The sequence below is a fragment of the Amycolatopsis acididurans genome (genome assembly GCF_012328925.1).
GTDB classification, from domain to species: domain Bacteria; phylum Actinomycetota; class Actinomycetes; order Mycobacteriales; family Pseudonocardiaceae; genus Amycolatopsis_E; species Amycolatopsis_E acididurans.
The window spans coordinates 1-51,343 of sequence record NZ_JAAXLS010000048.1 but is presented as its reverse complement, the minus strand read 5'-3'; the positions used below and the strand labels follow the sequence as shown (position 1 = coordinate 51,343).

36 protein-coding genes and 1 pseudogene are annotated in these 51,343 nt (G+C 69.6%); 20 read left to right on the top strand and 17 right to left on the bottom strand.

Annotation, left to right across the window (positions count from 1 at the left end; genetic code table 11):
* Positions 1 to 7 precede the first annotated feature (7 nt).
* Positions 8 to 4,264 (bottom strand): cation-translocating P-type ATPase, encoded by a 4,257-nt coding sequence (locus HFP15_RS35135; RefSeq protein ID WP_312871903.1) that lies wholly within the window; start codon positions 4,262 to 4,264, stop codon positions 8 to 10.
* Between the two features lie 89 nt (positions 4,265 to 4,353).
* Entirely contained in the window at positions 4,354 to 5,808 is a 1,455-nt protein-coding gene (locus tag HFP15_RS35130; RefSeq protein ID WP_168521618.1) for an NAD-dependent succinate-semialdehyde dehydrogenase, read from the bottom strand.
* A gap of 134 nt (positions 5,809 to 5,942) precedes the next feature.
* On the opposite strand from HFP15_RS35130, the gene HFP15_RS35125 reads away from it, so the two are divergent.
* The 4 genes from HFP15_RS35125 to HFP15_RS35110 all read left to right on the top strand — a co-directional run bounded on the left by HFP15_RS35125 (position 5,943) and on the right by HFP15_RS35110 (position 11,287).
* Entirely contained in the window at positions 5,943 to 7,199 is a 1,257-nt protein-coding gene (locus tag HFP15_RS35125; RefSeq protein WP_168521616.1) for an aspartate aminotransferase family protein, read from the top strand.
* Positions 7,200 to 7,210: 11 nt separating this feature from the next.
* Positions 7,211 to 7,711, top strand: a complete 501-nt coding sequence (locus HFP15_RS35120; protein ID WP_168521614.1) for a DUF3830 family protein — start codon at positions 7,211 to 7,213, stop codon at positions 7,709 to 7,711.
* 641 nt (positions 7,712 to 8,352) lie between these two features.
* Positions 8,353 to 9,726 (top strand): FAD-binding oxidoreductase, encoded by a 1,374-nt coding sequence (locus HFP15_RS35115; protein ID WP_168521612.1) that lies wholly within the window; start codon positions 8,353 to 8,355, stop codon positions 9,724 to 9,726.
* A 7-nt stretch (positions 9,727 to 9,733) separates the two neighbouring features.
* A complete protein-coding gene (locus HFP15_RS35110; protein WP_168521610.1) occupies positions 9,734 to 11,287 on the top strand; it encodes an acetolactate synthase large subunit in 1,554 nt (517 codons plus the stop codon).
* 632 nt (positions 11,288 to 11,919) lie between these two features.
* On the opposite strand, the gene HFP15_RS35105 is transcribed toward HFP15_RS35110, so the two are convergent.
* Both HFP15_RS35105 and HFP15_RS35100 read right to left on the bottom strand, forming a co-directional pair.
* A complete protein-coding gene (locus tag HFP15_RS35105; protein WP_168521608.1) occupies positions 11,920 to 14,079 on the bottom strand; it encodes a 3-hydroxyacyl-CoA dehydrogenase NAD-binding domain-containing protein in 2,160 nt (719 codons plus the stop codon).
* A gap of 4 nt (positions 14,080 to 14,083) precedes the next feature.
* Positions 14,084 to 15,295 (bottom strand): acetyl-CoA C-acetyltransferase, encoded by a 1,212-nt coding sequence (locus HFP15_RS35100; RefSeq protein WP_168521606.1) that lies wholly within the window; start codon positions 15,293 to 15,295, stop codon positions 14,084 to 14,086.
* A 114-nt stretch (positions 15,296 to 15,409) separates the two neighbouring features.
* On the opposite strand from HFP15_RS35100, the gene HFP15_RS35095 reads away from it, so the two are divergent.
* The 3 genes from HFP15_RS35095 (at position 15,410) to HFP15_RS35085 (ending at position 19,262) form a co-directional block, all read left to right on the top strand.
* On the top strand, positions 15,410 to 16,591 hold the full coding sequence (locus HFP15_RS35095; RefSeq protein WP_168521604.1) for a TetR/AcrR family transcriptional regulator: 1,182 nt from the start codon (positions 15,410 to 15,412) through the stop codon (positions 16,589 to 16,591).
* Between the two features lie 152 nt (positions 16,592 to 16,743).
* Positions 16,744 to 18,039 (top strand): acyl-CoA dehydrogenase family protein, encoded by a 1,296-nt coding sequence (locus HFP15_RS35090; RefSeq protein WP_168521602.1) that lies wholly within the window; start codon positions 16,744 to 16,746, stop codon positions 18,037 to 18,039.
* Between the two features lie 14 nt (positions 18,040 to 18,053).
* Entirely contained in the window at positions 18,054 to 19,262 is a 1,209-nt protein-coding gene (locus HFP15_RS35085) for an acyl-CoA dehydrogenase family protein (RefSeq protein ID WP_168521600.1), read from the top strand.
* A gap of 57 nt (positions 19,263 to 19,319) precedes the next feature.
* On the opposite strand, the gene HFP15_RS35080 is transcribed toward HFP15_RS35085, so the two are convergent.
* On the bottom strand, positions 19,320 to 19,988 hold the full coding sequence (locus tag HFP15_RS35080) for a helix-hairpin-helix domain-containing protein (protein ID WP_168521598.1): 669 nt from the start codon (positions 19,986 to 19,988) through the stop codon (positions 19,320 to 19,322).
* Between the two features lie 183 nt (positions 19,989 to 20,171).
* Here HFP15_RS35080 and HFP15_RS35075 point away from each other — a divergent pair, with 183 nt between their 5' ends.
* Positions 20,172 to 21,152: an MASE1 domain-containing protein gene (locus HFP15_RS35075; RefSeq protein ID WP_210718273.1), complete on the top strand. Its 981-nt coding sequence runs from the start codon at positions 20,172 to 20,174 to the stop codon at positions 21,150 to 21,152.
* Here HFP15_RS35075 and HFP15_RS35070 read toward each other — a convergent pair.
* Positions 21,147 to 22,166 (bottom strand): alpha/beta fold hydrolase, encoded by a 1,020-nt coding sequence (locus HFP15_RS35070; RefSeq protein WP_168521622.1) that lies wholly within the window; start codon positions 22,164 to 22,166, stop codon positions 21,147 to 21,149. The two genes, HFP15_RS35075 and HFP15_RS35070, sit on opposite strands and share 6 nt — an antisense overlap.
* 23 nt (positions 22,167 to 22,189) lie before the next feature.
* Positions 22,190 to 23,017 carry an SDR family oxidoreductase gene (locus HFP15_RS35065; protein ID WP_168521594.1) on the bottom strand — a complete coding sequence of 276 codons (828 nt, stop codon included), beginning with the start codon at positions 23,015 to 23,017 and terminating at the stop codon, positions 22,190 to 22,192.
* Between the two features lie 115 nt (positions 23,018 to 23,132).
* Here HFP15_RS35065 and HFP15_RS35060 point away from each other — a divergent pair, with 115 nt between their 5' ends.
* On the top strand, positions 23,133 to 25,994 hold the full coding sequence (locus HFP15_RS35060; RefSeq protein ID WP_168521592.1) for an AfsR/SARP family transcriptional regulator: 2,862 nt from the start codon (positions 23,133 to 23,135) through the stop codon (positions 25,992 to 25,994).
* Positions 25,995 to 26,114: 120 nt separating this feature from the next.
* Here HFP15_RS35060 and HFP15_RS35055 read toward each other — a convergent pair whose 3' ends face one another.
* The 4 genes from HFP15_RS35055 to HFP15_RS35040 form a co-directional block, all read right to left on the bottom strand.
* The gene (locus HFP15_RS35055) at positions 26,115 to 27,269 is read right to left on the bottom strand and encodes an acyl-CoA dehydrogenase family protein (protein ID WP_168521590.1); all 1,155 of its coding nucleotides are present in this window, start codon (positions 27,267 to 27,269) and stop codon (positions 26,115 to 26,117) included.
* Positions 27,266 to 29,206, bottom strand: coding sequence for an ATP-binding protein (locus HFP15_RS35050; protein WP_168521588.1), 1,941 nt, complete (start codon positions 29,204 to 29,206; stop codon positions 27,266 to 27,268). The genes HFP15_RS35055 and HFP15_RS35050 overlap by 4 nt, the downstream gene beginning before the upstream one ends.
* 2 nt (positions 29,207 to 29,208) lie before the next feature.
* On the bottom strand, positions 29,209 to 30,822 hold the full coding sequence (locus HFP15_RS35045; RefSeq protein WP_168521586.1) for a carboxyl transferase domain-containing protein: 1,614 nt from the start codon (positions 30,820 to 30,822) through the stop codon (positions 29,209 to 29,211).
* A gap of 218 nt (positions 30,823 to 31,040) precedes the next feature.
* On the bottom strand, positions 31,041 to 31,814 hold the full coding sequence (locus tag HFP15_RS35040; RefSeq protein ID WP_168521584.1) for an SGNH/GDSL hydrolase family protein: 774 nt from the start codon (positions 31,812 to 31,814) through the stop codon (positions 31,041 to 31,043).
* 209 nt (positions 31,815 to 32,023) lie between these two features.
* On the opposite strand from HFP15_RS35040, the gene HFP15_RS35035 reads away from it, so the two are divergent.
* Entirely contained in the window at positions 32,024 to 32,590 is a 567-nt protein-coding gene (locus tag HFP15_RS35035; protein WP_446680262.1) for an SACE_7040 family transcriptional regulator, read from the top strand.
* A 27-nt stretch (positions 32,591 to 32,617) separates the two neighbouring features.
* A complete protein-coding gene (locus tag HFP15_RS35030) occupies positions 32,618 to 33,112 on the top strand; it encodes a hypothetical protein (RefSeq protein ID WP_168521580.1) in 495 nt (164 codons plus the stop codon).
* A 28-nt stretch (positions 33,113 to 33,140) separates the two neighbouring features.
* Here the strand turns inward: HFP15_RS35030 and metX are convergent, their stop codons facing one another.
* A complete protein-coding gene (gene metX, locus HFP15_RS35025) occupies positions 33,141 to 34,277 on the bottom strand; it encodes a homoserine O-acetyltransferase MetX (RefSeq protein ID WP_168521578.1) in 1,137 nt (378 codons plus the stop codon).
* Positions 34,278 to 34,425: 148 nt separating this feature from the next.
* Between metX and HFP15_RS43155 the strand changes: the two are divergent.
* The 4 genes and pseudogenes from HFP15_RS43155 to HFP15_RS35010 all read left to right on the top strand — a co-directional run.
* Positions 34,426 to 35,432, top strand: a pseudogene (locus tag HFP15_RS43155) (FAD-dependent monooxygenase); the annotation flags it as partial.
* A 261-nt stretch (positions 35,433 to 35,693) separates the two neighbouring features.
* Positions 35,694 to 35,972: an aromatic-ring hydroxylase C-terminal domain-containing protein gene (locus tag HFP15_RS44040; protein WP_312871904.1), complete on the top strand. Its 279-nt coding sequence runs from the start codon at positions 35,694 to 35,696 to the stop codon at positions 35,970 to 35,972.
* An 18-nt stretch (positions 35,973 to 35,990) separates the two neighbouring features.
* The gene (locus tag HFP15_RS35015) at positions 35,991 to 37,538 is read left to right on the top strand and encodes a PucR family transcriptional regulator (protein WP_168521576.1); all 1,548 of its coding nucleotides are present in this window, start codon (positions 35,991 to 35,993) and stop codon (positions 37,536 to 37,538) included.
* A gap of 19 nt (positions 37,539 to 37,557) precedes the next feature.
* Positions 37,558 to 38,286, top strand: coding sequence for an MOSC domain-containing protein (locus HFP15_RS35010; protein WP_168521574.1), 729 nt, complete (start codon positions 37,558 to 37,560; stop codon positions 38,284 to 38,286).
* Here HFP15_RS35010 and HFP15_RS35005 read toward each other — a convergent pair.
* A complete protein-coding gene (locus tag HFP15_RS35005; RefSeq protein WP_168521572.1) occupies positions 38,271 to 38,447 on the bottom strand; it encodes a hypothetical protein in 177 nt (58 codons plus the stop codon). The genes HFP15_RS35010 and HFP15_RS35005 overlap by 16 nt on opposite strands.
* A complete protein-coding gene (locus tag HFP15_RS35000; RefSeq protein ID WP_168521570.1) occupies positions 38,447 to 39,403 on the bottom strand; it encodes a zinc-binding dehydrogenase in 957 nt (318 codons plus the stop codon). The genes HFP15_RS35005 and HFP15_RS35000 overlap by 1 nt, the downstream gene beginning before the upstream one ends.
* Positions 39,404 to 39,559: 156 nt before the next feature.
* Between HFP15_RS35000 and ald the strand changes: the two genes are divergently transcribed.
* From ald to HFP15_RS34980, 4 genes are all read left to right on the top strand, one after another.
* Positions 39,560 to 40,675 (top strand): alanine dehydrogenase, encoded by a 1,116-nt coding sequence (gene ald / locus HFP15_RS34995; protein ID WP_168521568.1) that lies wholly within the window; start codon positions 39,560 to 39,562, stop codon positions 40,673 to 40,675.
* A 364-nt stretch (positions 40,676 to 41,039) separates the two neighbouring features.
* Positions 41,040 to 42,113 (top strand): ABC transporter ATP-binding protein, encoded by a 1,074-nt coding sequence (locus tag HFP15_RS34990; RefSeq protein WP_168521566.1) that lies wholly within the window; start codon positions 41,040 to 41,042, stop codon positions 42,111 to 42,113.
* Positions 42,113 to 42,997, top strand: coding sequence for an ABC-2 transporter permease (locus tag HFP15_RS34985; RefSeq protein WP_168521564.1), 885 nt, complete (start codon positions 42,113 to 42,115; stop codon positions 42,995 to 42,997). The genes HFP15_RS34990 and HFP15_RS34985 overlap by 1 nt, the downstream gene beginning before the upstream one ends.
* A gap of 34 nt (positions 42,998 to 43,031) precedes the next feature.
* Positions 43,032 to 46,745 (top strand): ABC transporter ATP-binding protein, encoded by a 3,714-nt coding sequence (locus tag HFP15_RS34980; protein WP_168521561.1) that lies wholly within the window; start codon positions 43,032 to 43,034, stop codon positions 46,743 to 46,745.
* A gap of 17 nt (positions 46,746 to 46,762) precedes the next feature.
* On the opposite strand, the gene HFP15_RS34975 is transcribed toward HFP15_RS34980, so the two are convergent.
* The 3 genes from HFP15_RS34975 to HFP15_RS34965 form a co-directional block, all read right to left on the bottom strand.
* Positions 46,763 to 48,376: a sugar ABC transporter substrate-binding protein gene (locus HFP15_RS34975; protein ID WP_168521559.1), complete on the bottom strand. Its 1,614-nt coding sequence runs from the start codon at positions 48,374 to 48,376 to the stop codon at positions 46,763 to 46,765.
* Positions 48,377 to 48,462: 86 nt separating this feature from the next.
* Positions 48,463 to 49,353 (bottom strand): oxidoreductase, encoded by an 891-nt coding sequence (locus HFP15_RS34970; RefSeq protein ID WP_168521557.1) that lies wholly within the window; start codon positions 49,351 to 49,353, stop codon positions 48,463 to 48,465.
* A gap of 87 nt (positions 49,354 to 49,440) precedes the next feature.
* Complete coding sequence (locus tag HFP15_RS34965) at positions 49,441 to 50,811, bottom strand: FAD-binding oxidoreductase (protein ID WP_168521555.1); 1,371 nt, start codon at positions 50,809 to 50,811, stop codon at positions 49,441 to 49,443.
* Between the two features lie 300 nt (positions 50,812 to 51,111).
* On the opposite strand from HFP15_RS34965, the gene HFP15_RS42335 reads away from it, so the two are divergent.
* On the top strand, positions 51,112 to 51,343 hold a 232-nt coding region (locus HFP15_RS42335), incomplete at its 3' end, for a 2-oxoglutarate dehydrogenase E1 subunit family protein (RefSeq protein ID WP_246272329.1).

Below are 51,343 nucleotides of genomic sequence, written 5' to 3'. Positions count from 1 at the left end.
GTGGGGGCTAGGGGTGGGGGTCGAAGAAGGTGCCGGCGATGGTGGCTGAGGTTGCGCTGCCCAGAGCGATCGTCCAGCCTATCGGGCCGAGCGGGGTGCAGCCGAAGAACCGGCTGACCCCGGGCGTCTGGATCAGCAGTCCCAGCAACGCGATCGAGCCGAGCGAAGTGGCCAAAGTGGACCGGTCGACGCCGCCACTGACGAGCGTCTGACCGAGCTGCGTGCCGACCAGCCCGGCCAGCGCCACGGTGCTCGCGCGGCGCCGGCGGCCGGTGAAGCGCGCGAGCGTCCACGCCGTCGTCGCGCCGAGCGTGGTGACGCCCGCACGCACACCGATCTGCCGCTGCAACGCCTTGCCGAGCGAGCTTTCCGGCCCCTCGCCCAGGATGTCCGCGTCGGTGTCCGGACGACGCAACGCGATCGCCAGCGCGGGCGCCAGATCGGTGAGCAGGTTGACCAGCAGCAACTGCCGCGCGGTCAGCGGGGACCGCCCGGTCAGCAGCGAGCCCAGCACGCTGAAAGCGATTTCTCCGAGGTTCCCGCCGAGCAGGATGGCCAGCGCCTCCCGCACCGAGGCCCACATCGCGCGGCCCTCGATGAGCGCGGCGACGATCGTTTCCAGCCGGTCGTCGGTCACCACGAGATCGGCGGCGGCCTTGGCGGCGGGCGTGCCGTGTTCGCCGAGTGCGATGCCGACGTCGGCGAGCCGGATCGCGGGGGCGTCGTTCGCGCCGTCCCCGGTCATCGCCACGGTGCGCCCGATTCGTTGGTACGCCTTGATGATCCGCACCTTCTGCACCGGACTGCACCGCGCGATCACGTCGACCTCGCGCAGCGTCTCCGCCAGCCGCACGTCGTCCAGCTCGTCGAGCTGCGCGCCGGTCACGACCCGCAGTTCGGCGCCGTCCTCGGCGACCTCGCTCGCGATGGCCTCACCGGTGTCGGGGTGGTCACCGGTGATCATCACGATCTGCACGCCCGCCGCCCGCAGCTCCGCCGCGGCGGGAGCCGCGCTTCCCCGTACGGGATCGGCGATCCCGACGAAACCCTTGAACTCCAGCGACTGGACATCCACAGTGGACTCGTCCGGATGTCCTTCGGCGACGGCGAGCACCCGTTGCCCGGACCGCGCCAGCTTCTTCATCCGCCCGGTCAGCTTCTTGTGCGCCGAGGTGCTCAGCTCGCAGCGCGGCAGCACCTCTTCGGGCGCCCCCTTCACACTCAGCGAAAGCTCGCCGCCCTCGCGCCCGAGCACCGCGTGGTAGCCGCGCGAGGGTTCGAACGGCACCTCCTCGACCGGGCGCCAGCCGTTCTCCAGCCGCAGCCCGACCGTCCGGGCGCCGGAGAGCACGGCGCGATCCGTCGCGTGCGGCAGGTCGTCGGGATCCTCGGCCTGCGGCGTGGCCCGCAGCGCGACGGTGAGGACTTCGCGCAGCGGATCGGTCAACTGGTCGACGCGCCGCCGGTCGTGGCCGTTGTCCACATCGCTCACCGTGAGCTTGCCCTCGGTCAGGGTGCCGGTCTTGTCGAAGCACAGCACGTCGACGCGGCCGAGCGCCTCGATCGCACGCGGGTTGCGCACCAGCGCGTTGTGCTCGGCCAGGCGCCGTGCGGCGGCCAGTTGCGCCGCGTTGACCAGGAACGGCAGCCCCTCAGGCACCGACGCTACCGCGAGGTTCACGGCCGCGGACATGCTTTCCCGCAACGGAACCCCGCGAACCAGCCCGGCCCCCGCGACGGCCACGGCGGACCCGAGCGCGAGCGGCATGCTCTTGCGCGTCAGCTCGGTCAGCCTGCTCTCCACACCGGTCTTCGGCGCGTTTTCCCGCGCCATCGCCATGCTCCGGCCCGCTTCGGTGTCGTCACCGGTCGCGACGACCACCGCCGTCGCGCGCCCGGCCGCGATCGTGGTGCCCTCGAACAACATCGAGGCCCGGTCGGCGACGTCCGCCGCGATCACCGGAGCGGAATCCTTCGCCACCGGCAGGGATTCGCCCGTCAACGACGACTCGTCGGTCTCGACGCCTTCCGCCGTGAGCAGGCGGCAGTCGGCGGGCACGACATCGCCGGAGTCGAGCAGCACGACGTCGCCGAGGACGAGTTCGTCCGCGTTGATCGTCTGTTCTTTTGCGTCCCGCAAGACGGTCGCGTTGAGCGCGGACCGGCTCAGCAGCTCGGCCAGCTCCCGTTCGGTGCGGACCTGCTGCACGCTGCCGATCGCCCCGGAAAGTGCTGTCACGCCCGCCACGAGCGCCGCGTCCGCCGGAGAGCCGACCGCGGCGGACAGCGCCGCGCCGCCGAGCAGCACGGGAGTCAGCGGGTTGGCCAGCTCGGCGAGGAAAGCGCTGACGAACGTCGTCCGCGCGGCCTCCTTTCGTTTGCTGGCACGACGTTTCACCTCGTCGGCGCGCAGGCCGCCCGCGTCGCTGCCGAGCCGGTCGAGTACGACCTCCGCCGGCATCAGATGCCACGGCGCCGCACGGGAGGTCAGCTCGGGCGGGGTCAGGTTGCGCGCGCGGCGGTGGGCGTTGGCCAGTGCCAGCCCGGCGCCGGCGTTGACGGTGCGCAGGCTACGGCTCGTCGGGCTCTGCCGTCCCGGCTGGAACGCGCTCAGCGCCGCGACGGCCGTCGTGCCCTGCGCGAGCAGGATGCTGTCGCGGTTGACGCATCGCGCGGCGTCGACGGCCTCGACGACGAGCGCGGCGGCGGCCATGTCCTCCCGCACCAGCAGATGCGCACCCCACGGCGCCGGCGTCCCGTCGCGGTGGGTGCCGACGCCGCAGTCCGCGGCGCCCAGCGCCTTGCGGTCCCCCGAAACCAGCACCACGACATGGCCTTCGGCCTGCAGATTCCGCACGGACGCGACGAGCCGCTTCCCGCCCGGCACGGTCTGGTCCGCCTCGAACGACGGGGAGTCGCCGTTGGCGCTGACCACGGTGAGCCCGGCCCGGCGTGCCGCCGCGACCAAGGTCGTTATCCCGGGCGGAGTTTCCCGCCGCAGGCCGAGCACCGCTTCGAGCCGGTCGCCGTGTGCGAGGCCGAGCACGGCGACCGCGTCGGCGAGCTTCTCCCGCTCCCCCGTGCCGCCCTCGACGTTGAGCTCATCGAGCGGACCGAGCCGCCAGCCGTCGCCGTCTCGCACGGTCAGCGGGTCCTTGGCGTCGAAGAGGCGCCACACGCGGTCGACCACGGACTCGTTGTCGTGCAGGGGAATCAGCTCGGTCGGCACCATCCGGCCGGTGTCGAACGAGGCCTCGTCGAGCACGAGCACGTCCATCGCGTCGAGACGCCGCAGCACCGAGCGGTCCATCACGATCGTGCCTTGCGCGGCCAGTACACGGCCGAGATGCGCGCCGAACGCCGCGCGCCCGGCCTCGGCGGCCTTCGGCAGCGCCGCGTACCCGAGCCCCGCCGCGCGCCGTGGGCCGAACGGCAGCGCACCCGCCGCCGCGACGCCGCCCAGCGCCATCACCCTGCGCTCGTACCGTTCGACCGGTCCTTCCGGAAACGGCACCGGCCGCTCGACCACCACCGGATCGGCGCCGGCGTGCTCCGGTCCGCTGATCAGCTCCGGTTCGGCCTCGTTCCACGCCCGCGCGTGCGCACTGGCCTCGCGCCACTGCTCGATGCGCTGCGCGGTGTCGAGCAGCGTGCCTTCGCCACCGGCCGCGAGCCCGTGGCCCAGCGCGCCGAGAATGGAGGTCAGCGAGTCGGCGCGCTCCCCGCTCCCGGCCCGTTTCGCGGCCAGCTCACGCAGCTTCGGATGCAGGTCGACCACGCCGGGCAGCGCCGCGATCTCGGTCGGCAGCAAACCCCACGGGGCGATCTTCGAGATCGCCGAAAGGCCGAGGCCCAGCACGTTCGCGCCCAGGGTCGGCAGCAGCCGGGTACCCGCGGTGCCGTCGGCCGGATGATGCAGTTCGTCCTCGATCGCCGGGTCGTCCGGTTCGGACTCGGCGCGCTCGATGATGTCGATCAGCTCGTCCGGATCGGCGGCGGGATCGGCAAGGCCGATGACCGCGCGCGAAGCGGGCGCGTTGACCCGCGCCCACTCCACCACGTCATGCTTTTCCAGCGCCCGCGCGACCCGGTCGCCGACCTGCTTGCCGTCGGCGCCGCAGACCCCGTGCACGGCGACGTGCAACCGCCCAGGGCTGGTCCAGATCTCGCGGCGTGGGCGCTTCTTCGACGGCGGCCACACCAGCTCCGTCAGCCCGCGCACCGCCGAAACCGGCCCTGGAACACGTACGCCTAGCAAGTCCACCGGCAGCTCCGATCGCATCGAGTTCTGTGCGATCAGTAGAGATGCCCATTTTCGGCCGGGCTATGCCTGGAGCGCTCCAGAACCCGACGTCAGAGGGCCACCGCCACGTACTTGATCTCGAGGAACTCGTCGATGCCGACGGCTCCGCCCTCGCGGCCGAGTCCGGACTGCTTCACGCCACCGAAGGGCGCGGCCGGGTTGGACACGATGCCCTGGTTGAGCCCGATCATCCCGGCCTCCAGGTTCTCCGACACGCGCAGCGCCCGCTTGAGATCGTTGGTGTAGACGTAGCTGACCAGGCCGTACTCGGTGTCGTTGGCCGCCGCGATCGCCTCGTCCTCGGTGTCGAAGACGGAGATCGGCGCGACCGGGCCGAAGATCTCCTCGGTCGCCATCTTCGCGTCGCGCGGCACGTCGGTGAGCACGGTGGCCTGGTAGAAGTGCCCCGGGCCGTCGACGGTGCCGCCGCCGGTGAGCACCTTCGCGCCCCCGTCTGCCGCGTCCTGCACCAGCGACGTCACCTTCGCGACCGCGTCCGCGTCGATGAGCGGGCCGACGACGACACCCGGCTCGGTGCCCCGGCCGAGTGGCAGCGACGACATCCGCTCGGTCAGCCGCCGCGCGAACTCGTCGGCGACGCCACGCTGCACGTAGAACCGGTTCGCCGCGGTGCACGCCTCGCCGATGTTGCGCATCTTGGCCTGCATCGCGCCCTCGATCGCCGCGTCGAGGTCGGCGTCGTCGAAGACCACGAACGGCGCGTTCCCGCCGAGTTCCATCGACGTGCGCAGCACCTTGTCCGCGCACTGCTCCAGCAGTGTGCGGCCGACCGCGGTGGAACCGGTGAACGACAGCTTGCGCGCGCGCCCGTCACGGATCATCGGCTCCATCACACCCCCAGGGTCGGTGGTGGTGACGACGTTGAGGACCCCGGCGGGAAGGCCGGCCTCGGTGAGGATCGCGGCCAGCGCGAGCATCGACAGCGGGGTCTGCTCCGCCGGCTTGATCACCATCGTGCAGCCCGCGGCGATCGCGGGGCCGATCTTGCGGCCGCCCATCGCCATCGGGAAGTTCCACGGCGTGATCAGCAACGTCGGGCCGACCGGCTGCTTGGTGACCAGGAACCGGCCGCTGCCGTTCGGCGCGACCTGGTAGCCGCCGTCGATGCGCACCGCCTCCTCGGAGAACCAGCGGAAGAACTCGCCGGCGTAGGCGATCTCGCCGCGCGCCTCGGCCAGCGGCTTACCCATCTCCAGTGTCATCAGCAGCGCGAGGTCCTCGTTGCGCTCGTTGAGAAGTTCGTACGCGCGCCGCAGGATCTCGCTGCGTTCGCGCGGCGCGGTGCGCGCCCATTCGGCCTGCGCCGCGACGGCGGCGTCGAGCGCGGCGATGCCGTCCAGCGGGGCGGCGTCGGCGACTTCGCACAGCACCCTGCCGGTGGCCGGGTCCTCGACGGCGAACGTGCGCCCCCCGGATGCGGGCACCCACTTGCCACCGATGAACAGTTCCTTGTCGACGGCCTCGACCACGCTGGTCTCGCTCACGCCTGCACCTCATCCCTCGTCGTGTCGGCCGTGAGGGCCCCCTCACGACATCGAGCCGGATCCCCACTTGCATGCCTCTGGCGGCCATGCTAGACAGATTGTCAACAATCTACAACCCGCAAGGAGCCGAACGGATGGCCCAGCTCTCGCCCCTACTCAAGCAAGCCACCCCGGTCGTCGTCGACCACGGCGAAGGCGCCTATCTGTACGACGTCGACGGCCGTCGCCACCTCGACTTCACCGCGGGGATCGGCGTGACCAGCACCGGTCACTGCCACCCGAAGGTGGTACGCGCCGCTCAGGACCAAATCGGCAAGCTGATCCACGGCCAGTACACGACCGTGATGCACCAGCCGCTGCTCAAGCTCACCGAGCGGCTCGGCGAAGTACTGCCCGCCGGGCTCGACTCGCTCTTCTTCTCCAATTCCGGCAGCGAGGCCGTCGAAGCCGCGCTGCGGCTGTCGCGCCAGGCCACCGGCCGCCCGAACGTGATCGTCTTCCAGGGCGGCTTCCACGGGCGCACCGTCGCCGCCGCGACGATGACCACGTCGGGCACCAGGTTCAGCGCCGGCATCTCGCCGCTGATGGGCGGCGTGCACATGGCGCCGTTCCCGTACCCCTACCACTATGGCTGGGACGAGCAGACCGCCACCGAGTTCTGCCTGCGGGAACTGGACTACCTGTTCGCCACGGCCACCGCGCCCGGCGAGACGGCCGCGTTCTTCATCGAGCCGGTCCTCGGCGAGGGCGGTTACGTGCCTGCCAACACCGCGTTCCTGCGCGGCCTGCGCGAGCGCGCCGACGAGCACGGCATTCTGCTGGTCATGGACGAGATCCAGACCGGGTTCGGCCGCACCGGCAAGTTCTGGGGCCACGACCACTTCGGCGTGCGGCCCGACGTGATGACCATCGCGAAAGGGCTGGCGAGCGGCTTCCCGCTGTCCGGCATCGCGGCGTCGAAGGAGCTGATGGCCAAGGCGTTCCCCGGTTCGCAGGGCGGCACCTACGGCGGCAACGCGGTCTCGTGCGCCGCGGCCCTGGCCACCCTCGACGTGATCGAGGAGGAGGGTCTGGTCGCGAACGCGGCCGCCCGCGGCAAGCAGCTGCTCGAGGGCGCGCGGCTCATCGGCGACAAGACGCCGGAGATCGGCGAGGTGCGCGGGCTCGGCCTGCTGGTCGGCTCTGAGTTCACCACGCCCGAGGGTAAGCCGGACACCGCGACCGCGCAGGCGGCGCAGCAGGAAGCCGCGCGGCGCGGGCTACTGATGCTCACCTGCGGCGCGTACATGAACGTCGTCCGGATGATCCCGCCGCTCGTCGTTTCCTCCGAGCAGGTCGACGAGGCACTGGGCATCTGGGGCGAGACCATCGCCGCCGTCACCAAGCACTGAAAGGGAAATCCTTGGCCCGCTACATCACGATCAGCCTGGACAAGCGCGGCGTCTCCTGCCGGGCAGTGCTGCTGGACCAGGAGGCGCCACGCACGTGCAGGGCCGTCTGGGACGCGCTGCCGCAGAGCGGCTCGGCCTACCACGCCAAGTACGCGCGCAACGAGGTCTACACGCTGGTGCCGCCGTTCGCCGACCCGAAGCCGGGCCGGGAGAATCCGACGATCACGCCCATCCCCGGCGATGTCGTGTACTTCGGGTTCGAGGCCTGGGAAATCGGAAACCCGGCGTACGGTTATGAGGAATCGAGTGAGGCGCACGGCGAACAGGGCGCCACCGATCTCGCCATTTTCTACGGGCGGAACAATCTGCTCATCAATGGCGACGCGGGCTGGGTTCCCGGAAACGTTTTCGCCACGATCGTCGAAGGATTGCCGGAAATGGCGGCCGCGGCACAGGATCTGTGGCTGCGCGGCGTGGAGGGCGAGACCCTCTCGTTCGCCCGCGCCGAGTGACAGCGAACACACAGGGTGAAGGGAGTCGGTACCGGCTCCCTTCACCCTTTCGCGTGATCTAACGTGAATCACCTTTCGTGCCAATCGCTTCACCCTTTCGAGGCCCCATGAGGCCCGGATGTCGCATCAAGATCAGCATCACCCCACGTCACCGTAAAGGCTTGAACTACGTTCAGTAGATCCTCGAACTCGTGACACCCCCCGGCGCAAACACGAAGGTGTTACATGTTTAGCCTGGGGGCATTTTCCTGCCTCGGAGAGCATGCGGCGGGACACCGGAGAAGCTCTTTGACACCGCGTCTTGCGGGGTGCAAATCTCGTGTCGCTTTCGAAAGCAGGCGCTGTAAATCGAAAACAAACAAGGAGCCTCTCACAATGCACGCTTTCATCGCGCACGTTCCGCACGGCCACGACATCCTGACCGGTGTACTGGCCGGATTGGCCCACGTGCTCGGCTGGCTCGTCTGATCAAGGCGAACCTGAAGTCGTAGAGAATTCCCGCGGGGCCGGGACGTTGGCGCGGACCGGCCCCGCAACCGCGACACGCGGTATGTGAAATATCTTCATAACCCGCCGGGTACTGTCCGTACTACGCTGCCGTCAACGGGCAGTACGGCACGTGAGAGAGGCGGGTGGACGTCATGGCGGACGTCGCGGCGCGGTTCGCCGAGGTGGTCGGGGAACACAACCTGCTCAGCGGCGCACAGGTCGGCGAGGACTATGCCAGTGACGAGTCCCTGACCTGTGAACCGAGAAAACCGGCGTATGTGGCCAAACCCGCCACAGCCGACGAAGTCGCCGCGTTGCTGACCGCGGCCGCCGAGCACGGCGTGCCGGTCACCGCGCGCGGCTCGGGCACCGGCCTTTCCGGCGCGGCCCGGCCTCGCGAGGACGGGCTCCTGATCTCCTTCGAGCGGATGAACGCGGTGCTGGAGGTCGACGTCGACAACCAGGTGGCGGTCGTGCAGCCGGGTGTCACCCTCGCCGAACTGGACGAGAAGACCGCCGCCGCGGGCTTGGCCTACACGGTGTATCCGGGCGAGCTGAGTGCCAGCGTCGGCGGCAACGTCAGTACCAACGCGGGCGGTATGCGCGCGGTCAAGTACGGCGTCACTCGCCACAATGTGCTTGGTCTGCAAGCGGTTCTGCCGACCGGCGAGATCCTGCGCACCGGCGGGAAGACGTCGAAGATCTCCACCGGCTACGACCTCACGCAGCTGATCATCGGCTCCGAGGGCACGCTCGCGCTCGTCACCGAGGTGATCGTCAAGCTGTATCCCCGGCTCGCCCACGGCGCGACGCTACTGGCCCCGTTCGGCGATCTCGACCAGGTGATGGGCGCGGTACCGAAGATCATCGCCAGCGGTCTCACCCCGAACATCCTCGAGTACATCGACAACCTGACGATGGCCGCGATCTCCTACAACGAGAAGCTCGAACTCGGTGTACCGGAGGAGATCAAGAACGCCACGCAGGCATATCTGGTGGTGGGACTGGAAAACCGCGACGGCGACCGGCTCGACGGGGACGTCGAGCGCGCCGGTGAACTGCTCGGCGAACTGGGCGCGACGGACGTGTACGTCCTCGACGGCGGTTCGGCACGCAAGCTGATCGAGGCGCGGGAAAAGGCGTTCTGGTCGGCCAAGGCCGCGGGCGCCGACGACGTGATCGACGTCGTCGTACCGCGTTCGGAGATGCCCGCTTTCCTTGCGCGCGTGCGGGAACTGGCCACGGCCGCCGAGGGCGGCGCGCTCGGTTGCGGACACGCCGGTGACGGAAACGTCCACATGGGAATCTTCTGCAAGGATCCGGAGCGGCGGCGCAAGCTCCTGCATGACATCTTCGCCGCGGGAATGGCCGTCGGTGGCGCGATTTCCGGTGAACACGGGATCGGGCAGTCGCGTAAGGAGCATTACGCCGAGCTGGAGGACCCGGCGAAACTGGCGTTGCTGCGACGCATCAAGCAGGCTTTCGATCCGCAGGGCATCCTCAACCCCGGCACCCTCTTCGATTAGGAGACTCATGAACGGCGCGCAGTCCTTGATCCGCACGCTCGTCGACTCTGGCGTCGACGTGTGCTTCTCCAACCCCGGCACGTCGGAGATGCACTTCGTCGCCGCACTCGATTCGGTGCCCGAGATGCGGGGCGTGCTCGGCTTGTTCGAAGGCGTGGTGACCGGCGCGGCCGACGGGTACGCGCGGATCGCAGGCAAGCCGGCGGCGACGCTGCTGCACCTGGGTCCCGGCCTCGGCAACGGCATGGCGAACCTGCACAACGCGCGGCGCGCGCACACCCCGATCGTGAACGTGATCGGCGATCACGCGACCTACCACAAGAAGTACGACGCGCCGTTGGAGTCGGACATCGAGGCCGTCGCCGGTTCCCTGCGGGGCTGGGTGCGGCGCTCGGACAGCACCGCCGACGTGGGTGCCGACGCCGCGGCCGCCGTCGCCGCCGCGCAGGACCCACCCGGCCGCGTGGCGACGCTGATCCTGCCCGCGGACATCTCGTGGGGCGACGGTGGTGTCGCGGTCGCGCCGATCCCGCCGCGGGTCGCGCATTCGGTCGCGGAGACCACGGTGAAGGCGGCGGCCGAGGTGCTGCGCACGGGTGAACCGGTCGCGCTGCTGTTCGGCGGTCCGGCTTGCCGGGAAGCGGGTTTGCGGGCCGTCAGCCGCATCGCCACCGCGACCGGCGCGAAGCCGCTCGTCGAAACCTTCCCGGCCCGGCTGGAGCGGGGCGCGGAGCTGCCCGACTTCGAGCGCCTCGGGTACCTGGCCGAGCAGGCGGCGTACCAGTTGCAGGGGATCAAGCACGTCATCGTCGCCGGGACGAAGGCTCCGGTTTCGTTCTTCGCGTATCCCGGCAAGCCGAGCGAACTGGTCCCGGAGGGCGCGCAGGTGCACACGCTCGCCGAACTCGGGCAGGACGTCGTCGGTGCGCTGGAGGCACTGGCGGACGCGGTCGCCCCGGAGACGGAACCCGTTGTGCGGCAAGCGCAACGGCCGGAACTGCCGAGTGGTCCGCTCACCGCGCAGAACTGGGTCGAGGTGATTGGCGCGCTGCTGCCGGAGGGCGCGATCATCTCGGACGAGGCGAACACCTCGGGTGTCCTGCTCCCGGCGGCTACCGCGGGTGCGCCGAGGCACGACGTGCTCACGTTGACCGGCGGTGCGATCGGTCAGGGCCTGCCCGTCGCGACGGGTGCCGCGGTCGCCACGCCGGACCGCCCGGTGATCGCCCTGCAGGCGGACGGCAGCGCGCTGTACACGATTTCCGCGCTGTGGACGCAAGCGCGGGAGAATTTGAACGTGACCACGGTGCTGCTGAACAACCGCGCGTACGCGATCCTGCGGATGGAGCTGCAGCGAGTCGGCGCCGAAGCAGGCGGCCCCAAGGCGAACGACCTGCTGGACCTGGCGCGGCCGGACATGGATTTCGTGAAGATCGCCGAAGGAATGGGCGTCCCCGCGACGAGAGCCACCACGGCGGAGGAACTGGCTACCCAATTCCAGCGCGCGGTGGCCGAACCGGGCCCCCACCTGATCGACGCACACATCCCACCCCTGATGTAAACCACCCGTTACAGCCCCTCCCCGCGAGTTGAGGCTTCCGGTGGCGCGAGTCGAGGTTTCCTGGCGCGCGAGTCGAGGTTTCCTGGCGCGCGAGTCGAGGTTTCCCAGGGCCCGAGTTGAGGTTTGCGGACGCCCGAGTTGAGGTTTCCGGTACCGCGAGTCGAGGTTTCCTGGTGCGCGAGTTGAGGCGTGCGGTACCGCGAGTTGGGCTTTGCGGACGCCTGAGTTGAGGCTTCGGGTTCTCTGGTCGCCGCGCGCAACGCCGAACTCGGCCACCTCGAAACCTCAACTCGCGCCCGGAGAAACCCCGACCCGGCCGCGCACAAAGCTCAACTCAGCCACCCCCGAACGCCGAACTCGCGCCACCGCACGCCTCAACTCGGCCACCTGGAAAGCCCGACTCGCGTCACCGGGAAATCCCGACTCGGGCGCACACAAGCCTCAACTCGCGCCCTGGGAAACCTCGACTCGGGCGCGTGCAAACCTCAACTCGCGCCACCGGGAAAGCCCAACTCGCGCCCCCGGAAACCTCGACTCGGGAGCGCGGAAGGCTCGACTCGGGATGGGAATAGGACAGTGCCCTCCGCCGGGGGCCGGGGAGGGCACTGTCGTGTTGGAGATCCGGGTTTAGATCACTCGTAGATCTCGCCCTTTTCGGCCTTTTCGACCAGGGACTGCGGCGGCTGGAAGTGGTCGCCGTAGCGCTCGGCGAGTTCCCGTGCGCGGGCGACGAAGCCCTTCAGGCCACCCTCGTACTGGTTGATGTACTGGATCACACCACCGGTCCACGCCGGGAAACCGATACCGAAGATCGACCCGATGTTGGCGTCCTGCACCGAAGTCAGCACACCCTCGTCGAAGCACTTCACGGTCTCCAGCGCCTCGGCGAAGAGCATGCGCTCCTGCAGGTCGATCAGCGGGACCGGCTTGCTGCCGCTGTTGAACGCCTCGCGCAGGCCCGGCCAGATCCGGGTGCGCTTGCCGTCGACGTACTCGTAGAAACCGGCACCCGTGGAACGGCCCTTGCGGTCGAACTCGTCGATCATCCGGTCGATCACGGCCTCGGAGGCGTGCTCGTTCCACACTTCGCCCGCGGCCTCGACCGCGGCCCGCGTCTCCTGCCGGATCTTGCGCGGCAGGGTCAGCGTCAGCTCGTCCATCAGCTGCAGCGGCGGCGCCGGGTACCCGGCCTGCGAACCGGCCTGCTCGATCGACGCGGGCTCGACACCCTCGCCGACCGCGGCGATGGCCTCGTTGATGAACGTGCCGATGACGCGCGAGGTGAAGAAGCCGCGGCTGTCGTGCACGACGATCGGCGTCTTCTTGATCTGCAGGGTGTAGTCGAACACCTTCGCAAGCGTGGCGTCCGACGTCTTCTCCCCGCGGATGATCTCCACGAGCGGCATCTTGTCCACCGGCGAGAAGAAGTGGATGCCGATGAAGTCCTCCTGCCGCTGCACGCCCTGCGCGAGGCCGGTGATGGGCAGCGTGGAGGTGTTCGAGCCGAGCACGGCGTCCGGGTTGACGACGTTCTCGATCTCGCCGAACACCTTGTGCTTGAGGTCCTGGCTCTCGAACACGGCCTCGATCACGAAGTCGACGCCGGCGAAGTCAGCCGGGTCGCCCGTCGGCTTGATACGCGCCAGCAGCGCGTCCGACTTCTCCTTCGTGGTCTTGCCCCGGGAAAGCGCTTTCTCCTCGAGCTTGACCGCGTAGCCCTTGCCCTTCTCGGCCGCCTCCTGCGAGACGTCCTTGAGCACGACGTCGATACCGGCCTTCGCCGACACATACGCGATCGCCGCGCCCATCATGCCAGCGCCGAGCACGCCGACCTTCTTGGCGGTGTACTTCTCGTACCCGTCCGGCCGCGACCCACCCGAGTTGATGTGCTGCAGGTCGAAGAAGAACGCCTTGGTCATGTTCTTCGCGACCTGGCCGGTGGCGAGACTGACGAAGTACCGCGTCTCGATCTTGGCGGCGGTGTCGACGTCGACCTGCGCGCCCTCGACCGCGGCGGCGAGGATCGCCCGCGGGGCCGGCATCGGCGCACCCTTGATCTGCTTGCGCAGGTTGGCCGGGAACGCGGGCAGGTTCGCCGCGAACGCCGGGTTCGTCGGCGAGCCACCGGGCATCTTGTAGCCCTTGACGTCCCACGGCTGCTTGGCCTCGGGGTTTGCCTTGATCCACTCCTTGGCCTTGGGCAGCAGCTCGTCCACAGTGGACACCAGCTCGTTGACCAGGCCGATCTCCTTGGCCTTGGCCGGCTTGTGCCGCTGGCCCTGCACGAGCACGTTCAGCACCGCGTTCTGGATGCCGAGCAGCCGCACGGTGCGCACGATGCCGCCACCGCCGGGCAGCAGGCCCAGCGACACCTCGGGCAGGCCGATGACGCTGCCCTTGACGTCGGCGGCGATGCGGTAGTGCGTCGCGAGCGCGATCTCCAGGCCACCACCCAGCGCCGCGCCGTTGATGGCCGCGACGACCGGCTTGCCCAGCGTCTCGAGACGGCGCATCTGCGCCTTCATCTCGTTGGTGCTGTTGGTGATCTCATCGGCGTGCTCCGGCGTCGCCTGGATCAGGTCGTTGAGGTCACCACCGGCGAAGAACGTCTTCTTCGCCGACGTGATCACCACACCGGTGATCGAGTCCTTTTCGGACTCCAGCCGGTCCACGGTCTTGCCGAAGGACTCACGGAAGTCGGCGTTCATCGTGTTCGCCGACTGGTTCGGGTCGTCCAGGGTCAGCACGACGATGCCGTCGGAATCCTGGTCCCAGCGAATCGTGTTGGTCATGTCCTCACACCCGCTCGATGATCGTGCCGATACCCATGCCGCCGCCGATGCACAGCGACAGCAGCGCGCGCCGGGCCTGACGGCGCTCCAGCTCGTCCACCATCGTGCCGAGGATCATCGCGCCGGTGGCACCGAGCGGGTGACCCATCGCGATCGCGCCGCCGTTGACGTTGACCTTCTCGTCCGGCAGCTTCAGGTCCTTCATCCACTTCAGCACGACCGACGCGAACGCCTCGTTCAGCTCGAACAGGTCGATGTCGTCGGTGGTCAGCCCGGCGAGGTCGAGCGCCTTCTGGGTGGCCGGCGTGGGACCGGTGAGCATGATCGTCGGGTCGGTACCGGTGATCGCGGCCGACACGATGCGGGCGCGCGGGGTCAGGCCCAGGTCCTTGCCGACCTGCTCGTTGCCGATCAGCACCAGCGCGGCGCCGTCGACGATGCCGGAGGAGTTACCGCCGGTGTGCACGTGGTTGATCTTCTCGACCCAGTGGTACTTCTGCAGCGCCACCGCGTCGAACCCGCCCATCTCGCCGATGCCCTCGAAGGCCGGCTTGAGCTTGGCGAGGTCGTCGACGGTGGTGCCGGGACGACGGTGCTCGTCGTGGTCGAGGATCGTCACGCCGTTGATGTCCTTGACCGGCACGACCGACTTGGCGAAGTAGCCACCCGCCCAGGCCGCCTCGGCCTTGTCCTGCGAGCGCACCGCGAACCGGTCGACGTCCTCGCGCGAGAAGCCCTCGATGGTCGCGATGAGGTCGGCCCCGATGCCCTGCGGCACGAAGTAGGTGTCGTAGTTGGTGGCGGGGTCGGTGAACATCGCGCCGCCGTCGCTGCCCATCGGCACCCGCGACATCGACTCGACACCGCCCGCGAGGATCAGGTTCTCCCAGCCGGAACGCACGCGCGCCGCCGCCTGGTTGACCGCCTCCAGGCCGGACGAGCAGAACCGGTTGAGCTGCACGCCCGCGACGGTGTCCGGCAGGCCGGCGGCCATGGCCGCGCCACGCGCGATGTCGGCGCCCTGGTCGCCGACCGGGGACACGACGCCCAGCACGATGTCGTTGATCAGCGCGGGGTCCAGCCCGGGGTGGCGCGCCTTGAGCTCGTTGATCAGGCCGACTACCAGGTCGACCGGCTTCGTCCCGTGCAGGGACCCGCCCTTGTTCTTGCCACGAGGCGTTCGGATCGCCTCGTAGATGTATGCCTCGTTGCTCACACCGACGGCCCTTCTTAGCCATAGACGACGCTAATACTCACTAACATAGTGCTGGTATATCCGCTGGTGTCAACCGGTTGCGCTGTGATTCTCGGACGCTAGAGTGGGCTCACCATGGTGACTGCCCGACCCCGTCGCAACGGCGACCGGAAAACCCAGCTGGCCCAAGTCGCGGCCGAGCTGTTCCGCGCCCGCGGCTACCACGGGGTGGGCATCAACGACATCGCCGCGGCGGCCGGGCTGACCGGGCCCGCGCTGTACCGGCATTTCGCGGACAAGCAGTCGGTGTTGTCCTACGTCCTGCTGTCGGCGGTGCGGGACATGGAGGCCGAGACGTCGAACGCGCTGTCCGCGCTGGAGCCGCCCAGCGGGGAGCAGGTCGGCCAACTGCTCAGCCGCATCGCCTCCACTTCCGTCGAGCGGCGCGACGTGGCCGCGCTGTGGCGCTGGGAGGGCCGCAACCTTTCACCCGAGGACCAGCGCGAGATCGGGAAGCGGTCGAGCACGCTGCTCACGACGTGGGCGAAAGTTCTGCTCGACGTGCGGCCCGACCTACCGGGCGCGGACGCGGAGCTGCTCTGCTGGGCGACGCTGAGCGTGTTCGGCAGCGTGTCCGTGCACCACACGACGGTGGCCAAACGCAGGTTCGAACGGCTGCTCGTGGACATCGCCAAACGCGTGCTGAGCACCGATGTGCCCAAGCCCGCGACGGCCGAGCCGGCGCCCGCCCCGCTCGGCGTCGGCACCCCGGCCCGGCGCGAGCGGGTGCTGCTGGCCGCGGCGGAGCTGTTCGGCCAGCACGGTTTTCACGCGGTGAGCATGGAGGACATCGGTGCGGCGGCCGGGATCGCCGGGCCGAGCGTGTACCGGCATTTCCCCAGCAAGGCGAGCCTGGCTTACGCGATCGGGCGACGGGCAGGCGACCGGCTCGTGCTGAGCGCGGACGAGATCCTGCGCACCAGTTCGGACGAGTCCGAGGCTCTGGGCAAGCTGGTCGAGTCCTACGTCCGCAACATCACCGGCTCGCCCGAGCTGGTCGTTTCGTTTTCCGTCGGGGGAATGCACCTCGGCGAGAGCGAGCGGGCGGAACTGGTGCGCATCCAGCGGGATTACGTCGCCCGCTGGGTGGACCTGCTCGGCACCGCACGACCCGACCTCAACCCACGCGAAGCCAAGATCACCGTGCACGCGGCCCTGACCATCGCGAACGACCTGGCCAGGACACGGCGCGTGCTGGCCCGGCCGAATCTGCCCGCCGAGCTGGTCGCCCTGATGCGAGCCGCGCTCAGCGCCTGAACCACCCACCTCCCGACACTTCACCCGATCGCGCGCGGACTCGCCGGACACTTCTGACTCGTGGTAACCTACTGGCGAGTAGGTAACGGTCGGATGGGAGTGAGTGCGACGTGGCAGCGCTCAACGGAACACCGCGGCGAAAGCGAGACGTCATGGGCGTCGGGCTCGCCGCGCTCACGAAACTCGCCGGAAGCAAGACGCTCGACCGCGCGGGGCTCCGCACGCCGGTCCAGAACCTGGTGTCCTCGGCGACGAGGAACGGCTTCCGGGCGGCGGGAGCCGCCAGCCGCAGCTTCAAATCCGCCCGCCGTGGCGGTCAGGCGACGCGGCCGGCAGCGCCCAGCGACAAGGGGCTGTTCGACCTCACGCCGAACGAAGAACAGCAGATGATCGCCGAGACGGTGGCCGAGTTCGCCGCCGAGCAGCTGCGCCCCGCGGCCGCCGAGGCGGACGCGAAGCTGGCGCCGCCGGACGGCCTGCTGACCAGGGCCGCCGAGCTCGGCGTCACGCAGATCGGAATCCCGGAGGAACTCGGCGGCGCCGGCACCGAACGCTCGGTCGTGACCAGCGCGCTGATCGCCGAGGCGCTCGCGCACGGTGACCTCGGGCTCGCCGTGGCCGTGCTGGCCCCGTCCGCGGTCAGCACCGCGCTCGTGCTGTGGGGCGACGGGCAGCAGCAGGCCGACTACCTGCCCGCGTTCACCGGCGAGAACGTGCCGGCGGCGGCGCTGGCGTTGCAGGAGGCCAAGCCGCTGTTCGACCCGTTCAAGCCCGCGACCCGCGCCCGCCGGACACCCTCGGGCTACCAGCTGGACGGCGTGAAGTCGCTGGTTCCGCGTGCGGCGCAGGCGGAGCTGTTCATCGTGTCGGCGACGCTCGAGGGCCGCGGCCCGGCGCTGTTCCTCGTGGAATCCTCGACGCCGGGGCTGACCGTCGAGTCCGAGCCCGCGATGGGTCTGCGTGGCGCGGCGACCGGCAAGCTGCACCTCGAGGGCGTGAAACTGCCCGCGGAGTCACTGCTCGGCGGCGGCGCACCCGACGTTTTCGCCGACGCCGTAAGGCTTTCCCGGCTCGGCTGGGCCGCACTGGCCACCGGCACCGCGAAGGCCGTGCTGGACTACGTGATCCCCTACGTCAACGAGCGCACCGCGTTCGGCGAACCGATCAGCCACCGCCAGGCGGTCGCGTTCTCGGTCGCCGACATCGCGATCGAGCTCGAGGGCATGCGGCTCGTGACGCTGCGTGCGGCGGCCCGGGCCGAACAGGGCAAGCCCTACGCACGCGAGGTCGCGCTGGCCAGGAAACTGGCCACGGACAAGGGAATGCGGATCGGCAGCGCCGGGGTGCAGCTGCTCGGCGGGCACGGCTTCACCAAGGAGCACCCGGTCGAGCGGTGGTACCGCGATCTGCGCGCGATCGGCATCGCCGAAGGCGTCGTTCTTTTGTAGAGAAAGGCTTTCTCGTGATCAATCTCGAACCCCCGAAGAAGGCCGGCGCGCTGATCAACCAGGCGTACCAGGCCGCGTCCCAGGTACTGCGCCCGATCTCGCGCAAGTACGACCGCGCCGAGCACGCGTATCCGTCCGAATTGGACATGTTCGCGGCCGTGCTGGACGGGCTGAACTCCTCCGGCGAGGGCGGCGCGGGCGCCGCCGGTGTGCGGCGCGACGAGAAGTCGTCGGAGAAGGGCAACCGCAACGGCGGCAACCTCAGCACCGTGCTCGGCACGATCGAGATGTGCTGGGGTGACGTCGCGCTGCTGCTGTCGATGCCGCGGCAGGGACTCGGCAACGCGGCGATCGCGTCGGTCGCGAACGAGGAGCAGCTGACGCGGTTCGGCAAGCTGTGGGCGGCGATGGCGATCACCGAGCCGGACTGCGGTTCGGACTCGGCGGCCATCACCACGACCGCGGTCGAGGACGGCGACTCCTACATCCTCAACGGAGAGAAGATCTTCGTGACGTCCGGCCAGCGGGCCGACGCCGTCGTCGTCTGGGCCACCCTGGACAAGTCGAAGGGCCGCGCGGCCATCAAGTCCTTCGTGGTCGAGAAGGGCACGCCGGGCTTCGAGGTGGTGCGGCTGGAGCACAAGCTCGGCATCCGCGCCTCGGACACGGCGGTGCTGCGGTTCGAGAACTGCCGTGTGCCGAAGGAGAACCTGCTCGGCAGCCCCGAGGTGGACACCAAAAAGGGCTTCGCCGGGGTCATGCAGACCTTCGACAACACGCGGCCGCTGGTGGCCGCGATGGCGATCGGCGTCGCGCGGGCCGCGCTGGAGGAGACTTCGCGCATCCTGTCCGAGGCGGGCGTGAAGGTGGACTACGACCAGCCCGCGAACACCCAGCACGCCGCGGCCGCCGCGTACCTGGAGCTGGAAGCCGACTACGAGGCGGCCTACCTGCTGACGCTGGAGTCGGCGTGGATGGCCGACAACCGCAAGCCGAACTCGCTGCAGGCGTCGATGGCCAAGGCGAAGGCCGGGCGGTCCGTTGTGGACATCACGCTGAAGTGCGTGGAGCTGGCGGGTGCCTTCGGCTACACGGAGGAGTCACTGCTGGAGAAGTGGGCCCGTGACTCGAAGATCCTGGACATCTTCGAGGGGACGCAGCAGATCCAGCAGCTCATCGTGGCCCGCCGCGTGCTCGGGAAGACCTCTTCCGAGCTGAAGTAGCTTGCGCGGGACACGCCCGGTCACCGCGGATGGCGGTGGCCGGGCGTTTTCCGTTGATCAGCCGATGAGAACGGCCCGATCGCGAATCCGGTCCCATTGTTCGACCGGCACCTCCGCCAGTACGAACAGCTCGTCGATGTTCGAGAACGCCGAGCCGGCCCGTGCGGCCACAATCGCGTCCGCGACCTCGCCCGGGACGCCACACACCTCGGCGATGGCCGACGCCGGGGCGTTGTTCAGGTCGACAAGGCCGCCGTCGTCGTAGTCGCGGGTCAGATCCGGGCGCCCGATGCGCAGCTCGCGGGCCAGCAGCGGGTCGTTCGCCGCCAGCTTCCTGGCTTCCGCTCGACGTGCCCGCGCGGCGAGTGCCGTTCTGACCGCGGGATCGAGCTGCGGAGGCTCGGCCGGGCGGCGCAACGACGCGAGCAGTGTGCAGCCGCCGATCACGGTGCCGAGTGCGAGCAGGCCGCCCAAGAAACTGATCGTGCCGCCGCTGGCGTTGCCCTGGCCGTCGGTCGGTGTCATCCCGAGCAGCACGTAGATCACGACATCGAGCGCACCGAAGATGCCGGCGAGCCAGCGCGCGTACGCGGTTTTGAGGCGGGTGGCGGCATGCAGGAACGGCACCCACGCGAACAGACCGGCGGTGCCGATCGTGACGACGTAGTACCACCACCTCGAGCCCAACGAGGCAGGCGCTGCCACCGGCGGCCCGTGCTCGTCCATCGCCCCTCCTCCGGCTGCCGAAGCTGGTTATCTCATCGGCCGAACCGGGCATTCGTTACACCGGCTCGACGGCCGCTCCTGTCCGCGCGGCTCACGAAAATGCCAAGCGGAGGCATTTTCCTACCCGCGTTGCCGAAAATCGTGGAAACAATTCACGGTGCCGGTCCGGCTATTCTCGGGCGGGTGAGCATTTCGCGCGGTTATGTCGTGACCGTCATTGTGGTCGCCGTCGTCTACTATGGTGCCGCGCTGCTCGGTCTCCGGCTCGCGCTGGTGAGCGGGCAGGTCTCGCCGCTGTGGCCGCCGACCGGCATCGCGCTCGCGGCATTGCTGCTCAAAGGGCCGCACATCTGGCCCGCGATCCTGCTCGGCGCACTCGCCGCGAACGTCACGCTGGGTCCGTCCACATTCGCTTTACTGATCATTATCGTCGGAAACACGATCGCTCCGGTCACGGCTTATTTCCTGCTCAAGGCCGTACGTTTCGACAACGACCTGAACCGCCTCCGGGACGTGCTCGCGCTGGTGTTTCTCGGCGCGTTCACCGGAATGCTGGTCAGTTCCTCACTGGGCACGCTCGCCCTCGCCGTCGCCCACGACCAGGGCAGCAGCACACTGGCGACGTGGTCGGTGTGGTGGACCGGCGACGCGATGGGTGTCCTCACCGTGACCCCGCTGCTGCTCGTCGCGCGCCGGATCCGGTTTCCGTTCCGGGTCCGGCCCGCACGCGTCGCCGAGGCCTCCGCTCTCTTCCTCGGCACCGCGGGCGTCGGCGTGTTCGTCGCCAACACCTCGGCCACGCTGCTGTTCCTCGTGTTCCCTTTCCTCATCTGGGCGGCGCTGCGCTTCCAGCAGGCGGGCGCGATCCCCTGCGCGCTCACCGTTTCGACGATCGCGATCATCGCCGCGTCCCACAACAGCGGCCCGTTCGGCGACACCAGCCTCACGGTGAAAATGATCGTGCTCCAGGCCTTCAACGGCTGCGTCGTGCTCACAGCGCTCGTACACGCCGCGGTCACGGCCGGCCGCAACCGGGCGCAACGCGACGTCGAGGATGCCTGCGCCCTGCTCGCGGACGCCGTCAACGCACTCGACCGCGGCAAACCCCTGCAGGGGCAGCTGCTGCACGCGGTCGAACGCGCCCGCCGGCCCCCGAGATCATGAATCGAGGAAACTGTCGATGTGGCGCCACGTCGTGCCGCGCGCGCGGCGTCCGGTCAGCACACCGAGGTGCCCGCCCGGCGCCGATTCGAAGCGCACCACCGGGGCGTTCTCCAGCAGTCCGGTCAGCCGTTCCACGGCCCGGCGTGGCGCGATGGTGTCGTTCTCGCCGGCGATGATCAGCGTCGGCACCTTGACCTGTGACAGCGAGATGATCCGGCCGCCGAGGTCGACCGCGCCCTCGGCGAGGTCGTTCGCGCGGAAGAACCGGTGGTAGAGCTGGCCGAACGTGCGCCCGGGGTAGGCGATCATGTTGTCCATGAAGTGGTCGACCGCCTCGATCTGGGCCAGGAAGTCCCGATCGTCGAGATTGCGCAGGATCGCCAGCGGTTTCGTGATTTCCTTGTTGATTCCCGTCGCCCAGAACACCCGGCCGACCACATAGGACGGTGCGCCGCCGAAGAGCCGGTAGAACGGGGTCAGCAGATGCCCGCCGGTCGCCTCGACCAGCGGCCGGAACGGCGCGATCAGCGGGATCGCGGTGAAGTCGACCGGCGAGGCCACGGTCACGATCGACTCGATCGGCAGGCCGGCGTCGTTGGCCGCGGTCAGCAGCGAGAACAGCCCGCCGAGGCACCACGCGACCAGACGCACCGGCTGCCCGCCCGCGTCCTCGCTGACCTTGCGGATCGCCCTCGGCAGCACCTCGTACACCCAGTGCTCGATGCCCAGCGCACGGTCGGAGAACGCGACGTTGCCGTAGTCGACCAGGTACGTCCGGCGCCCGCCGTCGACGAGATGTTCGGCGAGACTGCAGCCGCGGCGCAGGTCGAAGCACAGCGCGGGTGCGGCCAGCGGCGGCACCAGCAGCACGGGCGGCCCGGACGCGTCCTCCTTCGGATTCATCCGGTACACCGACCGGTTCGGCCCCTGATCGATCAGCGACCGCGGCACCGGCCGCAGATCGGCCACCCCGCCCCGCATTTTCCCGACGACGTTCGCCGCGGCCGCCGCCATGCTGACCGGGGAATACGTGAACCTCAAGACCGCCGCACCTTCGCCTCGTACTCCGCACGCTGCGCCGAATGCGCTCGCATGAACACCTTATCCGCCCCGATCGCGCGCATGAACCATTCCGCGACCGCGCGTGGCACCAGCCTGCTCAGCCGCCCGGTCGCGTCCAGCGACCGCGGCACGAACACGTCGAACCTCGGTTCCCTGAGCGCGGCGACGATCGCGGTGGCCACGTCCTCGGCCCGCAGCGATTTGAACAGTTTCGTCTCGGGCAGCCCGCCCGCGAGATCGGTGCGCACCACCGCGGGCATGACGCACGAAATGTCCACACCGGACCCGCGCAGCTCCTGGCGGACCGCCTCCGACAGCCCCACGACGGCGTGTTTGGTGGCGCAGTACGTCGCGGCGCCGGGGAATCCGGCCTTGCCCGCCATCGACGCGACGTTGACGATGTGCCCCGCCGCACGCGGTCGCATCCGTTTGATCGCCTCGCGCGTGCCGTGGATGACGGCGTGCAGGTTGATCTCCACCTGGCGGACGGTGGCCGAATCGTCTTCGTCTTCCAGCGGCGCGAGCAGCATCACGCCGGCGTTGTTGATCAGTACGTCGATGGGGCCGAGGCGCCGCTCGACCTCGTCGAGGAACGCGCTGAACCGCTTGGTGTCGGTGACGTCCAGCGGGAGCGCGACGGTGTCGCCCCCGAGCTCGCCCGCCGTTTTCTCCGCCTGCACCTGGTCCAGGTCGCCGATCGCGACCCGTGCCCCCTCCCGCACCAGCGCGGACGCCGTGGTGGCACCGATGCCCTGCGCCCCTCCGGTGATCACGATGACCTTGCCCTGCAGCGTCTTTGCCATGCGGTCATCCTCTCCCGGAGGAGACGGATAAGCCAAGGCCCCTCAGGCGGCGAGGACGCAGGGGCCGGGCAAAAACGACCGATCACCTTCCGTATCGTCATGACCAGAGCAATCGATGGAGATCAAGCCCGTGGACAAGCGACATCAACATCGGAACTGGCGCTTCGGTCTGCTCGGCCGTTTCTCCGTGGAGGTGGACGGCCGGCCGCTGAGCCTCAACTCGGGGCTGAGCCGGACGCTGCTCGCCACACTGCTCGCCCATTCCGGTGAGGTGGTGCCCGCCGACCAGCTGATCGACGCCATCTGGGACCGGCAGCCCAAGAACGCCAGCAACAGCCTGCACGTGCTCGTCAAACGGCTGCGTACCGCGCTCGGCGATGCGGACCGGATCAGGGCCGAACCAGGCGGCTACCGCATCGTCGTCGAGCCCGGCGAGCTCGATCTGCACGAGTTCGCCCGTCTCGTCGAATCGGCTCGGCAGGCGCCCGACGAAAACGCCGAACGCCGGGACCTGGCCGCCGCGCTGGACCTGTGGAGCGACGAGCTGGCGCCCTCGCCGCTGGCCGAAGCCGACCGGCGGGACCTGGAGGACCGGCGGCTCACCTCGGTGAGCCGCCGCATCGAACTCGACCTGCGGGCCGGCCGCGAGTCCGACGCCGTGTCCGAGCTGCGCAGGCTGACCCAGCGCTACCCGCTGCGCGAACGGTTCTGGGCCCAGCTGATGCGGGCGCTGCACCAGGCGGGCTCGCAGGCCGAAGCGCTCGCGGTGTATGCCGACGCGCGGTCGGTACTGGCCGACGAGCTGGGTGTGGAGCCGGGCGCCGAGCTGCGCGAGCTGTACGCGGCGACGCTGGCCATGGACGAGGAAACCGAATGGCGTCCGGTATGTCAGCTTCCGCCGCGGCTGGACGATTTCGTCGGCCGCGAACACACCCTGGCGCGGCTGGAGAGCCTGCTCGAACCGGGTGACTCGCCGCGCGTCGTGGTGGTCTGGGGCCCGCCCGGCGTGGGCAAGAGCGCGCTCGCGATCCAGACGGCGCACCGGATGCGCCCCGCGTATCCGGACGGCCAGTGGTTCACCACCCTCTACGACCGGCATTCCGGCCGCGCGTCCGCGCACGAACTTCTGGAGGAACTGCTGCTCGCCGCCGGCATGCCCACCGGCGAGATCCCCGCGCAGACCGGTGCGCGGGCGGCCGCGCTACGGGCCCGGCTCGCCGACCGTCGCGTGCTGCTCGTGCTCGACGACGCCGCCGAGGCCGCACAGATCGCCCCGGCGCTGCCCGGTACGGGCGGGTGCGGGGTGCTGATCACGTCGCGCCGGTCGCTGCTGGACCTGCCGGTGGGGCGCAGGCTGCGGATCGATCCGCTCGGCGACGACAGCGGGATCCGCCTGCTCAACACCATGATCGGCGAGGACAGGACCGCCGCGGAGCAGGAGTACGCGGCGGAGCTGGTCCGGCTGTGCGGGGCGCTTCCGCTGGCCCTGCGCATCGCCGGGGCGAGGCTGTCGCTGCGGCCGGAGGCCCCGCTGAGCATGCTCGTCCAGCGGCTGCGCGACGAGCGCACCCGGCTGGACGAGCTGGCCGTCGAGGGCATGGAGGTGCGGGCGAGTCTGACGCTGAGCTACCAGGCGCTCGCGCCACCCGCCCGCGACGCGCTGCGCCGCACCGCGTTGCTGCCACGCACCGGTTTTTCGGCCGAGACGCTGGGCGTGATCACCGACGGCAGCGACGGTGAACGTCTCGCCGAGGCGCTCACCGCGCACGCGCTGCTGGAGCCGTGCGCCGAGGACGGCACCGGCATCAGCCGGTACCGCACCCACGATCTCGTCGCGCTCTACGCGCGGGACCTCGCCGGTGATGAGGACCAGCCCCGTGCCCTGCGCAGCCTGCTCGACCTGCTGCTCTTTCGCGCCGAGCAGGTCCACCGCGAGGCCGCCCGCTGGACCGAGGAGCTGCCGCCCTACCGGCGACCCGGCGCGCACCTGCCCGATCTGCGCCTCTCGCCACTGCCGTGCCCGGCCGCGGACTGGGCTCGTTCCGAACGCGATCTGCTGCTGTCGGCGATCAACCAGGCCTGTGCCGCCGGATGGCTTGCCGACGCCGCCCGGCTCGCCGATCTGGTCGTTCCCGTGCTGCATCTGGAAGGCGGCTTCGACCAGCTCGCCGCGGTCCGGCGCCGGATCGCGGAGACGGCACGGGCCGCGGGAGACGAACTGGTCGCGTGGCGTGCCGAGTACGGGCGCGCGGAGGCTTCACTGTCGCAGGACGTGGCCGAATCCGAGCGCACCTGGGTCGCCTGCGCCGAGGCGTTCGAACGGCTGGGGGCCATCTCGGAACTGGTCTACAGCCTGACCGGCGTCGCGTTCAGCAGGCTCATGCGCGACGAACCCGATATGGAGACCGCGCAGCGCGCGCTGGAGATCGCCGAGAACGGCACCGACCGCATCGCCTACTGCACGGCCAGCCGGACGCTGGCGCAGACGCTCCAGCAGTGCGGTCGCACGAGCGAGGCGGTGTGGCTGCTGAAGAAGGTCAGCCGCGAGGCGGCGCGGCTGAGCATGCCCTCGGTCCACGCGGGACTGCTGCGGGAGCTGGCTCGGGCGAGCCTGCGGCTCGGCGACGTCGAAACCGCGACGGCCGCCTGTGAGCAGGCCGCACCGATGCTCGCCGACAACCCGCACGAGGTCGGCTGGCTGATGCAGCTCCGCAGCCGGATCGCGACCGCGCGGGGCGATTACGCCGACGCCGCCGCGCACGCACGCCGCTCCCACGAGATCTTCACCGGCCTCGGCGACCGCCGGGCCGCGACGACGTCGCTGATCTGGCTGGCCGACGCGCTGTGGCACAGCGGTGAGCGTCACGAGGCGACCGCGCTGGCCGCACAGGCCCGCGACGCGCTGCGCGCCATGGGCTCGACGATCTGGGCCTCCCACGCCGAGCGGATCCTCGCCGAGGCGGCCAAGACCGCCTGATGTCAGCGCCGTGTCAGCGGCGCCTTGCCACCATGGTGGTCTTGGCTGGACCGCACCTGGGGGTCGGCCCAGCTGGACGCGAGTGAGGCGGCGCCGCCGCTGTCGTCGCCGAACTCGGGCTCACGCAACGCCCAACTCGCGTGCGATCAGCATGCGCTGGATCTCGCTCGTGCCCTCACCGATCTCCAGGATCTTCGCGTCCCGGTAGAAGCGGCCGACGGGGAACTCGTTCATGAACCCGTACCCGCCGAAGATCTGGGTCGCGTCGCGCGAGTTGTCCATCGCGGCGTTGGACGCGAGCAGCTTCGCGATCGAAGCCTCCTTCTTGAACGCCTCGCCGCGCAGCATTTTCGACGCCGCCGCGTAGTAGGCCAGTCGCGCACTGTGCGTGCGGGCCTCCATGTCGGCGATCTTGAACTGGATCGCCTGGTAGGTGCCGATCTGGTGGCCGAACGCCTCGCGCTCGCGCACGTAGCGCACGCATTCGTCCACACAGCCCTGCGCGAGACCGACGCTCAACGCCGCGATCGCGACCCTGCCCTCGTCCAGAATGGACAGGAACTGGGCGTATCCGCGGCCGCGCTGCCCGAGCAGGTTCTCCGCCGGCACCCGGCAGTCCGAAAACGACAGACCGTGCGTGTCGGAGGCGTTCCAGCCGACCTTGGAGTACTTGGGCTCCACCACGAAGCCCGGTGTGCCCGAGGGCACGACGATCGCGGAGATCTCCTTGCCGCCGTCGGATTTGCGGCCGGTGACCGCGGTGACCGTGACGATGCTGGTGATGTCGGTGCCGGAGTTGGTGATGAACGACTTGCTGCCGTTGATCACCCACTGGTCGCCGTCGAGCTTGGCCGTGGTCCTCGTCGCGCCCGCGTCGGAACCGCCGCCGGGTTCGGTGAGGCCGAAGCCGCCGAGCGCCTCACCGGCGCACAACGCGGGCAGCCAGCGTTGCTGCTGTTCCTTGCTGCCGAAGCGGTAGAGCGGCATCGCGCCGAGCGACACCCCGGCTTCGAGCGTCACCGCGATCGAGGAGTCGACGCGCGCGAGTTCCTCCAGCGCCAGGCACAGCGCGAAGTAGTCACCGCCCATCCCGCCGAGTTCCTCGGGGAACGGCAGGCCGAACAGCCCCATCCGGCCCATCTGCGCGACCAGGTCGTAGGGGAATTCCTCGCGCTCGTAGAAGTCCCCGATGACCGGTGCGACCTCGTTCTGGGCGAAGTCGTGCACGGTCTTTCTGAGTGCCTCGTACTCTTCGCCGATCCTGAAGTCGATCATTTTTCCTCCACGGGGGTGACCACGGCCAGGGTTTCGTCCAACGCGACCTGCTGACCCGCCTGCACGCGCACTTCGCTCACCACACCGTCGACCGGCGCCACGACGGTGTGTTCCATCTTCATGGCCTCGACGACGACCAGCGGCGTTCCGGCGCTGACCGTCTCCCCCATTGCCGCCTTCACGACCAGCACCACGCCGGGCATCGGGCTCACCACAGGCCCGCCCTCGGCCGTCTCGCCGTGGGTGGCCAGCAGGTTCGGGCGTTCGCCGATCGCGACGCACCGACCGTCCCTGGCCAGCCAGAGATCTCCGTCGAGCGCCCGCCGGTAACGGCGGAACTCTCCGGCATACCGCACTTCCAGCTCGTCTCCGGCGTGGCGTGCGGAGACCTGGACCGGGACGCCGTCGTTCACGGTCACCGAGGCCGCGTCCGGCAGGCCCTCGACCCGCACGAGCGCCTCGGTGTCCCCGGCCTTCAGCCGCAGTGTGACCCCGCCCCTGCCGCCGAGCCGCCAGCCGTTGGGCACCTCCCACGGGTCCACAACGGACTTGCGCGGCATGAGCCCGAGCAGCCGGTCCAGCGCGGCGGCGACGAAGAACTCCTCGTCCACGCCCTGCGGCACGAGCTGGTCGAGTTTGCGTTCCACGAGCCCGGTGTCCAGCTGTCCACTCCGGACTTCCGCATCGGTGATCAAGGCGCGCAGGAAGGACACGTTGGTGGTCAGGCCGAGCACCGCGGTGTCGGCCAGTGCGCGGTCGAGCTTGTGCAGGGCCGAGGTCCGGTCCGGCCCCCACGCGATCACCTTGGCGAGCATCGGGTCGTAGCTCGAGCCGACGGTCACGCCTTCGGACAGCCACGAGTCCACGCGCACCCCGGAGGGCTCGTGCAGGCCCAGCACCTGACCGCCGGTGGGAATGAACCCGCGCGCCGGGTCCTCGGCGTACACGCGGGCCTCGACCGCGTGCCCGTTGAGCCGGATGTCCTCCTGAGTCAGCGAAAGCGCCTCACCGGCGGCGACGCGGACCTGCAACTCCACCAGGTCCAGGCCGGTCACCAGTTCCGTGACCGGGTGCTCGACCTGCAGCCGCGTGTTCATCTCCATGAAGAAGAACTCGCCGGGCGCCTTGGCCGAGACGATGAACTCGACGGTGCCCGCGCCCGTGTAGCCGACCGAGCGCGCGGCCTCGGCCGCGGCGGCGCCCATCCGCTGCCGGGTGGGCTCGTCGAGCAGCACCGACGGGGCCTCTTCGATGATCTTCTGGTGGCGCCGCTGCAGGCTGCATTCGCGCTCGCCCAGGTGCAGCACGGTGCCGTGCCCGTCGGCGAGCACCTGGATCTCGATGTGCCTCGGGTCGGTGACGAAGCGTTCGAGCAGCAGCCGGTCGTCGCCGAACGCCGTCCTCGCCTCGCGCTGGGCGGACTCGACGGCCGCGTCGAGGTCCGCCGGGTCGGTCACCAGCCGCATACCCTTGCCGCCACCGCCCGCGGACGGCTTGAGCAGCAGCGGGTAACCGACCTCGGCGGCCGCCTTCGCGAAGTCGCCCACATCGGACTGCCCGGGTACCACCGGGACGCCCGCCGCGGACACCGTCGCCTTCGCGTGGATCTTGTCGCCCATCGCCTCGATCGCCTCGGCGGGCGGGCCGATGAACACCAGGCCGGCGTCCGCGCAGGCGCGGGCGAAGCGGGCGTTCTCGGCGAGGAAACCGTAGCCGGGGTGCACGGCCTGCGCACCCGACGTGCGCGCCGCCTCGACGATGTCCTCGATGGACAGATAGTTGGAGATCTCCAGCGCGACGTCGGCCTCCCGCACGTGGCGGGTGCCCGCGTCCGTCGACGTGTACACCGCGACAGCACGGATTCCCATGCGCCGCAACGTGTTCATCACCCGGACGGCGATTTCGCCCCGGTTCGCGACCAGCACCGTGTCAAACATGATCACATCCGGAAGACGCCGTAGCCGACAGGTTCCAGCGGCGCGTTCGCCGCGACGGACAACGCGAGGCCGAGCACCGTGCGGGTTTCCGCCGGGTCGATCACGCCGTCGTCCCACAAGCGGGCCGTCGAGTAGTACGGACTGCCCTGCTCCTCGTACTGATCGCGAATCGGCGCCTTGAACGCCTCCTCGTCCTCGGCGGACCATTCGCCGCCGCGCGCTTCGATCGAGTCACGGCGCACGGTCGAGAGCACCGACGCCGCCTGCTCGCCGCCCATGACCGAGATCCGCGCGTTGGGCCACATCCACAGAAACCGCGGCGAATACGCGCGGCCGCACATCGAGTAGTTGCCCGCGCCGAACGAACCGCCGATGATCACCGTCAGCTTCGGCACACGCGCGCACGCGACGGCGGTGACCATCTTCGCGCCGTGCTTGGCGATGCCGCCGGCCTCGTAGTCCTTTCCGACCATGAAGCCGCTGATGTTCTGCAGGAACACCAACGGGATCGAGCGCTTGTCGCACAGTTCGATGAAGTGCGCGCCCTTCATCGCGGACTCGGCGAACAGCACGCCGTTGTTGGCGATGATGCCGACCGGATGCCCGTGGATGCGGGCGAAACCGGTGACCAGCGTGGTGCCGTACTCCTTCTTGAATTCGGCGAACCGGCTGCCGTCGACGACGCGCGCGATGACCTCGCGGACGTCGTAGGGCGTGCGCGAGTCGGTGGGCACCGCGCCGTAGAGCTGACCGAGGTCCACCGCGGGTTCCTCGACGGGCAGCACGTCCCACGGAGTGGGAGTGCGCGGGCCGAGTGTGGACACAATGGAGCGGACGATCTTGAGCGCGTGCGCGTCGTCGGTGGCGAGGTGGTCGGTGACGCCGGACTGGCGGGAGTGCACGTCGCCGCCGCCGAGTTCCTCGGCCGTGACGACCTCGCCGGTCGCGGCCTTCACCAGCGGGGGGCCGCCGAGGAAGATCGTGCCCTGGTTGCGGACGATCACCGCCTCGTCGCTCATCGCCGGGACGTACGCGCCGCCCGCAGTGCACGAGCCGAGCACGGCCGCGATCTGCGGGATGCCGCGCGCGGACATCGTGGCCTGGTTGTAGAAGATGCGCCCGAAGTGCTCGCGGTCGGGGAACACGTCGTCCTGGCGGGGCAGGAACGCGCCGCCGGAGTCGACAAGGTAGATGCACGGGAGGTTGTTGTGCAGCGCGACTTCCTGCGCGCGCAGGTGTTTCTTGACCGTCATCGGGTAGTAGGTGCCGCCCTTGACGGTCGCGTCGTTCGCGACGATGACGCATTCGCGGCCGGAGACGCGGCCGATGCCGGTGATGATCCCGGCCGCGGGCGCCTCGTCGTCGTAGAGCCCGTTGGCCGCCAGCGGGGAGAGCTCCAGGAACGGAGAGCCCGCGTCGAGCAGGGCGTCGACCCGGTCGCGGGGCAGCAGCTTGCCGCGCTCCACGTGCCGCGCCCGGGCCTTCTCGGGCCCGCCGAGGCGCGCCGCGGCGAGTCGTTTGTGCAGGTCCTCGACCAGTTCCGCGTGCGCCGTCACGTTGTGCGCGTACGCGTCACCCCGCACGTCCACGGAGCTGGAGAGCGCCGGTGTGTCCATACCCACCCACGTTAGTCGTCGTTAACTTCACCAGCGATGTTAACGACGACTAACGTAGGTGTCCAGCCCCTCCCCGCGAGTCGGGCCTTCCGCGCGGCCGAGTCGGGCTTTCCCTGCGGCCGAGTCGAGCCCGCCGCGCAGCCGAGTCGGGCCTTCCGTGCGGCTGAGTCGGGACTTCCGCGCGGCCAGGTTGAGCCTTCCGCGCGGCCGAGTCGGGATCAGAAGGCAGCGGTGAAGACCGGGTAGTAGCCGGACGCCTGACCCGCCGCCGTCGGGTGGTAGGACTCGTCGACCGGCCAGGTGACACTGTGCAGCCACGGCGAACCCGAGCAGATCTCGTGTCCGGTGAACGCCGAACGGACGTCGGCGAACTTGAAGCCGGCGTTGGCGGCCCGCTTCGCGATCACGGTGTCGAGCGCGTCCGCCCCGCCGTTGATGTAGCCGCGCGAGGTGTCCGACAAGCCGACCGAGCACGAGCCGCCGATCTTGTAGAAGTGCGGGTACCCGAGCACCACCACGTCGGCGTTCGGCGCCTTGCTCGCGATCGCGTCGTACACCTTGTCGAGCAGGGCGGGCAGCGAGTTCTCCACGAAGTTGACCGCGTTGTCGATCGCCGTCTTGCAGCCGGAATCACCCTGCAGGATGCAGTCCTGCATCACGGTGGAGAACCCGGCGTCGTTGCCGCCCACAGTGATCGACACGAGACCGGTGCGCGAGCTGAGCGAGCCCAGCTGGTTGTTGAGCACGTCCGTGGTCTTCGCGCCCGAGCAGGCCTGGAAGCTCAGGGACGCGCTGGACTTGCTCGCGTACAGGTAGGGGTAGGCGTTGGCGCTGCGCTTGCAGGCGCTGTCGTCGAGATAGGAGCCGGCACCGACCCCGGAGGAGTAGGAGTCGCCGAGTGCGACGTAGCTGACGGTCGCCGCCTGCGCGGACGTGGTGAGCCCCAGCGTCGCCAGAGCCGCGACGACGAGGACGGACAACGTTCTCAACACCGGGAACCCCTCTCGTTTGTGATCAACCACATAGATCACTACCAGGGTTCTTTCCGACTTTGACCCCTATTTAGTAGGCAAGTTGACAACGAAACGTGAAACCACGGCCGTCCGGCGAACGTAGCTCGCCTGCGGTTGCCCAGCCTTCTTTCGATCGGACTGGTGCGTGACCCGCTAGCATGGCCGACGTGGCAAGCCCTACCCCGCTGGTGAACGGCGAGAAAGCAAGCCGTCGTGAGCAGATACTGGCGGCGGCCGCCGAGCTGTTCGCCCGGCACGGCTTCCACGGCGTCGGCATCGACGACATCGGCGCGGCCGTCGGCATCTCCGGGCCCGCGCTGTACCGGCATTTCCGCAGCAAGGACGCCATGCTCGGGGAGATGCTGAACTCCATCAGCCACTACCTGCTCGACGGCGGGACGGCACGCGCGGACGCCACCGAGGATCCCGAGCTGGTGCTGGCCGAGCTGGTCGACTTCCACGTGAACTTCGCCCTGACCCAGCCGTCGCTGATCACGGTGCAGGAGCGCAACCTCGCGAACCTCACCGATGTGGACCGCAAGCAGGTGCGCGCGTTGCAGCGCCGGTACGTCGAGGTGTGGGTCCGCGCGATCTGTGACGCGGTGCGTGGCGTGAGCGAGCGGCAGGCACGCTCGGCAGCTCACGCCGTGTTCGGTTTGATCAACTCGACGCCGTACAACCGCTATCTGGATGACACCGAGCTGGCCGATCTGTTGCGACGGCTCGCGTTGGGCGCGCTCCACTCATTGGGGTAGCCCCAAAATCCGCGCGTGTGGTGTTGGATGGAACGCGTGAGCGACGAGCAGCAGAACCTCGTGACGAAGGCGCAGCGTGCCCTCGTCGCGATGCGGCTCGGCCGGGACGACGAGGCACTCGATCAGGTGGCGCCATCGGCGGCGGACGAGCCGGATCGCACCGCCGAGATGCGTGAGCTGATGCTGCTGCTGTTCGGCGAGTGCAGCACGATGGTGTCGGTGCTCGGCGACGGCGGCAGTGCCCCGGTGAAGGTCCAGGTGTTCGACGAGGCGGGTGAAGAGGTCCCCATCGACGAGGCCGACCCACCCGTGCGCACCGCGGTCCGCACCCTGCTCGCCGAGGTCCACGGCAACACCGAGGCCGCGGAGGAACAGGTCGAGATCGCGCTGGCGAGCGCCGCCCCCGACGAGGTCGACAGCCTGGTCCTGCAGGCCCTCCGCTGGACGATCCGCCTTTCCGCGGAATGCCTGGACCGCGACCTGCCGCTGACCGACTGGGTGTACGAGGCACTGGCGGATTAGGGCATTTGACGGCTTCGCCGGGTACCCGCTACCCCAGCAATGCCTTGATCAGGGCGGCCACCTGTGGGGTTTCGATCAGGAACGAGTCGTGGCCGTAGGGCGAGGAGATCACCGCCGCTTCACCCGCGCCGGGGATGCCTGCCGCCAGGTCGCGTGCCTGGTAGAGCGGGTAGAGCCGGTCGCTGTCCACGCCGGCCACGATCGTCCGCGCGCTCACGCGGGAGAGTGCTGCGCCGACGCCGCCCCGGTCGCGGCCCACGTCGTGCGAGTTCATCGACTCCGTCAGCAGCAGGTAGCTGTTGGCGTCAAAGCGCCGCACCAGCTTGGCCGCGTGGTGGTCCAAATAGGACTCGACGGCGAAACGCCCGTCGCCTTGCGGGGTGCGCCCGAAGCGCTGCACCAGCTCCGCCTCACCTCGATACGTGACGTGCGCGATCCGCCGCGCCACGCCCAGTCCGGCGTGTGGCCCGGCACCGGGCGGCGCGTCGTAGTAGTCGCCGCCACGCCAGCCGGGATCGGACCGGATCGCGTGTAGTTGCGGTGCGGCCCAGGCGATCTGGTCCGCCGAGGACGCCGCGGGCGCGGCCAGCACGAGCAGTGACGCCACCCGCGCGGGCAGCGAAACGGCCCATTCGAGCGCACGCATCCCGCCCATCGAACCGCCGAGCACCAGCGCCCACCGGTCCACACCCAGCGCGTTGGCCAGCGTCTGCTCCGAGTGCACCTGGTCTCGCACGGTGATCGACGGAAACCGGCTCCCCCACGGCTTTGCGTCCGGGGCGAGCGAGGCCGGGCCTGTGGAACCCTGGCAGCCGCCGAGCACGTTCGGGGCCACCACGAACAACTCATCGGTGTCCAGTGCCCGGCCCGGCCCGATCAGTCCGTCCCACCAGCCTGCCGTCGGATGACCCGGCCCCGCCTCGCCGGCCGCGTGGCTGTCCCCGGTCAGGGCGTGCTGGACCAGTACCGCGTTCGAGCCGTCCGCGTTGAGCGTTCCCCAGGTTTCGTAGGCCAGTTCGAAGTCCAGCGTCCCCCCGGCTTCCAGCCGCAACGAGGACCGCACCCACTGCCGACGGCCCGCCGGATCCCCGGCGGGCCAGGCGCCGGTGACGGGGACGCGATCGGGTGCTGCCGTCACAGAGCCGCCTTGGCCAGGTGCGCGCATCCGATGCCCACGGTCGTCATGCCCATCGACGCTAACCACGACGCGGGCCGTGCCCAACCGCTCTCAGCCCGTGATATAACTTGATTTCCAAGTCTCTTAGTTTCTAAGATATTTAGCAAGGGAGGTTTCACGGGCAAAGGGGTAGCTCATGAGGAAAGAACAGGCGGACGTTCTCGTCGTCGGCGCCGGGCTGGGCGGACTGACCGCGTCGATGTTCCTGGCACAGCAAGGTGTCCGGGTGGTCACCGTCGAACGGCATCCGGGCACGTCCCCGCACCCGCGGGCGTCCGGGCAGAACCCGCGCACCATGGAGCTGTACCGATGGGCGGGCATCGAGGGCGACGTGCTCGGCGTCAGCGAACGCGCGTCGCAGGGGCTGCGGATCACGATCGCGGCGAGCCTCGCCGGGCAGGTGTTCCACCGGATACTGGAGGACGCGTCGGAGATCGACCTCGGCGTCGCCGCCGGCACACCGTGGGGCATGGCCGGACAGGACGTGGTGGAGCCGATTCTGCTCGCCACAGCGGAAAAATCGGGCGCACAGGTACGTTTCTCCACCGCGTTGGCGTCGTTCGAGCAGGACAGCGAGGGGGTCACCGCCGTCGTGACGCCGGAGGACGGGGAACCGTACGAGATCCGGGCACGCTACCTCGTCGCGGCGGACGGCGGGCGCGGTCGCGTGCGCGAGTGGCTCGGCATCGGCTGCGACGGCATCGGCGCGATCGCCAAGTCGATCGGGGTCGTGTTCGACGCCGATCTCGGCGACCGGCTCAAGCCCGACCTCACCGACCTCTACTACCTGCGAAATCCGGACTTCACGGGTGCGCTGGTCAACACCGACGTGCCCCGCCGCTACGTGTTCGCCGCCGACTGCGAGCCGGAGGAGACCGTCGCCGACTTTTCGCACGACCGGCTCCTGCGGCTGATCCGGATCGCGACCGATCTGCCCGATCTGGAGCCCGGGATCCGCTGGGTCGGCACGTGGGAGATGGCCGCGCGCATCGCCAGGAAGTTCCACTCGGGCCGGGTCTTCCTCGTCGGGGACGCCGCCAAGGTCACCCCGCCGACCGGGGTATGGGCGGCAACACCGCGGTCGGCGACGGGCACGACATCGCGTGGAAGCTCGCGACCGTCGTGCGCGGCGAGGCGGGCCCGGAACTACTGGACACCTACGAGGCCGAGCGCAGGCCGGTCGCGCAGATCGTCGTGGACACGTCGCTGCACAACGCGAAGCAGCGCATGTTCCCCGACCTCGACCTCACCGGTGTCGGCGCACCGGTCGACCCGATCGAGATCGCGCTCGGGTTCCGCTACCGATCGACCGCCGTGCTCGCCGACGACGAGGACCCCCGCCCGACGGAGAACCCGAACGAGCCGAGCGGACGCCCGGGTTTCCGCGCGCCGCACGTGCCGATCGTGACCGGCGGCACCGCGCGGTCCACTGTGGACCTGCTCGGCCGTGGGTGGCTGCTGCTGGCGAACGGGCCCGGCTGGCGGCAGGCCGAGGTACCGGCGCTGGAGGCGGGGGTGGACTTCCGGGATCCGCACGACGTGTTCGCGGCCCGGTACGGCCTGCGGCCGGGCGGCGCGAGCCTGATCAGACCGGACGGGATCGTGGCGTGGCGCTCGCCGGGACCGGTCGCTGACGCCGCCACCACCGTGTCGGGCGTGCTCGATCAACTGCTGCACCGGTAGCGGCCGTATGCTGCGGAAATGGTCTCCGTCCGCAGCGTTGTCGACCGGGTCGGGCCGACACTGCTGCACGCGGTGTCGGTGCCCGGCGTGTGCCCCCAGGTCTCGGATGTGGTGATCGCCGAGCCGGGCGCCGGCACGCACATCGCGGCGGGCGACCTCGTGCTCGGTGTGTCGATCGCGGAGTCGGACGCGGCTGTCGCGCTGGTGCGTCACAGCGCCGAGCGCGAGGCCGCCGCCGTACTGCTCAAACCCCCGGTCACGCAGAAGACCGCCGTGCGCCGGGCGGCCCGCTCGGCGGGCATCGCACTGGTCGAGGTCCGTCCGGCCACCGCGTGGGCACAGCTGGTCTGGCTGCTGCGCACGGTTCTCGACGCGGCCGAGGACACGATCGACGAGGACGAGCAGGGCTCCGGTGACCTGTTCCGGCTGGCCGACGCGGTCGCCGCGGTGGTCGACGCGCCGGTCACGATCGAGGACACCAACTCGCGGGTGGTCGCCTACTCGGCCCGCCAGGACCTCACCGACCCGGCACGCGTGTCCACGATCATGGGCCGCCGCATCCCGGACGACGTGCTCGCGAAATTCCGTTCGCGCGGGGTGTTCCGGGAGCTCTCCCGCGGACGGCAGACGATTTTCGTTCCCGCGCAACGGGATGGCACGCTGCCCCGGCTGATCGTGCCGATCCGGATGGGCGGCGAACTGCTGGGCTCGATGTGGGCGGTGGTCACCGGACCGGTCTCCGACGAGCGCGCCGCCGCGTTCGCCGACACCGCTCCCGTGGTCGCACTGCATCTGCTGCGGCGGCGGGCACACGCCGACGCCCGGCGCCGCGCTTCCGCCGAACTGCTGCGTGCCGTACTGGAAGGAAAAGTGGGGCCACGCAAGGCGATCGCGGAGCTGGAGCTGAGCGACGAACCGCATCGCGTCGTGGTCATCGAGACGCCGGGCAGCGACACACCCGACGCCGAGGGCATGCGGCTCGCGTTGCTGGAGAGGATTTCCCAGGGCATCGGCAGGCGGCCGGTGGTGACCGAACTCGGTGCGGCGCTGTACGCGGTCGTGCCCGAGCGCGCTGGTCCCGGTTCGTGGGCGGAGCTTCGGGCCGCGTTCGGTGAGTTGAAGGAGAAGTCGCGGCCACGGGTCGCCGCGGGCGCGCCGGTGGAGATCGCCGAACTGGCGCGTTCCCGTTCGCAGGCTGAGGAAACGCTCGGCCTGCTGCGGGCGGGGTTGCTGCCGGGGCACGTCGGCAGCTTCGACGACCTGTGGACCGCGCTGATCCTGCACCGCGCGGCGACTGCGGCAGGCCCGGCGAGGGTCACCGAACTGGGGCCGCTGGAGCGTTTGCGGGCACACGATCAGGCCAACCGCACCGGCTATGTCGACACGCTCTACGAATGGCTGCGGTTTCCGGGCGATCCGCGTGCGGCGGCCAAGGCGTTGCGCATCCATCCGAACACGTTTCGCTACCGGATGCGCCGGTTGCTGGAACTGGTCCCCCTCGATCTGGACGATCCTGATGTCCGGTTGGCCCTGATCACCCAGCTGGTCGCGCTTCGATGGTCGTGATCGCCGCTAGCATTGTGAAATGTTCGAGGGGACGGTGGCCGGGCTGAATCGCTGGCCGGTGAAGTCGCTGCGCGGTGAGCGGGTGGCCGCGGCACGGTTCGACGATCGCGGCATGGCGGGCGACCGCGCGTTCGCGTTGATCGATCAGCGGGACAGGCGCAGGGGCAGTGTGCTCACGGTCCGGCAGAACCCCGCCATGCTGACGTGGCGCAGTTTCTACGACGACGAGCCGGTGGCCTACTCGGCTCCGCCGGCCCTGCGGGGACCCGACGGAACGAAGTGGTCGTGGACCGATCCCGGCGTGGCAGGCGCGTTGTCGGCCTCGCTCGGGATACCGCTGGAACTGCGCGCCGCCGACGGTATGCAGGACCGCGGGCCGACGGTGCTGGTGACGTTCGAGGCGTCCCGCGTCGCGCTGGAACGGGAACTGGGCGCGCCGGTGGACCTCGACCGTTTCCGCACGAACATGCATCTGGAGCTGGACGCGCCCGCGTTCGCGGAAGAGGACTGGGGCGAGGACACGAGGATCACCGTCGGCGAGGTGGAACTGACCGCGACCGGCAAGAACTCGGGTCCTTGCATCCGCTGCGCCGTGCCCAGCTGGGATGCGGCGGGCCGCGAGCGCTGGCCGAAACTGCAGACCTGGCTGATCGAGCAGCACGAGAACAAGTTCGGCATGATTATGCGTGTGACCCGCGCTGGCGTGGCGCGTGTCGGAGAAGCCGCCTCGGTTCAGCCGGTGCTGTAGCTGAAGTCCTTGGCACGCAGCGACCGCGGGCGGATTCCAAGCCATTCCACTTCCGGCTCCTCGCAGAGGTAGTGACGAGATCTCGGGCGCCAGCGCCAGCTCCGGTTCGCGGCGACGCGCGCGGGCAGCGGGCGCGCGAGGAAGGCGTCGACGTCGAACATCACACCACCAGCAACGTCTTCCCGAGCGTCGCGCGGGACTCGATCGCACGGTGGGCTTCTGCGGCCTGCTCGAGCCGGAAACGTTGCCCGATAACGGGTTTCACGTGTCCGGCCGCCGCTTCGGCGAGCACGCTCTCGGTGCACTCGCGCAATTCCTCCGGCGTGCCAAGCGGACCACGGTGCAGCCTCACGCCGCGGTCTGCGGCGTCCTCTTCGGATACTGGCGCCCACGCGCCGCTCGCGAGCCCGTAGCTGAAGAACCGGCCGCCACGCTCCAGCAGCCGGAACGACGTGGCGCCGGTTTGTCCGCCCACGCCGTCGAAAACGACGTCCACCGCGCCGACAGCGGCTCGCACGCGGCCGGGCCAGTCCGACCACGAGTAATCGATCGCATGGTCGGCGCCCAGTTCCTCGGCGAGCGAGACCTTCCCCGGCCCGCCCGCGACGGCGACCACCGTCGCACCGGCGTTGTGTGCCAACTGCACCAGCAGGCTGCCCACGCCGCCTGCCGCGGCTTCGATGAGCACCCGGTCACCCTCCCGCACCCCCGCGGCACGAATCAGCGCGGTGGCCGTGCGACCGTCGGCGAGCAGCGCGACGGCCTCGTCCAGCGGCACCGCGTCGGGTACGCCGAACGGCGCGGACGCGGGCACGACCACCCGCTCGGCGTACCCGCCAGAGCCGTTGCGGCTGGTCACGACCCGTTGCCCGATGAGCTCCCCGCCGGCTCCCTCTCCGGCGGCGAGCACCACCCCGCCGACCCCGTTTCCGGGAATGACGGGCAATTCGGGCCGAAACGGGCCGGTCCTGCCGGAACGCAGCTGCGTCTCGACGAACGTGATGTTGGCGAACGTCACGTCGATCAGCACCTCGCCCGGTCCGGCAACGGGTTCGGGGGCCTGCCCGGTCAGCAGATTGTCCGGCCCGCCGAACTCCTTCAACCACACGGCTCTCATGCGAACCAGCTTCCTACCTCGACCTAGGTGGAGGTCAACGCTGTGGTGCGAGAACCAGGTGAGCGCGGGAGGATTGTCGTGGGCGCACGATGACACCGCCATCCGGGTGGTTCACCGTGGTCACCACCACGCCCTAACAGCGAGCAGGAGGAAGTCGTGCGTATCGCCGTCCCCCGTGAGATCAAGAAGCACGAGTACCGGGTGGCGCTGACCCCGGCCGGAGTGCACGAGCTGACCCAGCACGGCCACGAGGTGTTCATCGAGACCGAGGCGGGCACGGGTTCGGCGATCAGCGACGACGAGTACATCTCGGCGGGCGCGAAGATCCTCGCCGGCGCGGACGACGTGTGGGCCGAGGGTGAGCTGGTGCTGAAGGTGAAGGAGCCGATCGCCGAGGAGTACCCGCGGCTGCGCGCAGGCCAGGTGCTGTTCACCTACCTGCACCTCGCCGCGGATCGTGCCCTCACGGACGCGCTGCTGAAGGCCGGCACGACGGCGATCGCTTACGAGACGGTGCAGACGGACAACGGCGCACTGCCGTTGCTGGCGCCGATGTCGGAGGTGGCGGGCAGGCTGGCTCCGCAGGTCGGTGCGTATGCGTTGATGAAGCCCAGCGGTGGCCGGGGCGTGCTGCCGGGCGGAGTTCCCGGTGTGCATCCGGCGAAGGTCGTCGTGATCGGCGGCGGTGTGGCGGGACTGAACGCGGCACGGGTCGCGCGGGGCATGGGCGCGGATGTCGAGATCCTGGACACCAACGTCGACCGCCTGCGGCAGATCGATCAGGATTTCGGCGGCCAGATCCACACGGTCACCAGCAATGCGTACACAGTGGATCATGCCGTGCGGGCGGCGGATCTGGTGATCGGCGCGGTGCTGATTCCCGGCGCGAAGGCCCCGAAGCTGGTCGGCAACGACTTGGTGAGCCGCATGCACAAGGGCAGTGTGCTGGTGGACATCGCGATCGATCAGGGTGGCTGTTTCGCGGACTCGCGCCCGACGACGCACGACGAGCCGACCTACCGGATCCACGATTCGATTTTCTACTGCGTGGCCAACATGCCGGGCGCGGTCCCGCGGACGAGCACCTACGCCCTGACCAACGTGACGCTGCCGTACGCCACGTCCCTGGCCGACAAGGGCTGGCACACAGCCCTGAAAACCAATCCAGCACTGGCAAAAGGCTTGAACGCCCACCAAGGCAGGTTGACCAACGGCCCCGTGGCCGAAGCGCACAACCTCCCCCACACACCAACCCGAACCGTCCTGCGATAAGCCGCCCCCAACCACCAACTCGCACGCACGGAAGGCTCAACTCGCGCACCCGGAAAGCTCAACTCGCGCGCACAGAAAGCTCAACTCGCGAGGCGGGTGGGGTGACGGAAAAGAAGGGGCGGCCCGCTCAACCAGCCTGGGGGTCACTGGGAGCGGGCCGCCAACAACAAGCTTAGGTGGTAAGTCCGGAGTTCGCTGCATGGGGCTCCGGTTTTGCTCAAAAATACTTCTTCACTGCCTGTACTCAACTGCCGTGAGTTAGTGACGAAGAGTGACGTTCGCCCCGCTGACCACGTCAGGGGCCCGGATAGGGCAGGATGGCCGCTGCGCAGATCATGACCTATCGCCGGATCAAGGGGGACCCATGCAGAACGACGGCAGTGGCCGCATTCTCGTGCAGAACCTCAGTAAGACGTTCGGTCCTGTCGCCGCCGTGCAGAACTTGAGCTTCGCCGTGGAGCCGGGCTCCGTGACCGGGTTCCTGGGGCCGAACGGTGCCGGCAAGACCACCACGTTGCGCATGCTGCTCGGGTTGGTGACGCCGACGGCCGGCAGCGCGACGATCAGCGGCCTTCCTTATCACCAGCTGGGCAATCCGGCTCGCGTGGTCGGGGCCGTGCTGGAGAACGAAGGCTTCCATCCGAAGCGGACGGCACGCAATCACCTGCGTGTGTACGCGGCGGCGATCGGGGTGCCGGACCAGCGTGCCGACGAGGTGCTGGCGCTGGTGGGCCTGGCGGGGGCGGCGAACCGGAAGCCGGGTGACTTCTCGCTCGGTATGCGGCAGCGGCTGGCGCTGGCGACCGCGCTGCTGGGCAACCCGCAGGTCCTGGTGCTCGACGAGCCGGCGAACGGACTGGACCCGGAGGGCATCCTGTGGCTGCGCAACTTCCTGCGCGCCTACGCCCGCGAGGGCCGCACCGTGCTGGTGTCCAGTCACCTGTTGTCGGAGGTCGAGCAGACCATCGACCAGGTCGTGATCATCAGCCACGGCATGACACGGTACTACGGTTCGCTGGAGCAGTTGCGCGGCTCCCAGCAGACCCGGGTGCTGGTGCAGGCCGCCGATCCGAACGCGTTGGTCAAAGCGTTGCAGGAGGCCGGTTACCCGCAGGTGGAGCCGACCCCGGACGGCCGGGTCGCGGTGGCAGGGGCGACGCGCCAGCAGATCGGTGACCTCGTGGCGCAGTCGGGCCTGGCGGTCTACGGCATGGAGGAGGACCGCGCCGATCTGGAGCGGCTGTTCTTCCAGCTGACCAACGGCGCCTACACCGGCGCCCCGATGCAGCAACAGCAGCAGTATCAGCCGCCGCAGCCGCCGCCCGGTGGTGGCTGGGGTCCGCCGCAGCCCGGCTACGGCCCACCGCAACAGCAGTATCAGGCGCCCCCGGGCTATCAGCAGCCCGGACCGCAGCAGGGTTGGGGAGGTCAGCGCTGATGGGCAGGTTGATCAACGCGGAGTTCCGCAAGACGCTGACCACCAAGAGCTGGTGGGGTCTGATGATCCCTGCGGTCGTCTTCGCGTTCGGTTTCGCGCTGGGCTGGGGCGCGTTCGCCAACAAGGTGGGCGACGTGCTGAGCAGCCGCGAGACACAGTTGATCGCGGAGGCGCTGGGCATCTCGACCGGCAATCTGCCGATGGGCCTCCTTGCGATCGGGCACGGCATCAACATCGGCCTGACGTTTCCGGTGATCTTCGGGGTGTTCGCGCTCGCCGGCGAGTACAGCAAGAAGACGATCACCACGACGTTCCTCACGGCGCCGAACCGGGTGTCCGTGCTGAGCGCGAAGATGATCACCTACTCGATCTGGGGCGCGATCTACGGCCTGATCGTGGCCGCGGCGTCGAGCCTGGGCATCGTCCTGACGGTGAACAGCGAGCGGCTGCCGACCGCGGGCCAGTGGCTCGGCGTCGTCGGGGCGGCCGTGCTGGCCGGGATCCTGGCCACCTTGTTCGGCATCGGTGTCGGCGCGGTGTGGAACAGCGTGGTCGGCAGCGTCATCACGCTGACGATCTACCTGCTGATCGTGGAGAACGTGCTGGTGCTGCTGTTCTACGGGCTGTGGCACGTCGACTGGCTCGGCGGGGTGCTGCCGAACGGCACGATGAACGGCATCGTGGGCGCGATCGGTGCGCAGGCGTTCGGCGCGGCCGGGGTGAAGGTGCCCGGGCTGGATCAGGAGACACAGTGGACGCTGCAGTACGTGGCCGGTGCGCCGGGTGCGTTCTCGTGGTGGGCCTCGGCGCTGGTGTTCCTGGCCTGGACCATGGTCTTCTTCGTCGGAGGCTGGATCTCCAACCAGCGTCGCGACATCACCTGAGCAGTTTGTCGGTGGTGCGGCATAGCCTGGCTGTGTGACTGCCGCACCCACCACCACCGTGCAACCGCATACCGGCTGGATTCGCAGACTGGGTGCCGCCTGCTGGCGGCACCCGGTTCTCGTTGTGCTGTCGCTCGCCGCCGCGGTGCTGAGCGTCGGGCTCCAGGCGGTGTCGCCGCTGCTGACCCGCTCCGCCGTCGACGACGCGGTGGCGGGGACCACGGCACGGCTCGGCCTGCTCGCCGGCGGTCTCGTCGCGGTGCAGGTGCTGATGTTCGCCACCGCGTTCGTGCGGCGCTACTTCGGTGGGCGGCTCGCCCTGGACGTGCAGCACGACCTGCGGCAGGCGGTGTTCAACGCGGTCTCGCGGCTGGACGGCGGCAAGCAGGACTCGCTGCGCACCGGCCAGATCGTGTCGCGGGCCATCACCGACCTGCAGCTGGTCGTGTCGCTGCTGATGATGACCCCGCTGTCGGCGGGGTCGGTGTTCTTCGCGTTGTTCTCGCTGGCCGCGATGCTGTGGATGTCGCCGCTGCTGACGGTGATCGCACTGGTCGTCGTCCCGGCCGTGGCGATCGTCGCGGGCGCGGCACGCAAGCGGCTGTTCCCGGCGACCTGGTCGGCGCAGCAGCGTGCCGCGGACCTCGCACAGCACGTCGAGGAGACGGTCACCGGGGTCCGCGTGGTCAAGGGCTTCGGCCAGGAGGCGCGCGAGGTCGCCCGGCTGGAGAAGGCGGCGAAGCGGCTGTTCGCGGAACGGTTGCGGGCGGCGCGGCTGTCGGCGATCCCGACGGCGACCACGTCGGCGCTGCCCGCGGCGGGGCAGGTCGCGGTGCTGGCGGTCGGCGGGATCCTCGCGCTGCGGGGCGAGGTCAGTCTCGGCACCTTCCTCGCGTTCGCCAGCTACGTCTCCGGTCTGGTCGGCCCGGCGCGGATGCTCTCGTCGCTGGTGGTGCAGGCGCAGCTGACCCGTGCGGGCGCGGACCGGGTGTACGAACTGGTCGACGCGCAGCCGGAGGTGCGTGACGCGCCGGACGCGGGCCCGCTGCCCGAGGGGCCGCTTTCCGTGCGGCTGGACGACGTGCGTTTCGGCTACACCCGGACGGAACCGGTGCTGAACGGTCTTTCGCTGGAGGCGAAACCGGGCGAAACGCTCGCGCTGGTCGGCACCGCGGGTTCGGGGAAGTCCACGATTTCCTTGCTGCTGCCCCGCTTCTACGACGTGCACGACGGTTCGGTGCGGGTCGGCGGCAAGGATGTGCGTGAGGTGCGGCTGGCCGAGCTGCGCAAGGCGATCGGTGTGGTGTTCGAGGAAGCGTTCCTGTTCTCCACGTCGATTCGCGAGAACATCGCCTACGGCAGACCGGACGCGAGCGAGGAGGAGATCGTCGCCGCCGCGAAGGCCGCCGAGGCACACGAGTTCATCTCGGAGCTGTCCGAGGGCTACGACACGATGGTCGGCGAGCGCGGCCTGACCCTCTCCGGTGGGCAGCGGCAGCGGCTGGGCCTGGCGCGGGCGCTGCTCACCGATCCGCGCGTGCTGATTCTCGACGACGCCACCTCGGCGGTCGACACGGTCACCGAGGCCGCGATCTACGAGACGCTGCGCACCGTCACGGCGACCCGCACCACGCTGCTGATCGCGCACCGGCGCTCCACGCTGGCACTCGCCGACCGGATCGCGGTGCTCGACTCGGGGCGGGTTGTCGACGTCGGCACCGCCGCGGAGCTGGAGGAACGCTGCCGGCTGTTCCGCGAGCTGGTCGCCGGGCCCGGCGAGGGTGTCGAGGAAGCGACGAAGTGCGACTGCGAGATGCGGCCCGACGGGATCACGCCCGAGCTGTGGCCGGACGTCGCGGAGGAAGCCGTTCCGGCGCAGCGGAGTGCGGCCCCGGCGATGGCCGCACGCGGCGCCGCTTCGCTGGATGCGCCGCCGACCGAGGAACTCCTCGAGGGCGTGCGGAAACTGCCGCCCGCGACCGACAGCCCGGAGGGCATGGGCGACGTCACCGCACCGGATCCGCGTTTCCAGCTCGGCCGGCTGCTGCGACCGGTGCGGCTGCTGCTGACGTCGGTGATAGTGCTGGTCGGGCTGGACGCGGTGGCCTCGATCGCGTTGCCCGCGCTGTACCAGCAGGGTGTCGACCACGGGGTGCGGCCCGGTGTGGAGGCGGTGGTGTGGCTGACGGCCGGGATCGGCGCGGCGCTGATCCTGCTGGACTGGGTGGTCATCTTCTTTCAGACCAGGGTGACGGCGCGCGCGGGCGAGTCGGTGCTGTACTCGCTACGGGTGCGCAGCTACGCCCATCTGCAGCGACTCGGCCTCGACTACTACGAGAGCGAACTGTCCGGCAAGATCATGACCCGGATGACCACGGACGTCGACGCGCTGTCGACGTTCCTGCAGACCGGGCTGGCGCAGGCGGTGATCAGCGCACTGACCCTGCTCGGCATTTCGGGCGCGCTGTTGTTCACCGACGTTTCCCTTGCCCTGTACGCACTTTCGGTGCTGCCGGTGCTGGTCGTCGCGACGGTGATCTTCCGGCGTCTGGCCTCGGCCGCCTACAACGAGGCACGCGAGCGGGTCAGCGTGGTCAACGCCGACATGCAGGAGAACGTCAGCGGTCTGCGGGTCGCGCAGGCCTACAGCCGGGAGGAGATTTCGGCGGAGCGGTTCGCCTCGCGCAGCGATGCCTACCGGCGTTCCCGGCTGCGGGCGCAGCGCTATGTCGCGACGTACTTTCCCTTCGTGACAATGCTTTCCGGTGTCGCCGAGGCCGTGGTGCTGTTGGTGGGCTCGAACCGGGTCGCGAACGGGACGCTCGCGGTCGGTGTGCTGCTGGCGTTCCTGTTGTACCTGAACCTGTTCTTCTCGCCGATCCAGCAACTGTCCTCGGTCTTCGACGGGTACCAGCAGGCGAAGGTCGGCCTGCGGCGCATCGCCGACCTGCTCCGTACGCCGACGACCGTGCCTGCGGCCACCAATCCCGTCGAGGTGCCCGCGAAGCTGTCCGGCGAGGTGGCCTTCGACGCCGTGGACTTCGCGTATTCCGGTTCGGATTCCCTGGCGCTGAACGACATTTCACTCAAGGTCGTGCCCGGCGAGACGGTGGCGCTGGTCGGCGCGACCGGTGCCGGCAAGTCGACGGTGGTCAAGCTCGTGGCACGCTTCTACGACGCGACCGGCGGGAAGGTCAGCATCGACGGCGTGGACGTGCGGAACTACGACCTGCCCGGCCTGCGGCACCGGATGGGTGTGGTTCCGCAGGAAGCGCACCTGTTCTCCGGCACGGTCGCCGACAACGTGCGTTACGGCGATCCGGATGCCGGCGACGCGGAGGTCGAAGCCGCCGTGCGCGCGGTCGGCGCGCTCGACGGGGTCGCCGCGCTGCCTTCGGGTTTCCGGCAACAGGTGGGCGAACGCGGTCGTTCGCTCTCGGCCGGGCAGCGGCAACTGGTCGCGCTCGCGCGGGCGGAGCTGGTGAAGCCGGATGTGCTGCTGCTGGACGAGGCGACGGCCGCACTCGACCCGTCGACGGAGGCGGCGGTCCTGCAGGCCACGGAGAGCCTGACCAACCGCCGCACCACGTTCGTCGTCGCGCACCGGCTGGCCACGGCCGCCCGCGCCGACCGCATCGTGGTGCTGGACCACGGCCGCATCATCGAACAGGGACCGCACGCGGAGCTACTGGCGGCCAACGGTCACTACGCCGAACTGTGGCGAACGGGCAGGCAGGAGACCGATTGAGGCCAGGGCCGGTCCGGCTAGCCTGCCTGTGCTTCGCGGGCCTCGCGCAGTAGTTCCCAGCCCTCGTCGGCCGCCTTGCTCGCGACCTCAGGGGCATCGCCGGTACCGCTGAGGATCTGGTACTCCGTGCGGCCGATCAGCTGCCACGCCTCCCGCATCTCCGGATACGAGGGCATGACCATTCCCGCGCGGCACTGCTCGACATAGGGCCGCAGCACCGGGTCCGCCTCCGCGACCGTCGACATGGCCTCCTCCTGCACTGGCACGAGCTGCTGGTACCGGTTGAGCTCCTGTCCGGCCTTGGGCGACGCGAGGTAGCTCGCCACCAGCTCACGCGCGGCCGAGAGGTTCGGCGCGTTCTCGTAGATGAACAGCCCGTAGACCGAAACCAGCGGACGCGCGGGACGTTCCCCGGCCGGTGGCACGGCGCCGACCGTCACGTCGAGACGCTTCTCCTTGATCGCGCGAAGCGCGCGGGAGGAGCAGACCAGGTAGGGCACCTTGCCCTCGAGAAAGGACTCCAGCGCCTCGGCGCGGCCGACGCGTGGATCCAGGCCCAGCTTGCCCAGTCGCACGAAAGCATCCACAAAGGACTCTCGCCATCTCGCGATGTCCTCGAAACGCTTGTCCCCCAGGCCGAAGAACGAACCGCCGAGACTCGAGAACAGCGGCCACATGTGGTAGGGGTCGCCGGCGTTGCCCGTGTCGTCCGGCGCGCCGACCTGCAACGCCACCCCGGCGGAGACGACGTCACCGAAGGTGGCCGGCATGGGGCCGCCGGCCAGCGCGTCGTTGCGGATCAGTGCGACGCTGTCGAACACGTACGGAATCGCGTACATCCGGCCGTTCCGGCTGAGCGCCGCCCGCGCGACCGGCGAGATCTCCGGCAGCTTCGCCGGGTCGAGCAAGGGCGGCTCCACCGACCGCTCACGCGCGACACGGCCGATCCAGTCGTGCGGGCCCGCCACCACGTCCGGCACCTGGAACCCGCGCAGCGGCTCCCCCGTGGCGGCGAGGTGGGTGAAGGCGTGTTCCAGTTCCTCGGTGCGCTCGAAGGGCTCGACCGTGACCGCGACGGAATAGCCCTTGCGGAACGCGCTGCGATGGCCGAAGTACCGCCGCAGCGTCTCGGCCCGGTTGCGTTCGGCCCAGATCACCAGCGAGCGCACGCGCTCGACCCCTTTGTCGCCGAGGTGCCAGTACCCGGCGTCCGTGCGGAACGTGACCTGAACCCTGTGTGGCTGATTGTCATGCGACTCCCCATCGACCTGCGGAGAGCCTATCTGCTCGTGTACCGACGCGCTCGGCCAGAGATGCTTGCTCTCGGCGGGCAACAGGCCGACCGGCTGGCAGGCCTGCCGCCCGGGTGCCCCGCAGGACACGGTGAGCCGCACGTCCTCGTAGTCGAACGCGGACCGGTTGGACAGGAACGCACCGGTGTCCGCGGCCTCGGAGCTGACGTTCCAGCTCGCTTTGAGCTGCTGGGCCCGGTATCGGCGCCGCCGCGTCCGGAGCTTGACCACCACTGTGGACACCGCGGTCAAGGCGGCGCACAACGCGGTGACCGTACCGACGATCGTGGTGATATCGCCGAAAACGGCGGGCGCAGCGAGGTACTCAAGTGACCGCACGAGCTGAAGATAATCGGCTCTTGTCCGCCGAAAACGCGTAATGCGGTAAATAGCCGGTCGCCGACGCGAGAATTGGGCCGTTCGGCCTAGAGCACGTCAGGTTCGTTGAGCCGCAACAGGTCCAGGCTCAGCTCCCACAGCCTGCGGCCGGCCTCGGGGTCGAGGGCACGGCGGCTGGGTCGCGTGCGGACCGGCGGCCCGACGACGAGGAAGCGCGGCGAGTACAGCTGCCCGCCGCGGGAGTCCGGGTCGACCGCGGCACGCAGGGTGGGCAGGGCGCCGTGCGCGGCCGACTGGGTGGGCACCAGGTACGGGGTGACGATGGCGGTCGTCCGCATGATCCGGCTCGTGTCGGTGCGGGCCAGCATGGTGCGGGCTATGCCGGGATCGCTTGCCAGCGCGCGCGTCGAGTGCCCGGCCGCGGCGAGGCGGCGGGCGAGTTCGACGGTGAACGTCATGTTCGCGAGCTTGGAGTGGAAGTAGGCCTCGTAACGGTTGGTGACGCCGTTGAGGTCGTCCAGCCGCAACCGGGCGAGGTGGTGCGAGACGCTCGTGATCGTCACAATCCGCGAGTCCTTTGTGGACACCAGCATGGGCAGCAGCCGCACCGCGAGTGCCATGTGCCCGAGGTGGTTGACCCCGAGATGCGGTTCGAACCCGTCCACGGTCGGCGTCGGGTTGACCATCGCGACGCCCGCGTTGTTGATGAGCAGATCGAGCCGGTCGTAACGGGCGGCGGTCTCGCCGGCGAATTTCGCGACGCTCGACTGATCGGCGAGATCGAGCCGGAGGATGTCCGCGGCCAGGTCTCCGCGTGCGGCCTCGGCCTTGGCCGGGTCGCGAACGGCCATGATCACCTTCGCGCCGTGTTCGGTGAGCATGCGGGTGGTCTGCATCCCGAGGCCGCCGTTGGCTCCGGTCACGACGGCGATCTTGCCGGTGAGATCACCGATGTCGGACTCGCTCCAGGCGACCATGGCTACCCATCGTGACCGAGGGCGCAGCCGGTGACAAGCAGGTGTTCGGGGGACGATCGCGGTGACGCAACGTGGCCGAACTGCCCGCTAAGCCAGGATCTTGCCCGGGTTCAGGATGCCCAGCGGGTCGAGCGCCTGCTTGACCGCGCGGTGCATGTCCAGCACCTCCGGGCTCACCTCGCGCTGGAGGCCGCCGCGTTTGAGCAGGCCCACACCGTGCTCGCCGGTGACCGTGCCGCCGAGTTCGATCGCGTCGGCGATGATGTCCTCGAAAGCCGCCTGGGCACGGCGTTTCGCGTCCTCGTCGCCGATCGGGGTGATCAGCAGCGGGTGCAGGTTCCCGTCGCCGGCGTGTGCGATGTTGGCGATCAGCGTGTCGTGCTGCGCCGCCGTTTTCTCGATCCTGGCCAGCATTTCCGGTACCAGCGCCTTCGGCACGCACACGTCCTCGGTGAGCACGGGGCCGAGCCGCTCCAGCGCGGGATACGCCAGCCGCCGCGCGTCGAACAGCGCCTCGGCCTCCTGCTCGTCCGACGAGACCGCCGCCCACGACGCCCCGGCTTGCTCGAAGCAGCGCAACACCGTCCGCGCCTCTTCGTCGCCCGCGCGCCCCGGTGTGTCACACCGGCCGAGCAGCACGACGTTCGCTTCTGTGGACAGGCCCATGTTCTTCCACGCGTCGACCGCTTCGAGACAGTGCTTGTCCACCAGCTCCAGCGCGGACGGGATCACGCCCGACGCCGAAACCGCGCTCACCGCCTCACCGGCGGCGACGATCGAGTCGAAGTATCCGGCGACGGTGCGTTCCGCGTCCCGCTTCGGCCGCAGCCGCACGGTCGCCTCGGTGATCACGCCCAGCGTGCCCTCGGAGCCCACCATCAGTCCACAAAGGTCGTACCCGGCGACACCCTTGGCAGTGCGCCGCCCGAGCCGCACCACGTCGCCGCGCCCGGTGACGACTTCCAGCGCGAGCACGTAATCCCGCGTCACGCCGTACTTCACACAGCACAGCCCGCCCGCGTTGGTGGCGATGTTCCCGCCGATCGTCGACCACGGCGCACTGGCCGGATCGGGCGGATACCACAGGTTCTCCACCGCGCACACCCCGCGCAGATCGTCGTTGACCACACCGGGCTGCACGACCGCGAAGCGCTCGGCGTGGTTGATCTCCAGCACCTGGTCCATCGCCTCGAACGAGAGCATGATGCAGCCCTCGACGGCGTTGGCCCCACCGGAAAGCCCCGTCCCGGCACCGCGCGGCACGATCGGTACGCGGTGCTCGGCGGCCAGCCGGACGACGGCCTGCACCTCGGCGGTGTCGCGCGGCCGGACGACCGCCACGGCCTGCGCGTAGGGCGCCCACTCGGCGTGATCCTGCAGATATCCCTCGATCACGTCCGGATCGTCCAGCACCCGGTCGTGCGGAACGACTCGGCGCAGCTCGGCCACCAGGTCCATCGGGCCACCTCCGGCATACCAGCCTACCTGGGGTTTTACCCCCGGCGGCGGCGGTCACCGCCTGGTGAGACGCCGGCTACACGTCTTGCTCGGCGAGGTCCGTTCCGCCGGCTCTCCCGGATAGGGCGTTTCGTCCGGAGTTGCGCCGAATGGAGCCTGGATCGATCAAGTGAGGAATCCCAAACCCAGATGCAACGCGGATACACCACTTCGATCACAACCGCTCAAGCCGGGGGGTTAGCCTGGTAGGCGCATTAACCGGACAACAAGATCGAGATGGATTAGAGGCGAGTCCCTGCCGTGTCCAGCAGCAGCCCTGCGTCACAGTTCGGCCCCAACGAGTGGCTCGTCGAGGAAATGTACGACCAGTTCCTCGCCGACCCCTCCTCAGTAGATGCCGCCTGGCATGACTTCTTCTCCGACTTCAAGCCGACGCAGGCACCGGACAACGAGCCGGACAGCAAGACCGCCGCTGGCGAGTCCACGGCGGCGGAGACCCCCGCGACCAACGGGCAGGCCGCCGCCCCCGCCC

Bases quoted from the DNA above. Each gene is read 5' to 3' on its own strand.
- HFP15_RS35080 (WP_168521598.1), bottom strand. From the start codon at position 19,988: ATGGACGAGCACGGGCCGCCGGTGGCAGCGCCTGCCTCGTTGGGCTCG.
- HFP15_RS35005 (WP_168521572.1), bottom strand. From the start codon at position 38,447: ATGTTCGACGTCGACGCCTTCCTCGCGCGCCCGCTGCCCGCGCGCGTC.
- HFP15_RS35105 (WP_168521608.1), bottom strand. From the start codon at position 14,079: ATGACCAACACGATTCGCTGGGACCAGGATTCCGACGGCATCGTCGTG.
- HFP15_RS35095 (WP_168521604.1), top strand. From the start codon at position 15,410: ATGGTGACTGCCCGACCCCGTCGCAACGGCGACCGGAAAACCCAGCTG.
- HFP15_RS34965 (WP_168521555.1), bottom strand. From the start codon at position 50,811: ATGGACCTGGTGGCCGAGCTGCGCCGAGTCGTTCCGCACGACCGGGTG.
- HFP15_RS35110 (WP_168521610.1), top strand. From the start codon at position 9,734: ATGAACGGCGCGCAGTCCTTGATCCGCACGCTCGTCGACTCTGGCGTC.
- HFP15_RS35115 (WP_168521612.1), top strand. From the start codon at position 8,353: ATGGCGGACGTCGCGGCGCGGTTCGCCGAGGTGGTCGGGGAACACAAC.
- HFP15_RS35050 (WP_168521588.1), bottom strand. From the start codon at position 29,206: ATGTTTGACACGGTGCTGGTCGCGAACCGGGGCGAAATCGCCGTCCGG.
- HFP15_RS35090 (WP_168521602.1), top strand. From the start codon at position 16,744: ATGGGCGTCGGGCTCGCCGCGCTCACGAAACTCGCCGGAAGCAAGACG.
- HFP15_RS35030 (WP_168521580.1), top strand. From the start codon at position 32,618: ATGGAACGCGTGAGCGACGAGCAGCAGAACCTCGTGACGAAGGCGCAG.
- HFP15_RS35045 (WP_168521586.1), bottom strand. From the start codon at position 30,822: ATGGACACACCGGCGCTCTCCAGCTCCGTGGACGTGCGGGGTGACGCG.
- HFP15_RS35055 (WP_168521590.1), bottom strand. From the start codon at position 27,269: ATGATCGACTTCAGGATCGGCGAAGAGTACGAGGCACTCAGAAAGACC.
- HFP15_RS35010 (WP_168521574.1), top strand. From the start codon at position 37,558: ATGTTCGAGGGGACGGTGGCCGGGCTGAATCGCTGGCCGGTGAAGTCG.
- metX (WP_168521578.1), bottom strand. From the start codon at position 34,277: ATGCGCGCACCTGGCCAAGGCGGCTCTGTGACGGCAGCACCCGATCGC.
- HFP15_RS35060 (WP_168521592.1), top strand. From the start codon at position 23,133: ATGGAGATCAAGCCCGTGGACAAGCGACATCAACATCGGAACTGGCGC.
- HFP15_RS35070 (WP_168521622.1), bottom strand. From the start codon at position 22,166: ATGGCGGCGGCCGCGGCGAACGTCGTCGGGAAAATGCGGGGCGGGGTG.
- HFP15_RS34985 (WP_168521564.1), top strand. From the start codon at position 42,113: ATGGGCAGGTTGATCAACGCGGAGTTCCGCAAGACGCTGACCACCAAG.
- HFP15_RS35065 (WP_168521594.1), bottom strand. From the start codon at position 23,017: ATGGCAAAGACGCTGCAGGGCAAGGTCATCGTGATCACCGGAGGGGCG.
- HFP15_RS34990 (WP_168521566.1), top strand. From the start codon at position 41,040: ATGCAGAACGACGGCAGTGGCCGCATTCTCGTGCAGAACCTCAGTAAG.
- HFP15_RS34970 (WP_168521557.1), bottom strand. From the start codon at position 49,353: ATGGTCGCCTGGAGCGAGTCCGACATCGGTGATCTCACCGGCAAGATC.
- HFP15_RS35000 (WP_168521570.1), bottom strand. From the start codon at position 39,403: ATGAGAGCCGTGTGGTTGAAGGAGTTCGGCGGGCCGGACAATCTGCTG.
- HFP15_RS35125 (WP_168521616.1), top strand. From the start codon at position 5,943: ATGGCCCAGCTCTCGCCCCTACTCAAGCAAGCCACCCCGGTCGTCGTC.
- HFP15_RS35015 (WP_168521576.1), top strand. From the start codon at position 35,991: ATGGTCTCCGTCCGCAGCGTTGTCGACCGGGTCGGGCCGACACTGCTG.